The organism is Lapidilactobacillus concavus DSM 17758 (genome assembly GCF_001435835.1).
Lineage (GTDB): Bacteria > Bacillota > Bacilli > Lactobacillales > Lactobacillaceae > Lapidilactobacillus > Lapidilactobacillus concavus.
The window spans coordinates 19423-77093 of record NZ_AZFX01000087.1; the positions used below are offsets into that span (position 1 = coordinate 19423).

52 protein-coding genes, 4 pseudogenes and 1 riboswitch (1 of these 57 running past the window's edge) are annotated in these 57671 nt (G+C 44.6%); of the genes and pseudogenes, 9 read left to right on the forward strand and 47 right to left on the reverse strand.

What is annotated here, in order from left to right; genetic code table 11:
* Positions 1-635 precede the first annotated feature (635 nt).
* The 3 genes from FC15_RS07410 to FC15_RS07420 form a co-directional block, all read right to left on the reverse strand.
* A complete protein-coding gene (locus FC15_RS07410; protein WP_146979164.1) occupies positions 636-1571 on the reverse strand; it encodes an ABC transporter permease in 936 nt (311 codons plus the stop codon).
* A gap of 216 nt (positions 1572-1787) precedes the next feature.
* Positions 1788-2090 carry a P-loop NTPase family protein gene (locus tag FC15_RS07415; protein ID WP_146979165.1) on the reverse strand — a complete coding sequence of 101 codons (303 nt, stop codon included), beginning with the start codon at positions 2088-2090 and terminating at the stop codon, positions 1788-1790.
* A 15-nt stretch (positions 2091-2105) separates the two neighbouring features.
* Positions 2106-2507 carry an ATP-binding cassette domain-containing protein gene (locus FC15_RS07420; protein WP_057825397.1) on the reverse strand — a complete coding sequence of 134 codons (402 nt, stop codon included), beginning with the start codon at positions 2505-2507 and terminating at the stop codon, positions 2106-2108.
* Between the two features lie 257 nt (positions 2508-2764).
* Between FC15_RS07420 and FC15_RS07430 the strand changes: the two are divergent.
* From FC15_RS07430 to FC15_RS07440, 3 genes and pseudogenes are all read left to right on the forward strand, one after another.
* Positions 2765-3906 (forward strand): annotated as a pseudogene (locus FC15_RS07430) (M13 family metallopeptidase).
* 30 nt (positions 3907-3936) lie between these two features.
* Positions 3937-4482 (forward strand): annotated as a pseudogene (locus tag FC15_RS09045) (M13-type metalloendopeptidase); the annotation flags it as partial.
* Between the two features lie 70 nt (positions 4483-4552).
* Positions 4553-5110, forward strand: a complete 558-nt coding sequence (locus FC15_RS07440; protein WP_057825405.1) for a dihydrofolate reductase family protein — start codon at positions 4553-4555, stop codon at positions 5108-5110.
* A 308-nt stretch (positions 5111-5418) separates the two neighbouring features.
* On the opposite strand, the gene FC15_RS07445 is transcribed toward FC15_RS07440, so the two are convergent.
* From FC15_RS07445 to FC15_RS07460, 4 genes are all read right to left on the reverse strand, one after another.
* Positions 5419-7143: a phospho-sugar mutase gene (locus FC15_RS07445; RefSeq protein WP_057825407.1), complete on the reverse strand. Its 1725-nt coding sequence runs from the start codon at positions 7141-7143 to the stop codon at positions 5419-5421.
* Between the two features lie 1039 nt (positions 7144-8182).
* The gene (locus FC15_RS07450) at positions 8183-9493 is read right to left on the reverse strand and encodes an NCS2 family permease (protein WP_057825409.1); all 1311 of its coding nucleotides are present in this window, start codon (positions 9491-9493) and stop codon (positions 8183-8185) included.
* Positions 9494-9783: 290 nt separating this feature from the next.
* Positions 9784-10464: an ABC transporter ATP-binding protein gene (locus FC15_RS07455; RefSeq protein ID WP_057825412.1), complete on the reverse strand. Its 681-nt coding sequence runs from the start codon at positions 10462-10464 to the stop codon at positions 9784-9786.
* Positions 10465-10540: 76 nt separating this feature from the next.
* On the reverse strand, positions 10541-11014 hold the full coding sequence (locus tag FC15_RS07460; protein WP_057825413.1) for a hypothetical protein: 474 nt from the start codon (positions 11012-11014) through the stop codon (positions 10541-10543).
* 226 nt (positions 11015-11240) lie between these two features.
* On the opposite strand from FC15_RS07460, the gene FC15_RS07465 reads away from it, so the two are divergent.
* The 3 genes from FC15_RS07465 (at position 11241) to FC15_RS07475 (ending at position 14415) form a co-directional block, all read left to right on the forward strand.
* Entirely contained in the window at positions 11241-11456 is a 216-nt protein-coding gene (locus FC15_RS07465) for a DNA-directed RNA polymerase subunit epsilon (protein WP_057825415.1), read from the forward strand.
* Positions 11456-13150, forward strand: coding sequence for a ribonuclease J1 (gene rnjA / locus FC15_RS07470; RefSeq protein WP_057825416.1), 1695 nt, complete (start codon positions 11456-11458; stop codon positions 13148-13150). Before FC15_RS07465 ends, rnjA begins: the two co-directional genes overlap by 1 nt.
* Before the next feature lie 296 nt (positions 13151-13446).
* Positions 13447-14415 carry a diacylglycerol/lipid kinase family protein gene (locus FC15_RS07475; RefSeq protein ID WP_057825418.1) on the forward strand — a complete coding sequence of 323 codons (969 nt, stop codon included), beginning with the start codon at positions 13447-13449 and terminating at the stop codon, positions 14413-14415.
* 133 nt (positions 14416-14548) lie between these two features.
* On the opposite strand, the gene FC15_RS07480 is transcribed toward FC15_RS07475, so the two are convergent.
* The 11 genes from FC15_RS07480 to FC15_RS07530 form a co-directional block, all read right to left on the reverse strand.
* Positions 14549-15406, reverse strand: a complete 858-nt coding sequence (locus FC15_RS07480) for an alpha/beta hydrolase (protein ID WP_057825420.1) — start codon at positions 15404-15406, stop codon at positions 14549-14551.
* On the reverse strand, positions 15393-16502 hold the full coding sequence (locus FC15_RS07485) for a PTS transporter subunit EIIC (protein ID WP_057825423.1): 1110 nt from the start codon (positions 16500-16502) through the stop codon (positions 15393-15395). The genes FC15_RS07480 and FC15_RS07485 overlap by 14 nt, the downstream gene beginning before the upstream one ends.
* A gap of 263 nt (positions 16503-16765) precedes the next feature.
* A complete protein-coding gene (recD2, locus tag FC15_RS07490) occupies positions 16766-19237 on the reverse strand; it encodes an SF1B family DNA helicase RecD2 (protein WP_057825425.1) in 2472 nt (823 codons plus the stop codon).
* A gap of 40 nt (positions 19238-19277) precedes the next feature.
* On the reverse strand, positions 19278-19937 hold the full coding sequence (locus FC15_RS07495; protein ID WP_057825427.1) for a tetratricopeptide repeat protein: 660 nt from the start codon (positions 19935-19937) through the stop codon (positions 19278-19280).
* A gap of 101 nt (positions 19938-20038) precedes the next feature.
* A complete protein-coding gene (locus FC15_RS07500) occupies positions 20039-20710 on the reverse strand; it encodes a histidine phosphatase family protein (protein WP_057825429.1) in 672 nt (223 codons plus the stop codon).
* Between the two features lie 176 nt (positions 20711-20886).
* Positions 20887-22008, reverse strand: a complete 1122-nt coding sequence (gene mnmA, locus FC15_RS07505) for a tRNA 2-thiouridine(34) synthase MnmA (RefSeq protein WP_057825431.1) — start codon at positions 22006-22008, stop codon at positions 20887-20889.
* A gap of 19 nt (positions 22009-22027) precedes the next feature.
* Positions 22028-22372 (reverse strand): DUF1831 domain-containing protein, encoded by a 345-nt coding sequence (locus FC15_RS07510; protein ID WP_057825433.1) that lies wholly within the window; start codon positions 22370-22372, stop codon positions 22028-22030.
* Between the two features lie 244 nt (positions 22373-22616).
* On the reverse strand, positions 22617-23786 hold the full coding sequence (locus FC15_RS07515) for a cysteine desulfurase family protein (protein ID WP_057825435.1): 1170 nt from the start codon (positions 23784-23786) through the stop codon (positions 22617-22619).
* 2 nt (positions 23787-23788) lie between these two features.
* Positions 23789-24505 carry a 5'-methylthioadenosine/adenosylhomocysteine nucleosidase gene (locus FC15_RS07520; RefSeq protein WP_057825436.1) on the reverse strand — a complete coding sequence of 239 codons (717 nt, stop codon included), beginning with the start codon at positions 24503-24505 and terminating at the stop codon, positions 23789-23791.
* Between the two features lie 96 nt (positions 24506-24601).
* Entirely contained in the window at positions 24602-24892 is a 291-nt protein-coding gene (locus tag FC15_RS07525; protein ID WP_057825438.1) for a hypothetical protein, read from the reverse strand.
* Positions 24879-25451, reverse strand: coding sequence for an NUDIX hydrolase (locus tag FC15_RS07530; RefSeq protein WP_057825440.1), 573 nt, complete (start codon positions 25449-25451; stop codon positions 24879-24881). Before FC15_RS07530 ends, FC15_RS07525 begins: the two co-directional genes overlap by 14 nt.
* Before the next feature lie 211 nt (positions 25452-25662).
* Here FC15_RS07530 and FC15_RS07535 point away from each other — a divergent pair, with 211 nt between their 5' ends.
* A complete protein-coding gene (locus FC15_RS07535; protein WP_057825442.1) occupies positions 25663-26682 on the forward strand; it encodes a 5-bromo-4-chloroindolyl phosphate hydrolysis family protein in 1020 nt (339 codons plus the stop codon).
* Positions 26675-27877, forward strand: coding sequence for a toxic anion resistance protein (locus tag FC15_RS07540; RefSeq protein ID WP_057825445.1), 1203 nt, complete (start codon positions 26675-26677; stop codon positions 27875-27877). The genes FC15_RS07535 and FC15_RS07540 overlap by 8 nt, the downstream gene beginning before the upstream one ends.
* 157 nt (positions 27878-28034) lie before the next feature.
* Here the strand turns inward: FC15_RS07540 and FC15_RS07545 are convergent, their stop codons facing one another.
* The 17 genes from FC15_RS07545 to FC15_RS07625 all read right to left on the reverse strand — a co-directional run bounded on the left by FC15_RS07545 (position 28035) and on the right by FC15_RS07625 (position 45467).
* Entirely contained in the window at positions 28035-28259 is a 225-nt protein-coding gene (locus tag FC15_RS07545) for a cold-shock protein (RefSeq protein WP_057825447.1), read from the reverse strand.
* Positions 28260-28276: 17 nt separating this feature from the next.
* A complete protein-coding gene (gene ileS, locus FC15_RS07550; protein ID WP_057825449.1) occupies positions 28277-31066 on the reverse strand; it encodes an isoleucine--tRNA ligase in 2790 nt (929 codons plus the stop codon).
* A 281-nt stretch (positions 31067-31347) separates the two neighbouring features.
* Complete coding sequence (locus FC15_RS07555; protein WP_057825451.1) at positions 31348-32136, reverse strand: DivIVA domain-containing protein; 789 nt, start codon at positions 32134-32136, stop codon at positions 31348-31350.
* Between the two features lie 19 nt (positions 32137-32155).
* Complete coding sequence (locus FC15_RS07560; RefSeq protein ID WP_235803365.1) at positions 32156-32956, reverse strand: YlmH family RNA-binding protein; 801 nt, start codon at positions 32954-32956, stop codon at positions 32156-32158.
* Between the two features lie 47 nt (positions 32957-33003).
* Positions 33004-33276: a YggT family protein gene (locus FC15_RS07565; protein WP_057825455.1), complete on the reverse strand. Its 273-nt coding sequence runs from the start codon at positions 33274-33276 to the stop codon at positions 33004-33006.
* Entirely contained in the window at positions 33276-33716 is a 441-nt protein-coding gene (locus FC15_RS07570) for a cell division protein SepF (protein ID WP_057825456.1), read from the reverse strand. Before FC15_RS07570 ends, FC15_RS07565 begins: the two co-directional genes overlap by 1 nt.
* 25 nt (positions 33717-33741) lie before the next feature.
* On the reverse strand, positions 33742-35001 hold the full coding sequence (gene ftsZ / locus FC15_RS07575; protein WP_057825458.1) for a cell division protein FtsZ: 1260 nt from the start codon (positions 34999-35001) through the stop codon (positions 33742-33744).
* Between the two features lie 31 nt (positions 35002-35032).
* Positions 35033-36415, reverse strand: a complete 1383-nt coding sequence (ftsA, locus tag FC15_RS07580) for a cell division protein FtsA (protein WP_057825460.1) — start codon at positions 36413-36415, stop codon at positions 35033-35035.
* Positions 36416-36535: 120 nt separating this feature from the next.
* Positions 36536-37384, reverse strand: a complete 849-nt coding sequence (locus FC15_RS07585; RefSeq protein ID WP_235803368.1) for a cell division protein FtsQ/DivIB — start codon at positions 37382-37384, stop codon at positions 36536-36538.
* 24 nt (positions 37385-37408) lie between these two features.
* Positions 37409-38521 carry an undecaprenyldiphospho-muramoylpentapeptide beta-N-acetylglucosaminyltransferase gene (gene murG / locus FC15_RS07590; protein WP_057825464.1) on the reverse strand — a complete coding sequence of 371 codons (1113 nt, stop codon included), beginning with the start codon at positions 38519-38521 and terminating at the stop codon, positions 37409-37411.
* A complete protein-coding gene (gene murD, locus FC15_RS07595) occupies positions 38518-39903 on the reverse strand; it encodes a UDP-N-acetylmuramoyl-L-alanine--D-glutamate ligase (protein ID WP_057825466.1) in 1386 nt (461 codons plus the stop codon). Before murD ends, murG begins: the two co-directional genes overlap by 4 nt.
* Positions 39904-39976: 73 nt before the next feature.
* Positions 39977-40948 carry a phospho-N-acetylmuramoyl-pentapeptide-transferase gene (gene mraY, locus FC15_RS07600; protein WP_371861346.1) on the reverse strand — a complete coding sequence of 324 codons (972 nt, stop codon included), beginning with the start codon at positions 40946-40948 and terminating at the stop codon, positions 39977-39979.
* Between the two features lie 21 nt (positions 40949-40969).
* A complete protein-coding gene (locus FC15_RS07605; protein WP_057825469.1) occupies positions 40970-43147 on the reverse strand; it encodes a penicillin-binding protein in 2178 nt (725 codons plus the stop codon).
* A complete protein-coding gene (gene ftsL / locus FC15_RS07610; protein ID WP_057825471.1) occupies positions 43144-43521 on the reverse strand; it encodes a cell division protein FtsL in 378 nt (125 codons plus the stop codon). The genes FC15_RS07605 and ftsL overlap by 4 nt, the downstream gene beginning before the upstream one ends.
* 27 nt (positions 43522-43548) lie before the next feature.
* On the reverse strand, positions 43549-44502 hold the full coding sequence (rsmH, locus tag FC15_RS07615) for a 16S rRNA (cytosine(1402)-N(4))-methyltransferase RsmH (RefSeq protein ID WP_057825473.1): 954 nt from the start codon (positions 44500-44502) through the stop codon (positions 43549-43551).
* 9 nt (positions 44503-44511) lie between these two features.
* Positions 44512-44943 (reverse strand): division/cell wall cluster transcriptional repressor MraZ, encoded by a 432-nt coding sequence (gene mraZ / locus FC15_RS07620; RefSeq protein ID WP_057825475.1) that lies wholly within the window; start codon positions 44941-44943, stop codon positions 44512-44514.
* 167 nt (positions 44944-45110) lie between these two features.
* A complete protein-coding gene (locus tag FC15_RS07625) occupies positions 45111-45467 on the reverse strand; it encodes a DUF3397 family protein (protein WP_057825477.1) in 357 nt (118 codons plus the stop codon).
* A gap of 100 nt (positions 45468-45567) precedes the next feature.
* On the opposite strand from FC15_RS07625, the gene FC15_RS09050 reads away from it, so the two are divergent.
* Positions 45568-45684: a DUF4044 domain-containing protein gene (locus FC15_RS09050; protein ID WP_083479151.1), complete on the forward strand. Its 117-nt coding sequence runs from the start codon at positions 45568-45570 to the stop codon at positions 45682-45684.
* A gap of 265 nt (positions 45685-45949) precedes the next feature.
* On the opposite strand, the gene thiT is transcribed toward FC15_RS09050, so the two are convergent.
* From thiT to FC15_RS07685, 12 genes and pseudogenes are all read right to left on the reverse strand, one after another.
* On the reverse strand, positions 45950-46522 hold the full coding sequence (gene thiT, locus FC15_RS07630) for an energy-coupled thiamine transporter ThiT (protein WP_057825479.1): 573 nt from the start codon (positions 46520-46522) through the stop codon (positions 45950-45952).
* Between the two features lie 44 nt (positions 46523-46566).
* Positions 46567-46665: riboswitch (TPP riboswitch) on the reverse strand.
* A gap of 76 nt (positions 46666-46741) precedes the next feature.
* Positions 46742-47578 carry an amino acid ABC transporter substrate-binding protein gene (locus tag FC15_RS07635; protein WP_057825481.1) on the reverse strand — a complete coding sequence of 279 codons (837 nt, stop codon included), beginning with the start codon at positions 47576-47578 and terminating at the stop codon, positions 46742-46744.
* 11 nt (positions 47579-47589) lie between these two features.
* Positions 47590-48225, reverse strand: a complete 636-nt coding sequence (locus tag FC15_RS07640) for an amino acid ABC transporter ATP-binding protein (protein WP_057825482.1) — start codon at positions 48223-48225, stop codon at positions 47590-47592.
* Positions 48226-48236: 11 nt separating this feature from the next.
* A pseudogene (locus FC15_RS07645) lies at positions 48237-48884 on the reverse strand (amino acid ABC transporter permease).
* Positions 48885-49674: 790 nt separating this feature from the next.
* Positions 49675-50427 (reverse strand): annotated as a pseudogene (gene minD / locus FC15_RS07650) (septum site-determining protein MinD); the annotation flags it as partial.
* On the reverse strand, positions 50427-51092 hold the full coding sequence (locus FC15_RS07655) for a septum site-determining protein MinC (protein WP_057825485.1): 666 nt from the start codon (positions 51090-51092) through the stop codon (positions 50427-50429). The gene FC15_RS07655 and the pseudogene minD, both read right to left, overlap by 1 nt.
* An 8-nt stretch (positions 51093-51100) precedes the next feature.
* Positions 51101-51634 carry a rod shape-determining protein MreD gene (gene mreD / locus FC15_RS07660; protein ID WP_057825487.1) on the reverse strand — a complete coding sequence of 178 codons (534 nt, stop codon included), beginning with the start codon at positions 51632-51634 and terminating at the stop codon, positions 51101-51103.
* Complete coding sequence (mreC, locus tag FC15_RS07665) at positions 51634-52494, reverse strand: rod shape-determining protein MreC (RefSeq protein WP_057825488.1); 861 nt, start codon at positions 52492-52494, stop codon at positions 51634-51636. Before mreC ends, mreD begins: the two co-directional genes overlap by 1 nt.
* Positions 52495-52544: 50 nt before the next feature.
* Complete coding sequence (locus FC15_RS07670; protein ID WP_057825490.1) at positions 52545-53546, reverse strand: rod shape-determining protein; 1002 nt, start codon at positions 53544-53546, stop codon at positions 52545-52547.
* 139 nt (positions 53547-53685) lie between these two features.
* Positions 53686-54318, reverse strand: a complete 633-nt coding sequence (gene radC / locus FC15_RS07675) for a RadC family protein (RefSeq protein ID WP_057825529.1) — start codon at positions 54316-54318, stop codon at positions 53686-53688.
* 212 nt (positions 54319-54530) lie between these two features.
* Positions 54531-55835, reverse strand: coding sequence for a bifunctional folylpolyglutamate synthase/dihydrofolate synthase (locus tag FC15_RS07680; RefSeq protein ID WP_057825491.1), 1305 nt, complete (start codon positions 55833-55835; stop codon positions 54531-54533).
* 19 nt (positions 55836-55854) lie between these two features.
* Positions 55855-57671, reverse strand: the 3' portion of a protein-coding gene (locus FC15_RS07685; protein ID WP_057825492.1) for a valine--tRNA ligase. Its footprint extends 829 nt past the window's final position; 1817 of the gene's 2646 nt are visible here — the last part of the coding sequence; its start codon lies beyond the right edge, outside the window — the gene reads right to left on this strand; it ends in the stop codon at positions 55855-55857.

Below are 57671 nucleotides of genomic sequence, written 5' to 3' on the forward strand. Positions count from 1 at the left end.
TCCGATTTTCTAAATTTGTCATTCTAGACACACGACTAATACAAATATTCACGCCAAAATACTTGCCATTTTCAATCAAATGAAGCAAGTAATTTAGCGTGAATCTGAAAATTAGTCGTGTCTCAATTTCGCCATTTAACGCAATCACGATTTTATATTCTGATCATGATTTTTCGTTCGAAGAAATAGGCTGTCAGCAAATCTTGCCAAGTTATTTTACGTTACCGCCTAAATCAGAAGTTGCGGAAGACAATGGGCATGATTGCAGTGACAGTGTTATAAGCTCGAAACGTGTTTCGAGCTTATAACACGGGCAAAACTTTAGATTTTGTGCAACAAAAGCTACAAGTTTTAGGCGAAAGCTCCTTTTTGAAGTAGAGCGTGGAGAAAGGCGGTTAGCAGTTGAGCATTAACGATAATTTCTGAATGATTCGCTTGCGAATCGTTTAGAAATTGTTGTTAAGCACAGACTGCTGCCTTGCGGAACGCGTTTCAAAAAGAGCTGCGGCCGGCCCCATAGGCTAGCATGCCCATTGTCTGTAGCAACTTCGGTTCAACGCATACCCCAGCAAGAATAACCATTTTCCGTAGCGACTTCGGTGAAAAGGTGCGACAACTCATAGTTGGAATGATATTTACAGCATCTGCTTCCGCCAAACCACTACTGCTGCAATGCCATACAATATCGCGGTCCACGCTATCAATACGACTGCTCCAACAGGTAATGAGGCAATCGGCCATGTGGTTTGATGTAACACCACATTTGGTAGATCAAAATAAGCAATCGGTAACAACGTGGTGATTTTTGACAGCAGATGGTTGGATAAAACGGCGGGACTGCCTAGAAGAATTACGCCGCCAACAACGGTCAGCACGATACTGAAATGATGGCTGAATAAACTGACAAGTGCAGTGAGAACGGCAAGGAAAATCACGACGAGTAATAGGAATGCGAGATATAATCCGAGTGCGTACCCTAACATCAAGGATTGCACGTGCTGACCGTCCAGTGAATAGACCAATGGATAATGCCAGGTGCCGAAACCGTATTTGACGCCGACGATGACGAAGCAAGTCAATGCCGCAATCAATAATAGCGCGGGTGGAATTAATAAAGATGTGCCGAGTTTGCTTGTGATCGTTCGTAACGGGTTAGTTGGTACGGTGTTGAGGAAATCCAACGTACCTTCTTGTTGCGCAACGGTGAAAATCTGGGCCAACTGAATGGCGAATACAAATAAAATTAGGATTGGGGTCAGGCGATAGAAAAATGCATAGGTCAAATAGTTAGTTGCCGGCGCATTTTCTTGGCTAGCTGGGATTTCCGTGAGCTGATGTTTCAATAAATATTGATAGAAGAAGACATCCTTCTTGCGTCCTAATAACGAATAATCCGTTTGTTTGCCCGGAGAGTCAACCAGGCGAATCGTACTGCTGCGGCCCTGCTGAGTCTCCTTTAAGTTGTACTTAGCATACGCAAGTAACGCTTGGTTGACCTCGGTGGGTTTTCGACCGAGATAAGCCATAATAATTGCGGATAAATACTCGTATTGCTCCTGATCTTGTTCCAAGATAGCCTTTGTGCTTAGATCCGGATGCTTATCCTGCTGTAGTTTTTTGATTTCATCTTGCACCTTTACTGAGGTCTGATCATAGGCATCTTGAATTTCGTTGATGTAACTGGGCGTTGTGCCTAATTATCGAAGAAATTGACCATTAAAAGTAGAAAAAAAGTCAAAAAGATGACAACTGTAAAACTTGACCATAGATTCTGCTTGAAATCAAGCTTAATTTGCGTGCGCATTCGTGGCCTCCTGCTGCATTGCTGGTTGCTGCAAGAACATCCCAGTATATTCAGCCATCATATCTTGTCCGGCGTTGACCAATGGATGGATCTGTTGATCTCTTAGGAAATAAACCACGTCGCAAATTCGTCCGACACTATCCATTTGGTGTGACGAAACCAGCAAGCTCTTACCTTGATGCCGTAGATAATCAAAGACGCGCTCGAATAATTGAATGCTGGTTGGATCCAGTCCGTTCAATGGCTCATCAATCAACATTAACGAGGCATCACTCACCAAATACATCGCCAAGATCACATGTTACTTCATCCCTAGCGACATATTTTTAATCTTCATCTTGTCATAGCTAGCCATGCCCAATTCATCTACAACTTGTTGGATGTTGATTGATGAATGCCACATCGACTTGACGTATAACAAATGATCTTTAGCTGTCAAATCCTTATACAGGTGATTTGAACTCTCGACGAAGAATAACTGATTTAAATATTTCGTCCGTTGCTTGCGCTGGTCATACGAATTCAAGGTTAGTGTCGCATTTCCATGCGGCAACAAACCGGATAGTAACCGCAGCAAAGTCGTTTTGCCCGTGCCATTAGGTGCAACTAAGCCGATGATTTTCCCGTTTTCGATGGTAAAGTTCACCTGATTCAAAATTGGTCGATTTTTAAACGCAAACGATAGATTCTTGACTTCAAGCATGTCAAATCCTCCATTGCAACTATTTAATTTTTTGCATTCCTGCCTGGCAAGTACTCAGCATAAACGTCTCCGAACGCCCTTCTGTCCACAAATATAACTTGCATCGCTAGAATAGAAACCTGTGTGCTAACATTAATGTAGTAAAAAGAAAGCGTTTTACACAGCTGTATGTGAATACTATATCATTGTTTAAAGGTCATGCAACTCTTTTAGAGAAACTATTTTAGGAAGATACCCCGAATCTTCCTAAAACATCCTTGCGTGAAGCCGTCAAGCTAGATCAGCTGGCGCTCGACTTTGAGAAACGCGAGGGGGATGGCATTCGTCCCGCACAAATACGGCTTGCAATTCTCGATCAGCTACATCATTGGGATGACGTCAATGACCAGCTTGCGGAGTTGATCAAGATGGGCGCACCCTTGTCATTTGACCTTTTCACAGGACCTGATATGAAAAACACGACCCGAAAACTACTAACATTCGGTGTTCTCAATCTCATTTTACCTGAAAAAAATTACTACGCGTCTGAAAATAAAAAGGGACAGCAATTACTTGCGACTTGGCACCAATGGCAGTCGACGTCCTAAAACGCTTTGGCTTCGAGGAAACCGTTGCGACACAACTCGTCGATCAGGCGGTTGCTTTCGATGCTTCACTGGTGCCGTTTGTTAAAGGCGCCGAAGAACTGGCTGATTACACCGCAAGATATCATCCAACTGACTTCGCCGAATTTACTCGCTTAATTCCCGCAATCGATCTGAATCAGGCAATTGCCGACATCCTCCAACGTCTCCCGGTACAGATCAACGTGACCCAGCCTGAATACTTCAAACATCTCAACCAGCTCCTCACCACCACGCCATTCGAGGAATTCAATGCTTGGCTACAAGTTAAACTAATTCTTGAAACAACGGCCTATCTGACTGAAGATTTACGCCAATTAGGCGATCGTTATCGTGGTGTTCTTGGTGGCCGCCGCGCAACGCCAAGTCAAGAGAAACAAGCTTACCGAATGGTCGTACGCTATTTTGACGATGTGATTGGGAAATATTACAGTGAAACTTATTTTGGGGATCAAGCAAGACAAGACGTGACGCAGATGACGCGTCAAATGATTGATATTTATCGGCAACGTCTCGAACGGAATACTTGGTTGTCACAGACCACAAAGATGCGTGCCATCGATAAATTGGATCACCTCGTACTCAAAGTCGGTTACCCAGATGAGATCCCTGCCGTTTATGATCAGATAAAAGTCAAAACGGCGGCGGACGGTGGCAATCTGCTGAACACGATTCTAACCATTGAACGTGTGAAACGCGAGGCCGATTTCTTAGCGGTGAACCAGCCGACTGATCGTTCACGCTGGATGATGACTGGTCAAACCGTTGATGCTTGATACATCCCCAGCTTCAGCGAAATCAATCTTCCCGCTGGCATTCTACAGGCACCTTTTTACAGCATCAACCAGTCTGATTCGGAAAATTACGGCGGCATCGGCACAATAATCGCTCACGAGATCTCCCACGCGTTTGATAGTAATGGAGCTAAATTCGATGCGTTTGGAAATCTAAATAACTGGTGGACACCTGCCGACTTTGCCGCATTCGAACAACGCACGCAAGCGATGGCCGCCGAATTTGATGGTCTAGACTATGCAGGGGTCAAACTCAATGGTCAGCAGATTCTTGGCGAAAACATTGTCGATGCTGGCGGACTTTCCTGCGCACTTGAAGCTGCCAAAAGAAGCGACCAAGTTGATCTAGTCGCCTTCTTTAATCACCTCGCTCTTATTTGGCGCTTGAAAACGACCGAGACTTTTCAGCAATTCATGGTCAATATCGACGTCCATGCTCCCGGTTCACTGCGTACCAACATCCAGGCACAGAATATAGACGACTTCTATCAAACGTTCCACGTCACAGAACAAGATCAGATGTGGCTAGCACCGGATAAACGCGTCCAGATTTGGTAAATCATCTTAATTTAATTGAACAATGACCGATTCAATCCTAAAATAAAAGTCATGAAAGTGAGGTCAGTTTATGCATCAGGTTATCTTGTACATCGCCCAGAGTTTAGATGGCTATCTTGCGAAGACCGATGGTTCGATCGATTGGCTGACACAATTCGGCGATGCCGACGAACTTGCACAGGATCCAAGTTACCAGGACCTGTACCAACGGATCGATACGGTTCTAATGGGCAGAAAAACCTATCAACAAATTATCGATGAACTCATGCCAGAAATGGCTGCAGATTACTTTTACGCAGATAAAACTAGCTATGTGGTCACAACCAAAACGCTCAAGCCGCGTGATCACGTGATTTTCACCAGCAGTGATCCAGTTGCCTTAGTGTCTGACCTCAAACACCAGAGTGGGCGTGATATCTGGGTGATTGGTGGTGCAGCGCTGATCAAACCGTTAGTCGATGCAGATCTCATCGATGAGTATCAAATCTCGATTGTGCCCATTCTTCTCGGAGATGGCATCAGACTTTTCGAGCAAAGTCGTCCAAAGGTGCGTCAATTACGACTGAAAAATGCGATTCAGCAAGGTGAATTAGCCTACCTCACCTACGAACGAATTCCCCAGGATTAAGATCTTTCACCTACAACGACGGGCTCAATCGATCAACCTTCTATTTTGGCGCATTTAATTAAAGACATCATCAAAGTTCCTGCCTAACATTGCTGTCATTGCTTGGGCTAGACGGACGGGATGGTGTCTTTTTTGCTGGCAAAAATCAGCGTGATGTTTGTGACATCTAAAAAAGAGCTATCCAGCTGTGAAGTGTTGTTAATTGCGAAACTTCCGCGAACTAACAGCACCAACGCATTTAAGACTTCGTCAGAAGGCCCAAATGTAGGCAGGATAACTCTTTTTATGATGATAACTAAACTAACAGACTAATTTTTAAACCGAGGGGCCAAAGCCGCCTGGTACGCATCGATCTTAGCCTGGCTGGCTTCAACACTTTTACCCACAACGCCGAAGTATAGCTTGATCTTCGGTTCTGTACCGGAAGGACGAACCGCAATCCATGTTTCATCAGCAAGATAGTATTTCAAAACATCTGCTTGGGGTAGATTCAATTCTGTCACCGTACCATCTGACAACGTCTTGGTCTGGTGTAAATAATCCTCCGTCGTTGTCACCGCAACACCATCAACTGCTTGCACAGGCTGCTCGCGGAAGGCGGCCATGACATTGGCCATCGTTTCTTGACCGGAAAGGCCAGGGAAGTCGAAGGATACGGTCCGCTCTTGGAAATAGCCGTACTTCTCAAATAATTCTTGCAGGCCGTCATACATTGTCTTGCCTTGCTCACGATAATAGGCGGCAACTTCTGCTAACATGACGGAAGCCTGCATGGCATCTTTATCACGCACGAATGATTTGACCAAGTAGCCATAACTTTCTTCGAAACCAAACAGGAAGTGGCCTTGACCTGTCGTTTCCATCTGTTCGATCTGTTCGCCAATATACTTGAAACCAGTCAAAACATTGCGCGTTTCGATGCCATAATTTGCAGCGACCTTCGTTGCAAATTCACTAGAAACAATCGACTTCACAATGCATCCATCCGCTGGCAACTGATTCATGGCTTGTTTGGCCGCCAAAATATAGTTAACCATTAACGCAGCAATCTGATTACCCGTCAACAGATGATAGTCCCCATTGGGTTGGCGAACGGCTGCGCCCAAGCGGTCCGCATCTGGATCCGTTGCAATCAACAAATCCGCCTTGACGTTTTTGCCTAATTGCTCTGCTAATTCAAAGGCTTGTGGGAATTCTGGATTAGGAAATAGGGTCGTTGCAAACTCAGGATCGAGCACTGCTTGCTCAGGCACAACGGCGACTTGAGTCAAGCCAGCCGTCCGGAATACACGGTCATACAACATCTTGCCCGTGCCATGAAGTGGCGAATAAACCAACGACAACTCACTAGCGACCTTCTTGATCAGATCAGGACGAATCGTAATCGTTGCTAATTCGGCTAAATAAGCCTGATCAAGATCTTCACCGATCAATTGCAACAGCTTCGCGTCACGTAATTGCGGTTGCGTCAAAGACTTGACACTGAATAAATCGGTCACTTTTTCAATATAAGCGACAATTTGGTCCACCTCTTCTGGTGGCATCTGACCCCCATCTGAGCCATAAATTTTGTAACCATTATATTGCTTGGGATTATGGCTTGCTGTGATCATAATGCCCGCATACGTCTTTAAATGACGCACAGTGAAGGACAACTCTGGTGTAGGTCTCAGACTATCAAACACAAAGCTCTTGATGCCATGCGCACCTAGAACGCCTGCAGCGGCAAATGCAAATTCCTGTGAGTGGTAACGAGAATCATAACTGATTGCGACACCCGCCGCTTTTTTTGCAGGTTCCAGCTGATCCATGAACTGAGCTAGTCCCTCAGTTGCCTGACGCACCGTGTATATATTCATCGCGTTGATCCCGGGCTGCATCACACCACGCATGCCCGCCGTCCCAAACGCCATCGGCTGCGTAAACGCCTCAACCAATTGGTTCTGATCCTTAGCCATCTCAGTCAACTCAGCCTGCAGATCCTGTGTCAAATCAGCTGCCTGCCACAATCGATAGTTATCTTCCCAACTCATAAAAAAAGCCACCCTTCAAAATAATGTGTCACAACACAAAATAGACGCGACACCCAAAATTAAGTCTTTAAGCACACGAAAAAGTAAGGAGATGTTCTGGTTTTATTATAACTGATTTAAAGCAGATGAAAAGAAGAAATTTGGAAGAAAAAAGTAATAGAGTGTGAAGCAAGGCGCTTAGAGTGTGGAAGCCCACGGGTTGAATTTGAGGATTAACATGATTAAGACCCGAATCTGCTTTTGGATTCGAGCCTTAATTGTGTTAACCGGAAAATTCAGTGGGCTGTAACACGTTTAGAGTGTGGAAGCCCACGGGTGGATTTTAGGATTAACATGATTAAGACCCGAATCCGCTTTTGGATTCGAGCCTTAATTGTGTTAACCGGAAAATTTGAAACATAATTGAACAAAGAATTAATGTTTATCTTTTGTTATAAGCTTAGCTAATAGAACAAAAAATAAAAATGTAACAAGCCCGATAATCGTTTCTTTTAGATTTATAAATCCATTCATAAAGTATTCTGATACAGATCTTGAGATTAAATACGCTGCAATTAGCAATAATGGCGTTTTATAATTCAAAGGTCTCATTTTGGACACTCCTCTCTACAAATCCATTAAACATTTTTGTTAAAATAAGTTCTTTACAATCTTTATAATTATATAATTATTATTTTTTATATTTAAACCAACGTTGTAATTCACTTGAATTATTCCAGTGATAATTAAGGCAGTCCCGCAATGAGTCTCACGAAACCCTTCATTTCAAAAAAGATGCCAATCTTTTTACTCTAATCGTTCCTTTGATTTCCAGTTATCACTTGTTATTTATATCGGCCGTCTTCATGTATGTTGATCACAACTCGCTCAGTGTAGAGAAAAAGAGTTATCCTGCTGTTAAAATGTTGTTATTCGCGTGATTTCCGCAAATTGACAACACGGGTTGAATTTAAGGCTTCGACAGAAGCCTGAATTCAAGGCAGTAGGATAACTCTTTTTTCTTGGCGTGAAACTAAAATGATTGATAGCTAGCTTAAGTTTAAATATTCAAAATCCACAAGAAGCCAATAAAGATGAAGAACAAGCCGTACATGACTGGTGAAACTTCTTTACCTCTTTTAGCAGCAATCATCGCAATTGGATAAGTGATCAATCCTAGCGCCATCCCATCTGAGATTGAGTAAGTCAATGGCATGCCGATCACGATCAGGAAGGATGGAATCGCAATTTCCAATTTTGACCAGTCAATCTTTGTGAGGTTCTGTGCCATCAATACACCAACGATGATCAGTGCTGGTGCAGTGACTTGCGTGGTCACGACAGCCAATAATGGCGAGAAGAACATGCCGAGGATGAAGAATAAACCAGTGAACACTGCGGTCATGCCTGAACGTCCACCAACCGCAATACCTGCAGAGGATTCAACGTAAGCACCCACCGGTGAAGTTCCCAAGATTGAGCCAGCAAACATTGCAGTTGAGTCTGCCATCAAAGCTTTGCCGACGCGAGGCATTTGGTTGTTTTTCATAAATCCGGCTTGTTGTGCTAAGCCGACTAAGGTGCCGGCTGTATCGAAGAATGTCACCAGTAAGAAGGTCAGGACGACAACAACGAGTTGCAAACTGTTGATCGAGCCCACGTGCTTAAGAGCAACTCCAAACGTTGGGGCCAAGCTTGGCGCACCAGAAACAATTCGTGATGGCAATTCAATCATGTTGGTCACAACGCCAAGTGCTGAAGTTAAGACCATCCCAATGAAAATCGCGCCGGGAACGCGACGAATCATCAAAATTGCGGTCGCAATCAAGCCGAAAATCGTTAGCCAAGTCGTTCCAACACTGAGTGAGCCTAATCCAACAACTGTCGATTTGTTGGCGACGATCAATCCACCATCTTGTAAGCCAATGAAGGCAATAAACATACCGATACCGCTAGAAATGGCGAATTTAAGATCCGCGGGAATCGCGTTAATAATCAGTTCACGCAATTTAAAAATCGTAATTAATAAGAAAATAATCGAAGCCACAAACACACCTGATAAAGCCGTCTGCCAAGGAATCTTCATCCCAATTACCACGGTATAAGCAAAAAACGCGTTAATGCCTAATGCGGGTGCCGAAGCAATGGGGTATTTTGCTAGAATGCCCATGATGAAACAACCGAGCGCACTGGCCAATGCTGTTGCCGTGAACACTGCCCCCTTATCCATTCCTGCTGCGCCTAGGACGCTAGGATTAACGAATAAGATATAACACATGCTGACAAACGTGGTGAGACCCGCCAGCAATTCTCGGTGCCAATTCGTTTTTAATTCATCAAACATGAAGTATTGCGTTAACTTTGAGCCCATAATGTCCCATCCTTTAAATAATGTTCGTGTTTTTTGTTTTCTGAAAGACATTTACTATCATATCTCAGGCGATATCAGTTGTAAAGACAAACATTAATCTTTTTTCATTGTGCCTTAACTTTGTTTGAGCCTGCGACTCGTCTTGCGCCACATGACTGCATATCGCCTCATGACATTGCCCGCAGACACCGCGCAATCGCAGCAAGACAAAAAAGTATCGATAGAATCAGCTATAAAACCGAATCTATCGATACTAATATCATTCGTATTCGAAATTAACGTGAAAGCTTTCAGAGCCGAATAATGTTCGTCATTTCATCCTCGGTTTGAACTTTACTTTCGAGTTTGCCATTTGCAAGTTTCAAGTGGCGCGTTGCCAAAGGTAAGATGCCTCGGTCCAATGTAGCCATAATTACCATCATGCCTTGTTGATGCGCTTGTTGGATCAACCGATGCAACTGTGTCTTTTCCTGCTCGTCAACATCTGCAGTAATTTCATCCAGCAAAAGCACCTTTGGTAATAATAACAAGTTGCGAATTAGCACGATCAGCTGTTTTTCACCCATCGATAATTCACAGATCAAGCGATCCATGGTCGTCGCTGGCAAAAGTGCTGCACGAAAATATTGTTCGACTAAGCCAAGATCAAGTGTCGTGTGACGAAGTTTAAATGGAAACGTCAGATTATCACGAACGGTGCGACCGAATAGAATCGGCTTTTGAAAGCAAAACGCAACTTGTTGCCGATAGGCGGTAATTCCCATCCGTACTGCAGTATCATCCGTGATGGAGACAATACCACTCGTTGGTTCTAGCAAAGTTGAAATAATTTTCAACAATGCGCTCTTGCCACTGCCTTCAGAACCACAGATTGCCAAAAAGTCGCCTTGTTCGGCTTTAAGATTCAAGTGGTCAATGACGGTGTGGCCATGTGAGACAAAGCTCACGTCTTCTAAGTCTATGATTGTCAAACTTATCACTCTCCCCCAAGATGATAATAAGTTAATCATAGTCTTTTTATTGATGAGAGCGTTTCAATAATTATAATTATTCTTTATGATTATTGATTTCCTTAGCTTGCGCTTCATCAACCTCGGCGATTTTAGCCATGTCACCAACATATTCAAGTGTTTCTGGATTGATCAGGTAGGCCACGTCGAAATGAAAGCGATCGCCTCTTTGCCAACATTCGGTCACAATTAAACGTGCCTTCAGTGCAGGCGCACGATTCAACTCAATACCGAGTGCAGGCGCGGTTATTGTCACTGAAGACGTGTTGCGCAATTGAACCATGTATTCATAAATCAAGACATCTCGGTGCCAGATTGAAACTGGGATCGAACTGGTTAAACTCTCAGGAATTAATTGTGGTATTTTGGCTTGCAAATTTGGAAGCACTTGTCGGATTTGTTGATCCAGTTGCTTTTGATAAGAAATTTGTCGAAAACGCAGCCACAAATGATGGCCGATCACGTAAACGACCAAGGCAGCAATTATCATTCCGAAAACAGACCACCACATCACAAACACCTACCCTTAAATTAGAAAATTATTCATCTAAATTCAGTATAAGGTCTAGCGAAATAAAACACTACCAAAAGCGACTTGAGACGCAGCTGGCATAACGTGAAGCTGCGTACGCGTTCTTTATTGTACAATCCTTCTAAAATATGATAATATCAACGTAACTGTTGCTTTATGCAACCAATCGAGCGGATAAATTTAATTGATAAAAGGAGTTTTTATATTGATTTTCAAAGTCTTATACCAACCTGACCAAGTTCGCAATCCTAAACGCGAGCAGACTCAGGCCCTTTATTTGGAAGCAGCTTCTTCCATCGAGGCACGTGCCTTGGTTGAACAAAATACGGATTACAACATCGAATTAATCCAAGAATTAACGGGGAACTTCTTAGATTATGAGCAGAAGAATCCTGAATTTAAGCTGACGGAGTTCAATTAATGAACAACAAAAAGCCTAAAATTCAAAATAACGAAGTCGGCGTTTTTGCCATTGGTGGTCTTGGTGAAATCGGTAAAAACATGTACGGGGTTCAATTCCAAGATGAGATCATTATCATCGATGCAGGGATCAAGTTCCCCGAAGATGAGCTGTTAGGTATCGATTATGTCATTTCTGACTATAGTTATATTGCCGAGAACATCGACAAAGTCAAAGCCTTAGTCATCACTCATGGTCATGAAGACCACATTGGTGGTATTCCGTTCTTATTAAAGCAGATCCCCAATATACCTGTCTATGCAGGGCCACTTGCCTTAGCCTTAATTAAAGGTAAGTTGGAAGAGCATGGACTCTTGTCGACCACTGAACTTCATGAGATTGGTGAAGATACCGTCTTAAAATATCGTAAAGTTAGCGTCAGTTTCTTCAGAACTACCCACTCGATTCCAGATACTTTAGGGGTTGCTGTTCATACACCTCAAGGTACCATTGTCGAAACTGGCGATTTCAAATTCGATCTGACACCAGTCGGCGATCAACCTGCTCCTAATTTGCAGCGGATGGCGCGTCTAGGTGAAGAAGGTGTTCTCCTACTCATGTCGGACTCAACGAACGCAGAGGTGCCTAATTTCACCAAATCAGAGCGTTTCGTTGGTAACTCGATCCGTCATATTTTCGAAGGGATTGAAGGTCGCATTATTTTTGCTTCCTTCGCTTCTAATATCTCTCGTGTCGCCCAAGCAATCAATGCCGCGATCGAGCATGGCCGTAAAGTTGCTGTGTTCGGCCGTAGTATGGAGACTGCAATCGTCAATGGTCAAGAACTTGGTTACCTCAAGATTCCTGATGGCGTCTTAGTGGATGCTCACGAAATCAACTCATTGCCTGCCAACAAAGTGATGATTTTATGTACAGGTTCGCAAGGTGAACCGATGGCTGCACTGAGCCGGATTGCTAACGGAACCCACCGCCAGATCTCGATTAATCCTGGCGATACGGTTATTTTTTCAAGTAATCCTATTCCTGGTAACACAATTAGCGTCAACCATTTGATCAACCAACTTTCCGAAGCCGGTGCGGATGTGATTCATGGTAAAGTCAACAACATTCATACTTCTGGTCATGGTGGCCAGGAAGAACAGAAATTAATGTTGCGCTTGATGAAACCGAAGTTTTTCATGCCCATTCATGGTGAATACCGGATGTTGAAGATCCATACCGAATTAGCTGAACTCTGTGGTGTGCCATTGAATCACAGCTTCATTATGGAAAACGGTGACGTGCTCGCCTTGACGAAGAACCGCGCACGTCTGGCTGGTCACTTCCCGGCCGATGATGTTTACGTTGATGGCAGTGGTATTGGCGACATCGGTAACGTCGTCCTTCACGATCGCCGCGTCCTTTCTGAAGAAGGCTTGGTTGTGGTTGTGGCAACGATCGACTACAAGAAGAAATTGGTCCTTGCCGGTCCCGATATTCTCTCTCGTGGTTTTGTCTACATGCGTGAATCTGGTCCACTGATTGAAAGTGCTCAGAAACGCATTTACAGCGTGATGCGCAAGCTATTCGCCGAAGAAGATAAGGTGCTGGAATCCACGTTACGTGATGCTATCATCGATTCACTGCAAGACTTCTTGTTCGAGCGTACCGAGCGTCACCCGATGATTTTACCAATGTTAATTTCAGCAAATTAAATTCAAATTTGAATAAAGAGGCCTAGGCTAATCACCTAGGCCTCTTTTTTGTGAACTTGACTACCTCGCAATCCCACTAACTGGCTTGAACGGCTGACGGCGGATTTGTTGATTTTTGAAAGTATCGGTGTAATTTTGCCAGCCCTACTTCTATGGGGCTTAAAAATGATATAATAGTTCTTATTTGCGTGTCGATTTTCATCGGTATTTCAACTTTTTGGCTACTGCTGATCCCGCGCATTTCTATTTTAATCATGACCAATTTAATTCGTGAAACATCGTTCGGAGGAATCTTTGTGCCCAATTTCAAAGTGATCATTAATCTCAAGGCCGGCAGTGGAGAAGCTGCTGAAGTCTGGCCACAATTGCAACAAGCACTCAAACAAGTCCAGATTCGCTATCGTTCTTATGTCAGCGAATACGCAGGTCACGCCATCAGTCTCGCCACCAAGCTCGCTGATGAAGCTGACGACACCAATGAATCTGAGGAACAAACGGTTCTCATTGTCGTGGGTGGCGATGGGACTGTCAATCAAGTCCTCAACGGGATCCGCCGCTCACAACATCCCGACACACCGATTGCCTATTTCCCCGCGGGTTCTGGCAATGACTTTGCTCGCAGCTTACATCTGACGAAAGACGCGCATACGTTTGCGGCACAACTGACCACCATCGACCATATCACGCCATTAAACATTTTCGACGTGCATATGACCGATTCTGCCAACCCCGTTTATCGCCAGCAAAAGTTTCTCATCAATAATTTCGGCATTGGCTTCGATGCCCATGTTGTTCACTTAACCGAAAACTCACAGACCAAAAACACGCTGAATCGTTGGCATCTTGGCAATCTTTCCTATGCGTCTAATATCCTCACTGTCCTTAGAAAACAAGCCCCTTTCCAGTTGACCGTCTACGATGAGGCCAATCAACCGGTTCATTTCAAACATGCTTACTTGACAACAATGACTAATATCGCTTATTTCGGCGGTGGTATTAAAATTCTCCCTACTGCCGATCCACATCAACAAGAAATCGACCTAATTGTGATCGATAAGCCTAATTTTCCACGGCTGCTAAAACTCATCCGTCAAATTTTGACTAACGGTCATCATGTCAACAGTCCCGGGGTACACCTTTTCAAGGGAGACCACTTGAGATATGAAATATCACCCGCACAATATGGCCAGATGGACGGCGAGGACATGGGTAAACACCAATTCCAAATCACGGCGGAGAATGCCCAACACCCCTTCTGGATCTAAGCTTGTCTAACCATCAATTCGCCTGTACAACAAAAAGAAAGATTCCTTGGAATCTCCCTTTTTGTGTTGCCTCAATTTCTTTTTGTGGCATAACAATTCTTCTTCAAGGCGTTGCATTCACCTTATCCACGGGTCAATTCGTATCAACCTTATCCAACAGATCGGTCTGGATCAACGAAACAATTTGTTGATTCTGCGGTAGATCTGAGTGTTGCGCATTGCCACCGGTGACCGTAATTTCAGTATAATGCTGCACCTGTCCTTGATAAATATACTTACCGGCTTCCACGCTACCAAGCGGCACGAGTCCATCCGAATCATAATCTTCAGTACCGGCAATTGAATAAACATTCAGACTCGTCGGTAGCTTTTTTTTACTTTTAATAAAATCTGCTAGCATTTGGGTTTTGTGCGATAGCGTCGCCTCGTTGAAATTATACGGTGTGCCCAAAGTCATTAGTCGCTTCAAGGTGACATCATATTGACTCGCGTACTTCTCAAGAAAGGCCGTCAGAATGAGTCCCCCATTGGAATGACCAAAGGCTTTATAGTTATTAAAATTATAACGATTTTGCAATTGTGCAAATGCCATATCGAAGAACTTAGCTTGTTTCTTGATATTTTCGTAGCCGTCTTGATTATTTTCGAAGCCGACCACAATGACGGGTTCATTATCTTTGGCGCGAATGCTGCCACTATACGTGATTTTGCCGCTGCTATAAACTTTGACCTTCAGTAGACTATGTTTCACTGGCGAAGTCTCATTTAGTTTATCGACCAAGCTATCGAAACGATTTTCAGTTGCTGAACTGCCGGGAACCATGATAACTGGCGATAATCGCGAATTGCGCCATTTCGTGAGCTGATCAATATTTTCTCTCGTCCAAGAATACGCGGTGCTCGTGAGAAATACCAGTAGCAATAACACCACTAGCAACAAACCATGATCACGCCAACGCCACGCTTTAAATTTCAACTTAACTAATTTCATTTTCGGCATCCTCTTTTCGTTCGATCGTGGCCACGACATCTTCTGAAAGTTGCACGAAAGGCAAATAAATCAACACATCGATCAGCAAGCAGATTAAACCGACGATGAGCGCGGAAAAATGACCACCCGTTCCGATAAATGCGACCAGAACACCAGGTGTCCCTAATGGAACCGGGTAAGCCACTGGCGGCATCAATCGCAGATAAATGGCAAACGCTGCAATCGCCATATTGAAAACAGACGTTAGCATGAACGGCACCAAGTATAATGGGTTCAATAATAACGGAATTCCCAGCAACATCAACGCGTTGTTATTGAACAAAACGGGCAACGGTGACCAGCGTGCCACTCGTAACACATGTTGATGTTTAGCCACGATCAGGATGGCAATCAAGAGTGCCAGCGTTGACCCTAGCCCGCCGAAACTACCAAAACTGTGAAAAAGTGTTGTGCCAGTATACTTGTAAGGAATTTGCCACAGCGAGTGTTTCGTCAGTGCGCGATTCAGGTTGGCAATCGCACTAGGATCATCGTTAAACGAAAAAGTGGCATAAGGTCCACTCATGCCCAACCACCCCATCAATGTCGTCAACATTCCCACCAGAATCGTCGAGACAACTTCATGTTGTTGACTGCCGAAGTTGGCGACGCGTGTCACAATTTCTGAAATCACACTATACCGATTAAGCAGCACAACGAGATACTCGCCCAAGATACCAATCACACTGACAACTAGGATCGCGGGCAACGCAATGAAGGCGTGATCGAAGATATCCCTCGTCTTCCCGGCAATCGTCGTATCCGAACCACCGACACGGCGAAAAATCTGCCCCACAAAATAACCGAATAGCAATCCCAGCAACAAGCCCTGCATGCCCAACAAGGTCCAGTTAAAACTGATTCCCCGCTGACCAGTTGGGCGATAACAGATCAATAAATAGCCCACGAACGAAGTCAATCCAGCCATTTGACTATCTTTATGATAGCCCTTTGTCGTATAACGAGCGGCTTGATACGCAGCTAAAAGCGACGCGATTCCTAACGTTAATTGACTAACGCTCTGACAAACCGTTCGAATTTTTGTGGCGAATGGCAACCATTGGTAGATTGGAGACTTCGAATAGAGTGTGTAACAAGGCGGTTAGCTTCTGAGCATTAACGATAATATCTAGATGATTCGTGTAGCGAATCGTTTAGATATTGTTGTTAAGCGCAAGAAGTTGCCTTGTAGAGCACGTTTTCGAAGGCTCCAATTTTAGTCGAAAGCTACTTTTAGCTTGCTAAAAGAGCTGTAGACGGCCCCACAGCAAGAACGACCATTTTGCGTAGTAACTTCGGCAACCCGCACAAAAAAACACCCTATGCGGATGTCTTCGTCGTTAATTTAATATTCTCCATGCCAATCATTGGATCAATCTTTCCTGAGGCAATCAGCGTAGCCGTTAATCGAAATGTCTGTGGGTCTTCAACAGTCGCAGCTAAATCTGAATTGCGATCCTCCGTCTGTGCTTGGGAGGCTGTTTCTTTTTTATGATCAACTTGTGTATCTGCAGTTTTAGGCGCGTCGTTCACTTCATCGGGATTCATCAATCGACGAATACGCTGAGCCAATGTTGTGCGTCTTTCGGTGCCTTCTGCGAGAATTGCCTGGACAAAGGCCTCTTTTTGACCGACCATCACCAATTTTGCTCTGGCACGTGTGATTGCTGTATATAAGAGTTTACGCTGTAACATTCGGTGGCTTTGCATGGTCAGTGGCAAGATGACAAGTTCGTATTCGCTACCTTGAGATTTATGGATCGAGACGCAATAGGCCAAGCTGAGGTTACGCCAGTCAGCGGCGACCAGCTCGACTTCATTGCCTGAAAAATCTACGATCAGTTTAGCTTGATGGTCGTTTTTCTTAGAGGCTTCCTCAATACCAGTCACGCGACCGATATCACCGTTGTAAATACCGCGCTGGCCATCATTTTGGAGCTGAATAACCTTGTCGCCGATGCGATAAGTCACCTGGCCAAATTTGATTTCTTTCGTGGCTGCGGCTTTTTTAGGATTCACGAGGTTTTGAACACCATTATTCATGGCGTCGATGCCGGCAACACCCCGATACATGGGCGCGAGGATCTGTGTTTCTTCGAGTGAAAATCCGCGGGCAATCGATTTCTGAATCACTTGCTCAACAATATGCTCAACTTGGCCTGGTAGACAGGCAATGAACGAGCGATCGGGTAAGTTGTCAGTGAGATTATCTGGAATCATGCCTTGATTGATGTCTCTGGCTAACGAAATAATCGTTGAGCCGGTCGATTGGCGATAAATTTTAGTTAGTTTCGTGGTGGGTACGCAATGACTGGCAATCAGGTCCGCAAAAACACGTCCGGGACCAACCGACGGCAACTGATCTTGGTCACCAACCAGAACCACCTGCATCCCTTCTGGCACCGCTTGTAAGAGCGTCTGAAACAATTGTTGATCAACCATCGACATTTCATCTATAATCAACAGACGACCCTGTATTTCCTGTGCCTGCTCCTGAAATGGTTGATCATCCATCGCCGTTAATCCTAGTAAACGGTGAATGGTTTGTGCTGGTAAGCCGATGGTTTCGCTGAGTCGTTTGGCAGCGCGACCTGTTGGCGCGGCGAGACGGATGGGAAATGGTTCATCCTCATAATCTTTGGGATCCAAGCTGAGATGATTTTTCTTGGCAAACAACGTGACCACCGCAGACAAGATTGTGGTCTTCCCTGTTCCCGGGCCACCCGTTAAAATACTGATTGGCTGGTCGAGTGCCATCTTGATGGCATCAACTTGTTGCTGATCGTAGACAACCTTTAACCAACGTGATAATGCTTTTAATTCCTGATCGAACGACTTGACTGACCACGATTTTTCTTTCGCAGTCAATAATTTTTGTAGCCGGTTCGTAATTTCAAACTCGCTTTGATAGCTCGAATGTAAATAAATTCGTTTCTCTTCAACAATGATCCCACCGGAAGCAGCCAAGGCAACAAGTTCGTCGGCCACCTGCTGATCAGAGGGGACTTCGAAGCGGCTATCCGATAATAGCGCCAGCGCGCCTTCGAGAACGGCACGTGGATCTGAATAGGTATTGCCATTCGTAGCTAAGTCATTGCGTAAAAATTGAATCAATGCCGCTTCGATGCGAACCTGAGCGTCTGCCGCAATGCCTAACTTGGCTGCGACCTGATCGGCGCGTTTAAAACCGATACCTTGAATATCATACACGAGTTGATACGGATTTTTCTGAATGACCGCTAAGGCGTCGGAATGATATTTAGAGATAATCTGATCAACTAGCCGCGGGCCAAATCCATATTCTGCCAGCGTGATCATCGCCTGTTCCGTCCCGTGGGATTGTGCAAGCTGGGCAACAACAGCCTGTTGCTGCGCAGGCTTCAGGCCAACTTCTTGGAGCACATCAGCGTTGGCCAGAATCTTATCAATCGCATCGAGGCCTAAGTGATTGATGATTTTTTGAGCGGTCGCCTTGCCGACGCCCTTGAATTGTGTCCCCGAAAAATAGGCCACCAGACTACTTTCCGTATCCGGTGACATCAAATGATAATTATCTGTCTGAAATTGACGACCATATTTTGGATGAGAGACCACCTGACCACTGAACTCGTAGCGCTCATCAAGGTTCAACTCACCAAAACTGCCAGTGACGATGATGGTCGCATCGTCCCAATCGAAATTTTTCTTCGTGATCTTAACCGAGATAATTTTAAACAAACTCGTCGGGCTTTCGAACAAAACACCATCGATCAGCCCTTCGAGTGTCACGTTTCCTTGGATCGTTTTCATCATGTTATTCCTTATACTCCATGACCCGCACTTTCGCATCGGGTTACTCTGAGAGGATCAACGACACTGCCGACTCGTATTTCTTCGGCGCAACGGCAGCCACGCGTTGCAATAATTGACGACCGCGTGTGACGTCCCCCGTGTTTAACAAAGCCGATCCGTAAACGAACATGGCATCTGCATCATCTGGTTCTAGCATATTAGCCTGTTGCGCATAGCCTAAGCATTGCGTCCATGCCTGCTGTTTCGCTAAAATCTGTGCCAACAGTAAATTTGCAGGAAAATCAGACGGCTCGGCTTCAACCGCCGTCAACGCAAATGCCGCGGCTAATTGGATCTGTTGATGTTCGAAGTAGATGACTGCCAGTAAGTAATTGGCCTCAACTGCCAACGCCGAGCGACTTAGCTTTTGCAACCACTGAACAGCTTGCTGATCTTGCTTGAGTTGATGGGCAACAACGGCTTGGTTGTACAACACTTCGACGCGCTCTGGGTCGATTACCGCCGCACGTTGCAAGACTTGTTGCGCTTGAGTGAGATCAGTGACTTCGATCAACATTGTCGCCAATTGCAAAAGCAAGTCGACATCATTGGGCTGTTGCGCCAACAACTTCGTCAGTGCAATAATCGCTTCTTCCCGCTGCCCTGCTTTGAACTGTGCCATAATTTTTTCATTAATTTTAGGTTGTGGCGCTTGTTTCATGTTGTGATTCCTCCTCTGCAACGACAAGTTGACTCCCAATTGCTTAAACGACCGGGCTGCTTCGATTAGAAGCAACACTATTTTCGTAGATAACCGCCGGGTTAAATCGAGTCAGTTTTATCTAAATTCTTCCCTAAGAAGGAGGTTTCATTCCATTGTAGCTTCTTGAAATGTTGGCCTTGATCCTTCGTTTCGAGTACCGTTAAACTCGTGTTGGTCAAACCGCCATTCTTGCGTAAATCGGCTAAAGGAGTCCCAATCAAAGATTGCATCAATGCCGTCAATGCCGCGCCGTGACTCACAATCAAGATATGGTCGCTGTCTTTAGGATAGCTTTTGACAATCATCAAAATCACCTGGCGCATGCGCAAAATCAATTCACTAAATGTTTCGGCTTGGACCTCGTTTTCCTCAAATAAATCGGGATGGTGACGAAATGCATCCACTGCCGCTGGAAACTTTGCTTCGACTTCTTTAAACGTCTTACCCTCCATTACGCCGAGATTGAACTCACGTAAGCCGGTCTCCACGCGAATCGGTAGGTTCTTCTGGTTCAGGTTCTCGCTGAGAAAAACCGCAGTCGTTTTTGCACGCAAGAGCGGACTGGTGTAGATTGCGCGGAACTTAATCTTCTTTGACAATAAATACGTTGCTAATCGCGAGACATCTTGGTAACTTCCGGGCAGTAACGGCGAATCACCACCTGCTCCCTGATAGCGTCCCTCGAGATTCCATTTCGTCTTGCCGTGTCGTACGAAAAAAAGTTTAGTCATTTACCCATCCTCAAAATTATGTAATGAAAAAGGCTGGACATTTGATTGTCAGCAGCCTAATTATAGCGGGATGATGCTTGATTGAAGTTGAGATCGTGAGTCAGCTCGTCAATCCGTTCTGATTGATTCGCCTCGTTTCGACATCAACCAAACGAGATCATCACGCGTGGTTATGCTTATACATATTGTAAGACATTTGCATGGTCATAAGCAACATCGATCACGCCGCCACCTAAGCACTCTGAACCGTCGTAGAAAACAACCGACTGGCCAGGTGTGATCGCACGTACGGGCTCATCAAAAACAACTGTTGCCATCGTGCCATCATCGTTCATATTAACCGTCACACCAACATCAGCTTGACGATAACGGAACTTCGCCGTCACGTGGAATGACTGTGCAGGTGCATCGCCCGTAACAAACGAGATATTTGAAGCATCCAAGCTGGTTGCAAACAAACGTGGATTATTGAAGCCCTGGTCCACGATCAACGTGTTGTTGCTCATGTCCTTGCCGACAACAAACCATGGCTCACTCGACTCACTGCTACCGCCGATGCCCAAGCCAGAACGCTGACCAATCGTGTAATACATCAAACCATCATGCTGACCCTTGACCTCGCCGTCTGGTGTCACCATCTGACCAGGCTGTGCAGGCAAGAACTCCTTCAGGAATTTCTTGAAGTCGCGCTCGCCGATGAAGCAGATACCCGTTGAATCCTTCTTACGAGCAGTTACCAAGCCAGCCTTAGCGGCAATCGCACGCACCTCAGGCTTACGCATACCACCAATTGGAAACATCACTTTTTGCAATTGATCTTGTGACAAGGCATTCAAGAAGTAAGTCTGATCCTTGTTATCATCGGCACCACGAATCAAATGGACGGTGCCATCAGCATCACGTGATAACTGCGCATAATGCCCCATTGCGATATAATCGGCATCCATTTCCATCGCATAATCCAAGAACGACTTGAATTTTATTTCCTTGTTACACATCACATCGGGGTTAGGCGTCCGGTTGTGGCGGTACTCGTCCAAGAAATACTCGAAGACCCGATTCCAATACTCTTTCTCAAAATCGATCGAGTAATACGGAATACCAATCTGGTCGGCGACACGCGCCACATCCTCATAGTCTTCAGTCGCAGTACAGAAACCAGAATCCGTTGTATCATCCCAGTTCTTCATAAAAACACCGATGACATCATAACCTTGCTGCTTCAACAACCAAGCGGTGACAGATGAATCCACGCCACCACTCATCCCGACGATTACACGGGTCTTAGAATTATCCATGATTCAATTTGCTCCTTTATTATGCGGGAGCAACAACTAAAATATCGCGCTCCACTAAATTTTCGATTTGAAAGTTAAATTGTTCAACGACACTCACATTTTTTTCATCTTTAAAAATATTAACAGCCTTCAAGCCACTAGGATCAGTGACGGCCATTTTCAAGGTATCTAAGTCTTCACCAATTGTGACCTTGAGTTTGTAACTGGCACCATAGGGTGTTTCACCGTTTAATGGTCGTTCTAATTGGAAACGACCACGGTTTGATTTCACGAATCCAACATCTAACAAAGCATATTTTTTAATTTTTGAACTGATTTTAAATACCCGTTCATCACCTAAAACTTTAACTTCATCTTTTGCCATTTTGAATCCCTCTTTTTCCTCAACTTGATAGTCGCACTTCCCTTTGATTATAACATCACTACGGAACTAGACCAAGTGACGTGATAAACAGATCCGCCGGAAAATTCAAGATCCATTCAGCAACTGTTGAGGTCCGCGGACAAGTCTCATCCTTGTCTTTTTTGAAACGTTTCTTCCCGAGCAACCCCTTCCGCTTTACTTCGCTTTCACCGCGAATGGCTTTGCCCTTCCCCGTGAAAGTTTGTTAATGCTCAGGGGTTAAGCGCCCGAGGAAACGCTCTGTAATTTCTGCTATTGCTTCTGCTAGTTTATGGACGCTTTCTATCGTGTTCTGATCTCCGAATGAGATTCGTAATGATTCACTGATTTGTGGGGCGTGTTCGTCTCCATACAGTGCAATCAGGACGTGCGAGGGTTCTAGGCTACCGGCAGTGCATGCCGAGCCGCCAGAGACTGCAAATCCTTTGAGATCGAGTTTCATCAGCATTAAGTTAGTTGGTACACCACGTAGCCACAAATTTAAGACGTGAGGAAGCCCCTCTTGAGGCGCCGGGCCGTTGATCTCAAAGTCGACGTCTTTCGCCTTCAAATCGGTAATCAACGTTTGTTTGAGCGTCTGTAACTGCTCGCGTTTCTCGACTTTACGTTCGGGGGTTAGATCTGCGACGGCTTGAGCCAAACCGACAATGCTAGGAATATTCTCGGTACCAGCGCGACGCAGATGTTCCTGTTCGCCGCCATGCATAAAGGGTTCCAAGTTTAGGCGTTCGTTCATGTACAAGAAGCCGATTCCCTTAGGACCATGCAATTTATGCCCAGAAATCGATAGTAGATCGACGCCCAATGCGGTCACATCGATGTCAAGAATACCGTAAGCTTGCACGGCATCGGTATGAAAAATGGCCTGATGATGTTTGAGTAACTGTCCAATTTCAGCAATAGGTTGGATCGTGCCAACCTCGTTATTGCCCATCATGACCGAAACGAGAATCGTATCCGGACGCAAGGCAGCTTGAACGTCAGTCACACTGACACGGCCTTCTCGATCAACCGGTAAATAAGTGATTTCATAGCCCTGTGTTTCCAAATAATGCATCGTTTTGAGAATTGCAGGGTGTTCAACTGCCGTCGTAATCAAGTGACGGCCGCGTTCGTGATAAGCCGCAACAGTTCCTAAAATGGCAGTATTATCACTCTCAGTACCTCCACTGGTGAAGACGATCTCATCGGTTTTTGCATGAATACTGCGCGCAATTGTCTGACGGCTCTGATCGAGCAGATGATGGCTCTGGCGGCCATAATAATGCGTGCTTGAGGCGTTACCAAAATCATTCGCTAAAGCAGCACTCATGGCCTGAACCACATCTGGACTCATAGGCGTTGTGGCCGCATTATCGAAATAATAGTGGTTCAACTTTAATCGTCCCCTTTTATCGCTTGTAACTCTGGTAAAGCAGTCAACAACAAGGTGGCCGCGTTTTTACCAGCCTGAACAACAAATTCACTGAAGTTTACGGATGCCGAGTCATCACCGTTGTCGCTAATGGCGCGAATGATTAAGAATGGTTTGCCAAAGCTGGCGGCAACCTGTGCGACCGCAGCACCCTCCATTTCGACTGCTGCAACGCCCGCAAATTCTTGCTTAATGGCAGCCACACGGTTAGGATCAGCCACGAATTGATCCCCAGTTGCGATCAACCCTGACATGGTCTTGATTCCTAACTTAGTTGCAGCTGCGCTAACAACTTTTAAAACTGGTTGATCTGCATAGAAATAACGATCATGACCGGGTACTTGTCCGAGTTCATAATCGCCACCACCGGTCACATCAACATCATGATAGACAAGGCGATCGCTCAAGACTAATTCGCCGATTGAAAGCCCATCTGCCACCCCTGCCGCAGAACCAGAGTTGATCACTAAATCGACTTGATAATGATCGAACAGCAATGACGCTGTTAACGCGGCTTGAACTTTACCAATCCCAGATTGAGCCAAGACGAGTTCGACGCCTTCATAAGAGCCAATGGTGAATTCGACCTGTGCAATGGATTCGATGCTCACCGCACTTAATTTTGTTTGGTAGAGACCGATTTCTTCAGCCATCGGCACTAAAATTCCAATTTTTAACATTTGTTCCTCCTGAGATAGGTTGTTGAATTTAAGTTAGTTCGAACGAATTGATCAATTTTAACGTCATCAGATTTAACACAATAATTGGTTAACGGATTAAATGAAGAATAAGACGAGATAGATGGCGATAATCAGCACCACAACGGCAAAAATTGCCCAGTTTAAACGACGCCTCATGAAGGGATGACGAACCTCTTTCTGATGATCATTCACCCCTGAAGAGCGCTGCGACTGTTGACGTGCCACTCTCGATAAAGTTGCATTGGTTGCTTCAGTTTGCGTGGTGTCGGTCGCTGACTCATGACTGATTGAGCGTGATCGTCGATCCGAGCGACGATGAGATGGTCTGGTGTCAATAATCGTATCTGGTTCTTCATTTGTTTTCATGTTTATCCTCATTTGCGATGAGTTGTTCCCAATATTTAACAGCTAATAACGTCTTCGCATCCACATAATCAGTGGCTTCTAGACGCGCCTGGATTTCTGGAAGTGTCAACAACTTAACTTCAAGGAATTCATCTTCATCTAGCGGCCGCTTGTTCAAAATTGGGCTCAGATCAGTTGCAAGATATAAGAACATCCGCTCGGTTGCAAAACCGGGCGAACTATAGAAATTACTCAACAGTTGCCACTGTTCGGCCTGAACGCCAATTTCCTCATTCAGTTCACGTTTAGCTACAACCAATGGGTCTGTTTCCGTTGCTTCGATTTTACCCGCGGGTATCTCCCACGTCTCGTGTTGCAAGGGAGCGCGCCACTGCCGCACAAAATAACCCTGTTGATGATCCGCCGTTAAGGTCAAGATGGCAACAGCGCCATGATGCTGCACAATGTCGCGTTGAGCGGGCTTGCCATTAGGTAGCTCGACAGTTTGATGATGCACGTCAATAATATGACCATGATAAACCAGTTCATCACCGATTACTTTTTCAGTAAATTCACTCATCGTTAGTTCACCTTCCATAATGTAACTATCATACCTTATCAACACAGGGCTGTAAATGATTTTCTCTTACTTTTTGTTCGTAAACCGGCCGAACGGAAATAAATTCAACCCTCATTCCCCTAAGCATGAGTTCAAAATCAACCTTTAGCCTTATTTAGATTTTCTCTGACTATGCTAGAATTTGATTAGAAAGTTGCGATGGAGGTCTATCATGCAAACAAAAAAGAATACACGGCGATTGTTCTACGTGATCGCAGTTGTTTTAATCCTAATCTTAAGCTCCGTTAGAGTTACTATTCAGGGCCCTAGGGGGCTCGTCGATATTGCGGCACTGATTTTGACCGCATTGTCCACCGCCCTCATTGTTCGTGCCATCACGCTTCAGGGTGATAAGCGCCTATTTCGCAAGTTGATGGCTTGGTCATGCTATTTCATGACTGGTTGCATCATTTTAGGCACCCTTTTGACCGTCGTCGATTTATCGAGTGATGATTCTTTGGCACTCAGCATCGTCGGGCTCTTCTTCGCATTTATCGCGTACCTATTTGCAGGTGTCGAGACAAAAGCGCGACCAGCAACCGAAAGCTTCGACGCACCAATTAATAACAAGCTGTTGAATCACTATCATCAGGCAGGTTTATCTGACACAGATATCAATGTTTTCCGCGAGACAATGGCAGAAGCCAAGCAAGAGATCATCGACCTTGAAAAAGTCATGACTGCAGTTCCTAAGTTACGTGCAATTAATCTGAATCACGACACGCTTGAAGTGGCTAAGGCGATGTTCGCAGCGCTCGTTAAGGAACCAGAACGTCTGCAAGAGGCTGCTGATTTTCTCTATAAGCACCTGCCTAATAGCCTACAGATCGCTCGTAAATATCAAGAAATCAACACACACGAGGTTAAGACCGCCGATACCTATGCCGTGCTTGACCGCAGTGTTGAAGTACTGGCAACCCTCAGTGAACAAATGAAACACGATTACACCGACTTTGTTGCGGAAGATATCTCTGACTTATCGACGACCTTAGACGCCGTTAATCATCCTGATCAGCGGGCTGATTTTAACTTGAAGAGTGAACAATCAATCGCGCAGATGCAAGATCAGCTGAGCCAGATTCAAAAAGATTATCTCACAAAACAACAGTCTGGTGCTGATTCTGATGCTGTAGATCATGCCGCTGACGCAAAGACTGACACATTGAAAGATGGTGATTCCCAGAATGACTGAGACAGAAAAAAATCAAACTCAAAATCCGCTTTACGATGACTTGCTAGCGACGCCATTCACTGAACAATCAACACCGGCGCAGCCACAGAAAGTCGATAGCCAATCGAGTTTGCAACAGTTATCGCCGCAGCAACAAGCACAGGCCCAAGCGCTTGCCAAGCAAATTGATACGCAGAATCAAACCGCAGTACTTAATTATGGTGCCAACGCGCAAAAAAAGCTCTCTGAGTTTTCACAACAGATGTTGAATCAGGTTCAGAGTCAACAGACCGGTGAGATTGGGAACTCTCTGACTGATCTCATGTATCGACTGAACGAAGCGAATCCTTCCGAACTCGCGGCAGAGAACAACAATGTCTTCCGCAAGATCTTCGGTAAGGTCAAACGTTCGATTTATGAAATCACGACCAAGTATCAAAAAATTGGCGCCCAAATCGACGCTATTGGCTCTAAATTAGATCACCAAAAGAACGCCTTGCTCGTCGATAGTAAAATGTTAGACGGCCTCTATGAGCAAAATAAAGCTTATTTCGATGCCCTAAATGTTTACATTGCCGCAGGAAAAGTGAAGTTGGAAGAACTAGAACAACAACAAATTCCAGCATTACTTGCTGAAGCCGAACAAAGTGGCGATCAGATGAAAGTTCAAGAAGCCAACGATCTTAAGCAATTTGCAGATCGACTCGAAAAACGAACTCACGATTTGCAATTAGCTCGCGAAATTACGATTCAACAAGCGCCGCAAATTCGCCTGATTCAAGGCACAAATCAAGCCCTTGCTGAAAAAATCCAAGCGTCAATCAACACTGCGATTCCCTTGTGGAAGAATCAAGTTGCAATCGCGCTAACCCTTCTTCGCCAAAAAGACGCTGTCACTGCTCAGCGCCAGGTTTCGCAAACAACCAATGATCTCTTGCTGAAGAATTCAGAGATGTTGAAGATTTCAGCAATTGAAACCGCCAAGGAAAATGAACGCGGCGTTGTCGACATCGAAACACTTCAGAAAACACAGAATGATCTCGTTGAAACCTTGCAACAAACCCTTAAGATCCAACAAGAAGGGCGTCAGAAACGTCAACACGCAGAAGCCGAGTTACAAAAAATGGAATCCGAGCTTAAAAACCACCTATTAGCCTATAGCCGTGGGGAAATTGGTGATGGCACCACATTCAGAAAAGACGTCACCGATTTCTAAATCAACGTCTCAACTCAATCATTTGTTTCAAAACAAGTTAAAAACACACGATGATGCCGCCGACTAAATCGGCGATGACATCATCGTGTGTTTTTTTGAACGCTAAAGTCTTCACGTTTGAAGCTTAATGGGACTAGAAGTTAACCTCAGAAACCGTTTATTCGGCGTCTTGGTCATCATCTTCAATAATTTCAACGTTAATGGCTTGCGGACCTTTTTCACCTTGAGCCACTTGAAACGTCACTTGCTGACCCGCTGTTAATGTCTTAAATCCGCTGGTTTTGATGGCAGAGAAGAAAACAAAGGTGTCTGGCAAACCTTCAGATGAAATGAACCCAAATCCTTTTTGTTCATCAAATGAACGTACTTTTCCTTTTAACATGAAGCACACCCCTATTCCTATGCTTTTTTAGGATCGAAGCCTTCTGTCACGACCTCAGGAAACTCTGCGCGAACAATCTGTGCACAACTTGCACACAGATTTGGTAGATCTGCATCGGAACCCACATCAGTCAACGTCTTACGGCAACGATCACAAACCTCGCCTGGCGCATGAACAACACGAATTGAGAAGTTGTCAAAACTCGTGGCATCTGCAGGAGCGGCGTCTGAACTGATGGCTAGCTGCGAAACAATTAAGAGTTGTGCGACATCCGCCTTCAGGTTAGTTAACAACGTCTGTAATTGTTCGCTTGGATAGATGGTCACAGCAGCTTCCAATGACTTGCCAATGATCTTCTCTTGGCGTGCTGTTTCAAGCGCGCGGTGGACGTCATCGCGGAAGTTCATAAACTCTACCCATTGTGAACGTAATTGTGCTTGACTAGGATAGTCCTTAGCAACAGGCATTTCAGCCAATTGCACGTAGTCCTCAGGTTCTGACAAGTACTGCCAAACCTCTTCAGCCGTATGTGGCAAAATCGGTGTTAATAATTTTGTCAATGCAACTAAACTCTCGTAGATCACCGTCTGCATTGCGCGACGTTCAGGCTCATTCTCTTGGTCGATGTAAATCACATCTTTGGCGAAGTCGAGATAGAACGCCGAGAGATCATTGACCAAGAAGCTATTAACAAGCTTAAAGACGGTTGCAAAATCAAACTGATCGTAGGCTTCGAGCGATTGCTTAACGACGTCATTCAAGCGAACTAACAGATATTGATCGACTTCACGTAACTGCTCAAAGTCTAAGCTGTCTTTTTCAACGTCAAAGTCAGTGACATTAGCGAGCATGAAACGCATTGTATTGCGAATCTTACGGTATGATTCGGAAACTTGCTTAAGAATATCCATTGAAACGGCAACATCAGAACTAGCATCCGTTGAAGCAACCCAGAGGCGGACAATTTCGGCACCAAATTGACGGAAGACATCATTAGGATTGATCACATTGCCAAGTGACTTACTCATCTTATGGCCTTTATCATCCAGGACGAAGCCTTGTGAAACGACCTGACGATAAGGTGACTGCCCGGTAACAGCAACACTTGTGATTAAGCTTGAGTTGAACCAGCCACGATACTGATCAGATCCTTCTAAGTAAAGGTCTGCAGGGAAACTTAATTCTGGTCGTTGAGCCATGACGGCTTGGTGAGACGAACCCGAATCGAACCAGACATCGAGAATATCTTTTTCTTTGGTAAACTCACCATTAGGACTGCCTGGATGGGTGAATCCCTCTGGCAATAATTCTTTAGCGGATTTTTCATACCAAACAATCGAACCGTACTTTTCAAACAATTCTGCCACATGTTCAGTGGTCTCTGGCGTGATAATTGCCTCACCATTTTCTGCATAGAAAATTGGTAATGGCAGTCCCCAAGCGCGTTGACGAGAGATGACCCAGTCGCCACGATCACGAATCATATTATAAAGACGAGTTTGTCCCCATTCAGGGCTAAATTTAACTTGCTTGATTTGTGCCAAGATCTGATCACGAAAAGCGTCTATAGAGGCAAACCATTGTGTTGTCGCACGGAAAAACACTGGTTTCTTTGTCCGCCAATCATGTGGGTAACTGTGCACGAAAAAGCTGAGTTTCAGTAAGGCACCCGCTTTGGTTAAGGCATCGGTCACCAGTTTGTTGGCATCATCATAGAAAACACCCTCAAATCCTGGTGCATTCTCGTTCATGTATCCCTGAGCATTGACGACTGAGTAAACAGGCAAATGATACTTCTGACCAACATTAAAGTCATCCGCACCATGACCAGGTGCCGTGTGGACCAAGCCAGTCCCATCATCCAACGTGACGTGATCACCTAAGATCACAACAGATTCACGATCATATAAAGGATGCTTTGCTTTGACGAACTCGAGGTCTTTACCAGCAACGTGTGCTAAGGTTTCATAGTTCTCAAATCCAATTGCGGCTGTTGCCTCAGCCAAACGTTCTGTCGCGATGACATACTTCTTACCATCCGCCTTGATTACACTATAGTCAAAGCGTGGATTAACTGAAATAGCCAGGTTTGCTGGAATGGTCCAAGGCGTCGTAGTCCAGATAATCAGCGACGTGTCGGTATCTAACACGCCATTACCATCGATCACCTTGAAAGCCACGTAGATTGATGGTGACTTAATGTCATGATATTCGATCTCCGCTTCGGCCAAAGTCGATTCGGAAGATGGTGACCAGTAGACAGGTTTCTTACCCTTGTAGATATAGCCTTTTTCAGCCATCTTGCCGAAGACGCGAACCTCCTCGGCTTCAAATTCGGGTTGCAATGTAATATAAGGATGGTCCCAGTCGCCAGCAACACCTAAGCGTTTAAAACCTGCTTTCTGCTTTTCAACTTCTTGCATCGCATAGTTGTAGCAGAGTTTCCGGTATTCGATAGGATCCATTGTTTTACGATCGACACCCTGTTTAGCTAATTGCTGCTCGATTGGCAAGCCGTGTGTATCCCAGCCCGGAACATAAGGCGCGCGAAATCCACTCATCGACTTATAGCGAACGATAATATCTTTACTGATTTTATTCAGTGCGTGACCTAAATGAATGTTCCCATTTGCAAACGGAGGGCCATCATGCAACATGAAAGTTGGTTTACCCTCATTTAATTTTTGACGTCGCTCATAAACTTTATTTTCTTCCCATTGGTCTTGCCATTCTGGTTCACGCTTTGGCAAACTACCGCGCATAGGAAACTCGGTTTTACCCAAGTGTAAGGTATCTTTGACACGCATAAAATCAATCCTCCGTATTCTTACTGAAAATAAAAAAACGCCCTATAAATATAGGACGAGATTCCCGTGGTACCACCTAAATTGAAAAGCAAAACGCTCTTCCACTTCAATATTGATTATCCAATTGTCTCTCAAGGCGATGCATCATGTGCTGGAACATACCGAACTCACACCTACTCCGGCTCGCTTGAATGACACCACATGATTTAAACTTGAGTGCTCACCTAACAATCAACTAGACTTAAATGGCCCCTAGTGACAAGGTTAAGATTAATTATATTCTACTTGTTTTCGTCTGGAAAAACAATGGTTATCCCATCGTCCGATTGACTGGCATCTGTAGAAGTCTCAACTGACTCACCCTGCGTGTCATTACCGCGGTTACGGTACTGAAAAGCAGGTTGATCCTCAACCTCTGATTCAGAAGTTGTTTCAGTCGCAGGCTCAACCGACGCTGTCTCAGCAACTGGCGCTGCTTCTGGCGTTGTCGTTGCTTCTTCCACAGTAGCTTGCTCATCTTCTGGTTGCGCTTGAGCTTCTGGACGAGTTTCAATTTCCGGCGTTGCATTCGGTGTTTGATTCAGTAAATCCTGCCATTCTGGTGCATTCACCATTGCCAATTGCGATTGTAATAAAACTTGCAATTTTTGATGGAAGACTCGTGTACTATCACGAAGATCAGCCGTCTCAACAGTCAATTGACGTGACCGATCTGCAGCTTCGGTTAAAATTTGATTTGAGCGATCTGTGGCTTCTTTAATGAGTTCATTTGCCTGTTTTTGTGCCTCTTGTTTCGTCAACTCTGCTTCATGTTGAGCATTCTCGCGAACACGTTCGGCCGCATCCTGAGCAACGATAATCGATTGATTCAGAGCATCTTTCAACTCAGTGAAATAGCTGACCCGTTCTTGACTCTCCTTCAGGGACTGCTCTAACTGCTGATTCTGCAGCAGCACATCGTTGTAATCTGTTGCGACTTGATCGAGAAAGTCTTGAACTGCATCTGGATCAAAGCCCCGAAAGTGCGTCTCAAATTTTTGATTCTGTATATCACTTGGTGTTAATGCCATTCTAAAATCTCCTTATTCATTAATAACTCAAGGGTTGCCGCCGTAATGTTGCGATTTTTAGCTTATACCGTTCTTTGCGAGTTCGTCCCAGCACGTCTAGAACCTGTACTCGGCCAAATTTACGAACACTTAACATATCTAGTAAATCAACTTGAAAATCAGGATGTTGGTTGACACTCCAATTCACTTGAACACGTTGATCCTCGACAAGTTCTTTTGCACGTTGTCGAGAAATATTAAACGTTTCAGAAATAATCGTGTCTAAACGCATCGAAGTCGCTACAATCGATTCTTCTTGCCAATCGACAACCGGTTTAACGGCATCAAGAATAGGAACAGGTTCAACTCGAACGTTAATCGATCCAATCTTCACGATTTGTTCTTCAAAGAAGGACGCCATCGACTCGACACCAAAAAACTGCCAAGTTTCACCATCTGTGATGATGTCACCGAATTGGCTACGATCGACACCAGAATTAATCAAAGTTCCTAGGATTCGACCATGAGAAAGCGTCGCGAACTTCACCGGATACTTGATCTCGAAAAGTTGGATATGATAATCCTGGCTTTCAGGGGTAAAGTAACCCGGTGCAAAAATGACTCGTCGACGTTCGGACTGATTGTAGCCGCCATCTTGCCAATAACGGAAGGAATCATCAACTTTGCCCACAACGGTTTCAATCAGAAAAATCTGCCGTGGATCCAAAAAGTTGGTTAATATTGGACGATATTCATTCATTGCTTGATTTCGCCAGTCGTTGATGCGCTCGATAAACGGACGCTCTTCTGGACGAAAATGTTGGAAAACTGCACTATCCAATTGATTTCCTCCCTTCAATTGACGGGTCAATCCATTGACAGTTTAAACTAGAATAACCCGAAGAAAATGACGGTTAACCCACGTTGTAAAAGATAAACCAAACCTAACGCAATAATTGGTGAAATACTGATACCACCAAATGATGGAATAAATCGATCAATTAAGTTAAATAACGGCTCTACCAGTCTTGAAATGAGTTGCCCGAACCTAGAATAGCGAGCACGAGGTACCCATGACATGATGGCATAGATCACAATTGCCAGGTTGTAGGCCTGCAGTAAATAATAAAGCAGCTCATAAAGTCCACTTATGAATGTCATCAGTCGAAGTCCTTATCACTTTGTAAAACATCGGTGATTGAACCTTCAATTTCAAACTTAGCAGGTGTGCATAAGAAAATCTTATCACCCACACGTTGAATCTCGCCTTTGATGGCAAATACGGTGCCAGTTAAGAAATCAATCACCCGACGTGACTGTTGATCGTCCATCTGACTAAAGTTGACCACAGTTGCTTGATTGTTCAACAAAGTAGTCGCGATCTCTTTAGCATCTGCGTAAATACTCGGTTCGGAAATAACAATTTTACGTGCCATGGCGCGCGCATTGTTTAAGGGCACAACATTATCAACACTATTGGTCGTTGAACCACTCATTGGCACATCTTCAGTGACTGCGCGATCTTGAGTGTTTTCTGTTTCATAATCTTCATCATCGTCTTCTGTCATTCCGAAGAAACGACTTAACTTTTCAAAAGCCATCGTCAATCACCTCACTGATCTGCGCCTATTTTTGGCGGCGCTTCAAGAATGGTGGCACATCATCGTCATCTTTTTGATGATTTTGTTCATGTTCGTCTTTTAAAGGATGTGTTTGAAAAGCGTCGAAGCTTGGCTTTTCAATGTTTTCAAACTCACGTTCAGCATTTTGTGGACGGTTTGACATCTTTGAAGTTTCTGTCTCGGTTTGTAAGATGTTCCAAGGATCGTCATCTTTTTCAGCAGCCTTCTTGTCATCTGTCTCAGCAGCTGCTTTATTGATCAAGTTGCGGTTCGGCGTTGCCTTGCGTTTCTTAGCCGCGTCAATATCGCCAATTCCAGTTGCAATCACGGTCACACGAACTTCATCGCCTAAACTTTCATCAATTGAAGTTCCCCAAATGATATTAACATTTGAAGAAGCAGCTTCAGAAACGATTTGAGAAGCAGCTTCCATTTCATACAACGTCAAGTCGAGGCCACCGGTAATGTTCAACAGTACCTTCTCAGCACCTTGAATAGAAACTTCAAGCATTGGTGAAGAAATTGCCTTCTTCGTTGCCTCAGAAATACGATTCTCACCAGTTGCAGAGCCAACACCCATTAAGGCAGAACCCTGATCTTTCATGACGTTCGTGACATCAGCAAAGTCCAAATTAATATAACCTGGAGAGGTGATCAAATCGGAAATACCTTGAACACCTTGACGGAGCACGTTGTCTGCTTCATGGAAGGCTTCATTCAATGGCGTCTTCTTATCGATCATTTCCAATAAACGGTTATTAGAAATGATGATCAATGTGTCCACGTGTTGTTTCATTTGAGAGATACCCTCAGCCGCGAAACGTGCGCGATCTGGACCTTCAAATGTAAATGGACGTGTCACAACACCAACGGTTAGGGCACCGAGATCTTTTGCAATCTTAGCAACAACTGGGGCAGCACCTGTACCTGTACCGCCGCCCATGCCGGCAGTCACGAAGACCATGTCTGCACCTTGTAAGGCATTGGTCAAAGCTTCTTCACTTTCATCTGCGGCTTTCTCGCCGACCTCTGGCTTTGAACCTGCGCCCAAGCCACGAGTCAATTTAGGCCCGAGTTGAATCTTAATATCTGCTTTCGATTTGTCTAAGACTTGCAAGTCAGTGTTAGCTGCGATGAATTGAACACCTTGAATATTCTCTTCGATCATGCGTTCAAGCGCGTTACCACCAGCACCACCAACACCGATAACTTTAATAATTGCGCCGGAAGTTTGAGCTTGCTCTTCTGTTTTTGATTCGTTCATGTGCGTTTTCCTCCTAAGGTTTCACAAATTTCTAATCGAAAAATTTATTGAAGAAGTTTCGAAACTTGTTCTTTGGCTCAGACTGTTTCGGCTTCTTAGCAGCAGTGGTTGGAGATTTAGCTTGATTCTGTTGACTCGGTGTCTGATTACTTCGATTGCCGAAGCCAAACGTACTGAATCGAGAGTCGCTAGTTTGTGCTGATTCTGATTCTTTTTGAACAGCAGGTTGACTAGCTGTCGCGCTCAATGCGTTATGGTTGATCACACTTGTCACTAAGAGCTCGATTTCACTCAAGCCAGCGGCATAAGTGATCAATCCTAGAACAGTGGCAAACGATGAATTACGTAATCCCATTTCTTTAGGTGTGTAGATGCGCACCTTGGCATCTAGCAATTCAGCTGCGAGTGAATTCAAGCTCATTGTCTCGGCAACACCACCCGTGATCACGACGCCACCAGGCAAATCGAACGCATGGACTTGCTCAAGCTTGGCAGCAAGTCGATCGAAGATTTGTTCGAAACGAGCTTCCAAAATCTCAGATAGATAAGTTTCATCAACGAGAACTGGGTCATCCTGGCCGACAATTTCAACCGGAAACTTCTCGCTATCAGAGGTTGAACGTGGATTAGCAACGCCATAGTTTCGCTTGATTTTTTCTGCGCTAGTCATCGAAGTATTCAAGACGACGGAAACGTCTTTGGTCAGATTATCCCCGCCTTCATCATCTTCGACGATGAACTTCAACTGATGATCATGAATCACATAAGCAGTCGATTGCGCGCCACCCATGTCCATCAAAATCGTACCAAAATCCTGCTCGCCATCATTCAACGCAACTGTTGAAAGCGCCAATGAATTCAGAACAAAATGTTTCAAACGCAATCCCGTACGTTCGAGCACCTTACGGATATTATTAACGACCAAGGTAGGCACGGAATAAACCAGCGCTTCCATCTCGATCCGCACGGCAGACATTCCTCGTGGATCGACAATGTGTGCTTGTCCGTCGACAATAAACTGTTGTGGCGTAATTGCCACGATTTCTCGCTCAGGAGGTAAGTTACGCGATAATGCAGCACTGGCCACATTCCGCACTTCCTGATCTGTAATTTCTTTTGGCTGATCTGCAACGATGGCCATCCCTTTAACGGGTTCAATTAACATTTCTTTGGCTGGCACACCAACAACAACTTGATCAAACTTTACATTTGCTTTTGCTTGAGCCTGATGAACTGCCTTTCGAGTAGCGGCAACAACCTTATCGATGTCGACAATCACGCCGTCTTTAAGACCTTGCGATTGTTCACTGCCAACGCCAATAATGTTTAGATGTTCATTAATTGATTCGCCAACAATTACTCTGATTGCAGTTGTCCCAATATCGAGGCCCACATATATCTGAGCTTTATCCATTAAAATAAAGCCTCCTCGATTTTTATTATAGTCAATAGATTAAAAAAACTAGTACTTATTAAAGTTTAACACACCAACGATATGATAATAAACTGTTATTTCTGATTCGCAAGAATAAGTTTAATTTTTATGATTAAACGGGACGAAATAGGCTCCCACCTCGAGGTCAACGACCCCTTTTTTGGTTGTCTGTGCCACGATGCCACCATAATATTTCAGTCGGTCAATCACCGTTCGTGAATCCGCCACCACTTCATTCCCATCATTCATAAATAAATGGATGCGATAGGGATTTGTTTTGCTTGGATCCGACTTCACTTCAGAGATCGCATTTTGAATCTGCACCGGCATTTTTGCATAAAGTTTGATAATGCGATTCAACGCAGTTCCTTGTTTGAAACCGGAGTAAATTGGAAAGTTACCAATTGGCTTTTTCAAAACGCCATCATCGACGACGCCATTACTGAGCACTCGTTGATACTTGGATTGGTTCACGACGAATCCAACGGTTTGATACTCTTGAACTTTGATGGTCACATCCTGCCATTGGCTGAAGTTCAGCGAGATGGTTTTCAATGCGGGCAGCTTCTTTTTAATACGCCCCGTGATGCGATCCTTCGTTAACCAGACTCGCGTCACATAATCGGTCGATGATAATTGACTCGCATCGATGACATCTTGCGCGGCAGTCAGCTTCTCACCCGTCACTGAAACGTCGCCGACACGGGCCAGCGGTGAAATGTGATAGCAGAGTAAGCCAAACAACGTCCCAAAAACAAGAATGACTAAACTTAAATGCCACGTTAATTGCCAACGTTGCTGCCGTTTATAGGTTGGTAATTCGGCAGAAACTGGCTTTGAAAGTTGCTTTGCCTGTTTTTGTTGAGACTTGTCACGAAACTTTTCCCAATTCCGAATCGAGGCATTAGGGTCAAGCTTAGCAATTTTATCTGGATGATCATTTTTCACCAAGTTTTCCCCCACCTTTCATGATCAGTGATGATATTGACGAACCAACGAGAGCATTTCGGTGATCATCTGATCGCTCGCATCTGGCGTTGCCAGGGCAAGTGCCGCCATATGCATCTGCTGCCAGACTTCGGAATCTAACAAAATGTGATCCGTTGCTGCAACTAACGAACGACCATTCAGTTCCATCTCTGGCAATAGAAGCGCCGCTGAACTCTCGACCAGATAATCGGCATTCTTGCTCTGATGATCATGAGTCACATATGGGCTTGGAATCAGAATTGACGGAATACCTAAGGCGGTGATCTCAGCAAGTGTCGTTGCCCCACTACGCCCACATAAGACAGAAATTTCAGGCAACAACTGGCTCAAATTATCCAAATATGGGACGATTTTGATATTTGGTGCCTCTTTCACGGTGCCGATTGCCTGATGAACATTTTCATACAGCGCACGACCGGTAATGAAGAGCACTTGATAAGGTTTCTCAGATAATTCCGGGATTGCCTTGACGACCGCTTTGTTCAGCGGTTCTGCACCCCGACTACCGCCAACGATCAACAACGTCTTGAGTTCAGGATTCAGTCCTAATGTCTTTAGGATCCCTGTCGGTTTAAGCGCTGCAACTTCTTGTGCACGTGGATTACCTGTTTGAATCAGCTTTTTCTTCTCAGAAAATTGATGGGCAACTTCTGGAAAGACATAGGCGACCCGGTCGACAAAATGCGCGAGAAATTTATTTGACATTCCTGCGACAGAATTCTGTTCGTGGATCATTGTGGGAATCTTTAACCGACTTGCTTCGTAACAAACCGGTGCACAGACATAACCACCCGTCCCGACAACAATATCAGGTTGGAAATCCTGAATAATTTGTTTTGCACGTGACAAGCTCTTACGGAACTTATCAATCGTTGTTAAATTTTGCAACGTCAAGCGACGACGAAAGCCTTGAATCTCAATCGTTTCAAACGGAATACCCGCCTTAGTGACAATGTCTGCTTCCAGACCTTTTTTCGTGCCAACATAGAGTACTTCATCATCATCGATCAGGCGTCGCTCTTTCAGGCGTTTAATGAGTGCAAGTGCGGGATAGATGTGGCCACCGGTACCACCACCGGAAATTAATAGTCTCATTTTTCGGGCTCCTCAACTTGATTTGTCAGTTGTTCGACGGTCTTGATAAACAAGTCGCCTCGTTCTTCAAAAGTATGGAATTGATCCCAGCTTGCAGCAGCTGGCGATAACAGAATCACTTCATCGGGCTTGGACAGGTTGATGGCCTCCCGAGTTGCCACGACCAAATCATCGACTTTCACGATTTTTTCGAGGCCGGCTTTCTCACCAGCATCGCGCATCAAGTCTGCAGTCTCACCATAGACGACCATCGTGCGGACATGCTTCTTCAGCAGCGGAACCAGCTCGTCGAAAACAAAGCCGCGATCCAACCCACCTGCAATTAAATCCAGCGGCTGTTCAAAACTTTGTAAGGCAACCGTTGTCGCTTCAATATTTGTTGCTTTTGAATCGTTATAGAAGCGACGATTCTCCCATTCTTCAACGAATTGAATGCGATGACGAACACCCGCAAAGGTGCTCAGAACATTTATAATTGCTTGATTGCTGACACCTTTGAGCTTTGCGACCGCAATGGCTGCCAAAGCATTTTCGACATTATGTTGTCCAGGGATCTTGATAGTTTTAGCTGTGCAGATTTTCTCACCGCGGAAGTATAACCAACCATCTTGCAGATAACTGCCCTCTTGGCTCAGATTCTGACGTGAGAATGGCACTATTTGGCCACGAGTTCGTTGACTCAAGCCACGCCATTCTTCGTTATCCCAATTGACCACAAAATAATCTTCTGGGGTCTGATTCTTGACAATATTCATCTTGGCCTCAACATAATTGTGGCGATTGCCATGATAATCGAGATGAGCTTCATAGATGTTTGTTAGCACTGCAATATGAGGATCAAGTTCGGTCGTCCCTAGTAGTTGAAAACTCGATAGCTCCGTCACCATCGTTTGACCGGGTTCAATTTTTTGTGCGACCTCGGTTGCTGGAACACCAATGTTCCCTGCAACAAACGCGCGAGGTGTGGGTTGACTTTCATTCAACATTAAGCTAATGAGCGTTGTGGTGGTCGTCTTGCCATTTGATCCCGTCACGGCAACCATTTCACCTTCGAGAACCTCATAGGCTAACTCTGGTTCCGTGATAATTGGTAGTTTTAATTCTTGAGCACGTTGTACCATTGGATTACTGTATGGAATCCCAGGATTTTTGACCATTAAGCTGAAATCCTCATCTAGCAAAGCTAAAGGATGACTGCCCGCGATGACGCGAATGCCTTCTTCAACGAGCTGCTGAGCTTCGACGTTCTCTGAGAGCGGCTTTTTGTCGTTAACCGTAACGAGTGCACCCAATTTATGTAAGAGTAGCGCCGCATGAACGCCACTTTTCGCTAAGCCTAAAACAAGTACTTTTTTATTCTGATATGCCGTAACTTTCTTCATGATACCTTTGCACCTCTGCTAGAATTGATCAAAATTAAATTCTAAATCGAAGACTGTCTAAACTGAAGACGAACTATAAGAACAATAATAAATAGATGGTGGCACTAACTAAACCAGCCGCCCAAAATGTGAAGACAACCTTTTTCTCCGATCCTTTACCCCAAATGATTTCAAAATGGTGATGGATTGGCGACATCTTAAAAATACGTTTGTGGAAAGTCCGGTATGAAAAGACCTGCAAGATCACAGAAGCTGTTTCGATCACATAGACGAGCCCAATCAGCAACAACGACCAAGGTCGACCTAGAATAATCGAGATTACTGCCAAGCCACCGCCCAACGCAAGCGACCCAGTGTCTCCCATAAAAATCTTGGCTGGTAGATGATTGAAGAAGAGAAAGGCAACTAACGCCCCAACCACTGCCAAACAGATCATGGCAACGACGGCTTGATGTTCACGAAGCGCAATTATGGCGTAGGCGCCATAAGAAATAATTCCTAAACCACCGACTAAGCCATCTAAGCCATCCGTCAAATTGACCGCATTGGAAAAACCAACCAGCCAAAACACGACGAATACGGCAAAAAATACAGGTGAATCCAGTTGACCAATCACTGGAAATGGTAACGCGGTTGGCATCTGATCATGGAAGTAAATCACTAAGAAAACAATCGCCGTCACAACTTGTGCGAGTGATTTCTGGCGTGCTGTTAATCCTAGATTACGCTTCATCGCTAGCTTAACGGAATCATCCGCAAACCCGATCGCACCATAGAGCGCCAAGACAAGCACGAAAAGCCAGACATCAGTCGTGAGTTGGTGACTAACCAGGCTCACAATCAACACCATCACCAAGATAGCAATTAAGAAAATCAAACCACCCATCGTCGGCGTCCCTGATTTTTTAGCATGCCACTTTGGTCCTTCTTCACGAATCTGTTGTCCCTCGTCATGTCGACGCAGATACTTAATAAATGGTGGCATGCCGAGCACGGTCAGTACAAAGGCACCAATAACGGCAGCTAAAGAATATCCCATTTTCAATTCACTCCTGATTGATTTTTATTAATTCGATGGTTCTTCTAACTTGATCACAACTTCGCCACGATCAGGGATCACATTATTTGCTAACACGCTCTGTGAAGTCGCGTAACCTGTCCCCGTAATTTTGAAATCACACCCGGTGATCTCAGCCAATTTTAACACATCGTTTTTGGACCAGCCAATGACGTTTGGCATCGTCATCGCGCCCTCAGTCAACAAGACGACACGCTGACCTTTGATTACTTTTTCATCTTGTGCAGGTAATTGCTGAACAACTTTGCTACCGCTGCCCACTTGTGACACCACCAGCCCTTTTGCTTCAGCGACTTGCGTGGCAGCCTTTGCCGATTCGTCGGTTAGTTTAGGCATCTGAATCGAATTGGTCGACGTGCTATGATCACTATCCAGTAGCTTCAACGCCCGTTTCATCAATGGGTTGAAAATGCCCTTCATCAAATCTGATTCTGCGGTCGGTGTGATGGTTGGCTGTTGAACCGTGACGTAACAAATATAAGTCGGATCGTTGGCGGGCGCCATGCCAGCAACTGAGAAGACGTAATTGTTCTGTCCAGTCAAATATTGTCCATTACTGCCGGCGACCTGCGCAGTACCCGTTTTAGCTGCAATTCGGTAGCCAGGAATCTGGTAAGCACTCCCCGTGCCGTAACTTGAATAAACAACCTGCTGCATTAACTGACGCACTGTCTGAGCAGTGCTGGCCTTAATCGGATGACCCGCAACCTTTTTCTCATATTTCGTCTGTTTGCCATTCACGCTGGTAATGTGGTCAACAATCTGTGGTTCAATCATTTCACCATCATCCGCGATTGCGCTGAGATACTTCATCATCTGCATGACAGTGACATTCACACCCTGACCAAAGGCCGTGGTTGCTTGTGAAACCTCCGATTTAAGATTCAAGCTACCTGCAGCTTCCTCAGGCAATGTGATCCCGGTCTTTTCACCGACTTGGAATCTATTCAGGTATTTTTCAAACGTCTTTGCACCCAATTGCTGTTCAATCTTGACCATGCCGACGTTACTCGAGCGAGGGAGTGCTTCGTAAAATGGAATCCATCCCCAACCGCTCCGATCCCAATCGTAAATCGTTCGATCTGCAACTTTAACCGATCCAGACTTATAATACTCGTTCGGCCGATATGTCCCTGCATCAATCGCTGCAGACATCGTCAATAATTTGAAAACAGAGCCGGGTTCGTACGTATCCTCAACCAAGCTATCTCGCCACATCGTACTCAAACCAACTTTCGTCGAGGCATTAAACGTTGGCTGCTGTGCGGCGGCCACAATTTTGCCCGTCTGCGCATTCATTAACACTGCAGTAATCTTTTTAGGTTGATATTTCTCTTGCGTTGCCTGCATCAGCGTCTCTAGATAAGCCTGTAACCGCGAATCAAGCGTGAGATAAACCGACGAACCATCTTCTGGTGCTTTTTTGATCACCTTAGAATTCGGTAACTCATAGCCGTAGGAATCTTGCTTTGAAAAGGACATCCCATCTTTGCCAGCCAGGATCTCGTTGAAGTATTTTTCGATACCGAGGATCCCTTGAAGCTTCTCATCAGTTGCCTCTGGATCTTCTTCTGCCTCAGGTGTTTTCAGCTGTGCCACACCAACAATATGCGATGCAAAAGTCCCATTTGGATAAAGACGCGAAGGTGTTTCGTTGAATTTAATCCCGTTCAACTTCTCGGCCTGGATTTTTTTCTTCGTGTCGAGACTTAAATTTCTCCCGGCCGCACCAAATTCAACTTGATATTTATTCATCTTCAAATAACTCAAGATTTTTTTGCTGGGTATTGATAAATACTTGCTCAGCACACGCGCTGTTTTTTCTTTATCAGTCACATACAAGGGCTTACCCGCCGCATTTTTGTAGTCTTTGGATAAGACCGCGTAGATAGAATAGACACTCGAATCCTCTGCCAATACATTTCCATTGACATCAAAAATCGAACCACGTCTACCCTTGATTACCTTGTTTTGACCATATTGTTGCGCGGTTTTTTTTGACAGATCCACATTGCCAACATGTCCGTTGACCACGATACTGCCGAATCTAAAAATAAAAAGCAGGAGAACCGCACTCATCGCAACGATAAGTATCAGCCCTACCATTACACGATTTCGGCGTGTCCTCCTACTTTTCCTCTTGGTTTCGTGCCCATCTTGTTTCATTTTGTGACATTCCTTACGTTACCATCAATAAAAGTTAAGCCATTCTGTTTTGCAAATGTCGTTAATCGATCTGAACTCGTCAGCTCGCCAACCTCCTGTTGTAAATCAACGTTGGCGGTCTGAATATTCGTGATGTTGGCTTGAATATCTTGCAATTGACGCTGGCTTGAAGAAACATTAACTGATGTATGTACAAGAACCATCATCATTGCGACTGCAACACAAGTCACAGCACCAATCATCAGCTTTTCAAACTTCGATAAGGCAACTTTGCTTTTCTCCCTGACAGTGACTTGAGGTGACGCAACTGGTTCCGTCTGAGTGACGACTTCAGGACTAAATTCTGGTTGAATTTTTCTAACTGTACTATCCATGGCTTAGACTCCATTATGAAATTTCATTTATTTTTGTCTGTCGTTTTTCTCAGCAATGCGTAACTTAGCACTGTGCGCGCGTCGATTCTCAGCTAACTCTGCCGTTGAGGGCGTGATTGGCTTGCGATTGATGACTTGCAACACAGGCTGCATATCGGGTGGAATGATTGGTAATCCGGGGGGAAGATCAATTTCCGCATTCTTCTTAATGGTTTGTTTAACAATGCGGTCTTCTAACGACTGAAAAGTAATGACGCTCAACCTGCCATGTGGCTTTAAAACTTCAATCGCCTGATCTAAGCTATCTTGCAAGGCACCTAACTCATCGTTAACTGCGATTCGAATCGCCTGAAACGTTCGTTTAGCTGGATGTCCACCCGTACGACGTGTCGCCGCCGGAATCGCATTCTTGATAATCTCTGCGAGCTCGGTTGTGGTGGCAATTGGTTGAATCTCACGTTGACGTTCAATGGCCCGTGCAATTTGCTTGGCGAACCGTTCTTCACCATATCGTTTGATGATGCGCATCAAATCTTGAAACGACCATTCATTGACGATTGTCGCCGCGGTGAGTGCCTGTTGTTGATTCATACGCATATCTAAGGGTGCTTCAAGTCGATAACTGAATCCACGCTGCTGCTCATCAAGTTGCGGCGAGGAAACGCCGAGGTCATAGAGCACACCATCAACTTTCTCAAGGCCTAGTTCTTGCAACTTCTGCTGTAACTCTCGAAAATTAGCTTGAACGAGGGTCACACGCTCTGAATCGATAAAACTATCGTCGTGCTGCAATAATTCTCGCCCATTCGCAAGTGCTTCTTGATCCTGGTCGAAGGCAATCACACGCCCACCGCGAAAGCGGCTTAAGAGTTCACGTGTATGACCACCACCACCAAAGGTTGCATCCACATAGATGCCATCGTCATGAGGTGCTAAGCCCGAGACAGTTTCTTTGAGAAGGACCGTTTGATGTTTGAACATAATGTCCTCCTAAAGATTAAAGTCCAGTAAATTTTCCGAAATATCGTCGAAATTCTCTTCAGCTTGTTGGTTAAATGCTTCCCAACGTACTTCATCCCAAATTTCGATTCGATCTGAAACACCGACGATGACACAATTTTTTTCTAATTGTGCATATTTAAATAGAGGTGTGGCAATGTTAATACGTCCTTGCTTGTCGACTTCTAGCTCTGTGGCAGCCGCATAGAAGAAACGAACAAACGCACGGGCGTCTTTCTTGGTCAATGGCAATTCATCCAACTTTTTCTCAAGTTGTTGCCATTTTTCCATCGGATAGCCAAACAAACAGCCATCCATTCCTCGTGTCAGCACAAAGGTTTCGCCCAATGCGGCACGAAATTTTGCTGGCATGATCACACGACCTTTTGAATCGATCGTATGATGAAATTCACCCATTAACATTGTCTCACCTCCCGTCATGAATAGATTTTACCACAATCCCCCACTATTAACCACTTACACCCACAAACGTGCCACATTTTTGACGCACTAAAAAAGCCCTTGATATCAAGGGCTTTCGTTCAAAAAACGTTTTGTAACACAATCGTAACATGATTTAAAGGATGTTGTTATCTCGCAAGTATCCAGATTGCGACAAAGATATACCAACTCATGGCAATAATTAGGAAGCTGCGCCAAACGACGACGAAAAAATGCGGGAAATGTAACGCTCGCTGATCAACGGCCGTGTAAACGGCAAAAATCAAAGCAACCGCACAAACATCAAGTAAGATATAAGCCCAGGTGGATTCGATACCACGACTTGCCGCGAGTAAAGACGCTGCTGCTGTCACGAATGGCGGCCAAGCATCATAAAGACGCCACTTGGTTGGCATGAATTGACGGAGATAAGTCGCCAATAACAGGCTCACCACACCGCCGATAATCAAGAGTAAAAAGTTCCAAATTAAATAATCTGTTCGCATAGATGGCGCCTGCCTTCGAAATGTAATCAGTACAGATTGAAATATCAACACAATTAAAGTAAAATAAAGACAAATTATAAATCAGTAATGAGGTGTTGTTTTGAAAAAGCAACAAAGTACGTTTAGTAAAATTACAAAAGTTGTCGTCTGGGTCATGATTTTCGTGACGATTGCCGGCGTTGCACTTGGTGCATTGAGCGCCTTCTCAATTTTCTAATTTCAGTTTAGCTAGTTCTTATTTTAGCGCATAATTTGGTAGATACCAACAGAAAAAGTGACTGTTAATTGAGCCCGTGAAGTCTTTATGTGACATAAAGATTCCACGGGCTCAATTTATTTTGTATTCAGCTTTGATTAGGAAGTCATTTTGCCATTCAAATCGCTGTTCGGCTGGCATCAATCCGATTCTTTTTATCAGATACGGATTGAGCGATCTTTTAAATCATATTGACCTCATTAATCGGCGACTTTTACTCGGGTTGCTAAAGATTGCGCGTAAACAATTGGGGCGTAAAACGCACTAGAATGGTCATCAAGATTAATCCCATGATCAAATTGGCGACGAAACTACCGCCATTAATCAGCAACGAATAGAGCCACGCCGATTGCCCTTTTGGTGCATATGAGCCCCAGAAAAAGACGCCTGCGAAATAGTGTGACAAATACTTGCCTAGGTCCCCGAGGGCAAACCCTAATAACGTCACAGCCACAGCTTGTGTGGTTTTGTGCTGACGGATTTTTTGTTGGACCGTATTGGCACCCATGCCCATTAATCCGATCAACGCAAATGCTAATGGGTAGTCTAAAATAATCTGCAATGGGTTTAGAAGACTGCCACTACCACGCAACCACATATCCAACAGACCAAATACCAAGCCAGCAAAAAAACCTGGCACAATGCCACGACGCAGACTATAAACGGCCAATGGAATCAGACCGTAGCACAACTGGATGGACGAGACCCCAACATCATGTGGGACGTATTCCAAGGCCATCGCCAAGCCAGCAAAAATGGCGCCCTCTACTAAAATTTTCAAACGATCATGCGATTGCATAAAAAAACTCCTCCTTTATTTTTGTACCATCAACAAAGTCGGAGTTTTCACTCCATCACAATTCCTACGCGTGTGTTAACACAACAGGTTCAAGGGTCTGAACTTAATCACTCTCAGCTAAAATAGCTCCCCTTTGTGATGGCCATTATTATTTTTTTAAGCCTCTTTATTAAAGCGCTTCTCTACTGTCATGTCAAGCATCGATATTGCCGGCAGCAGTTATGGATTGACCGTTAAATCTTGCTTGAACCACTTTTGACTCAAGCGGGCAATTGTTCCGTCACGACGCAACTCATCGAGTGCCTGATCGAGACGTTGTTTGAGTTTAGTATCTTGCTTACGCATCCCAATAGCGAAAGTTTCCCCGGAAAACCCACCAGTCGTTATTTGGTAAGCACTTGGATCCTTTTGCTGTCGGATATAATAGCCAGCATAAATACTATCTCCCAAAACACCTTGCGTGCGTCCCGCCTGTAAATCCAAAAATGCAGTGTTGAAGTTATCGTAAAGTACAGCGGTTTTGCCCGCAACAATATTCTTAAGCACACGCGGTTGTTGTTCAAACAAAGTTTGTCCAGACGAACCATTTTGCAATCCTAACTTTTTATCTTTCATATCGGCAAAGGAACGGATGTGATTTTTCTTCAGCGTGACCAACACTTGGCGATTATTTAAATAAGACTGTGAGAACGCAACTTGTTTTTCGCGTTCAGGTGTTTTAGTATACCCATTCCAAATCAAATCAATCGTGCCGTTTCGTAACTCGGTTTCCTTCATGTTCCAATCAATGGCTTGAAAAGCAATTTTCTGGCCAAGTTTCTTAGCCGTTGCCTTGGCAAGATCAACGTCAAAACCAACGATCTGACCATTTTTCTCACGAAAACCCATCGGCACGAAGGTATCATCTAGCCCGACGATCAGTGTCGTTTTAGGATCGTTGACCGCATCGAGATGGCGAATGGCGCCAAACGAACAACCGCTTAAGCTGAGACTAAGAAGGAAGAAACAAACGAGCAGAAATGACTTGGACAGTCTTCGTTTTGTACGTTTAATCATGTGATCCCTCCTCAATCCTGCGCAGCAAGCTCATAAGTTTGATCCGCAATTTTCTCCGCAAATGCCAAATCATGGGTCACCACGATTTGAGTGATCTGATCATTTCTGAGCTGTTGGATCAAAGATGCCACATTATCTCGTAAACTTGGATCAAGCGCAGATGTTGGCTCATCGTAACACAGAATTTGTGGATGCATCGCCAGTGCGCGTGCAATCGCCACCCGTTGCTTCCGTCCACCTGAGAGTTGATAAGGGTAGAGATCGGCTTTGTCTGCCAGGTCAAGCTGGGCTAACAACGATAAAGCTTCCTGACGAGATTGTTTCTGATCAGTTCCGGCAACCAACTCAGGGGCCAAGCTGACGTTTTCAAGTGTGGACAGGTGTGGAAATAAGCGAAAATCTTGGAAGACGACACCAATGACACCCTTGCTGCGATTATCAACTTCCGGATCAAACGGCTCATTATTCAGCGTGATCGTTCCAGAATCGAATGAGCCTAAACCAGCAATTACACGCAGTAGTGTTGTTTTACCGGCGTTACTAGGACCAACAATGCAAAGCGTTTGACCTTCAACCACCTCGAATGAAACATCTTTTAAAATTTGTCGACCCTCGATCGACTTATTAATTTTTTCAAGTTTTAACATGATTCGTCCTCCTATTCGTAATAACTATAGTGACGTTCGACGGACCGTAATCCCCACGTCAGAATCGCCCTCAAACCTAAATAAATGACGGCCACCAATAGCAGTGGGACCAGCGTGACATCGCGAGCCATCGCAATATTCCCTGCCCGCAAAAGATCGCCCAATCCAATCACATAGACTAACGAGGAATCTTTAACTAAGTTGATGACTTCATTACCCATTGCGGGAATCACTTTCTTATTGACCTGTGGCAACACGATATGCCGGAAAGTTTGCCATGGACTCAAACCAAGTATCTGTGCAGCCTCTGATTGGCCCGCATCAACACTCTGCAAACCACCGCGGAAAATTTATGCAAAATAAGCCGCGTAATTGATGACAAAAGCGAAAAGTGCGGCACTGTAACGCTCAAAGACGATGTGAATGATCGGTAAGCCATAGAACACAAAGATGAGTTGTAATAATAGTGGCGTCCCTCGCATCAACCAAACGTACAATTTCAAAATGGCGCGAACTGGGGCATATTTAGATCATAATCCCACACTGACTAATAAGCCGAGTGGAATCGCCAAGATCAAGGTTAGAAGGAAAAGACTCAACGTCATTTTCGAACCATCCAATAATGCAGGTAAAATTTCCGTGATATATTGCCAATTCATACTGCAACACTCCCTAAAGTTATTTTGTCGATTTTATTTTTCATGATAAATATTAAAGATCAGACATCATTTGCTGAACATCTACTGAGATCATCGTACGCGCGACACGATTGAATTAGGGACAAAAAAATACCCCCTAGATAAATTAAATTATCTAGAGGGTATTTAAGACGTCTTAAACACGGTTCCACCTCAGCATCCCAATAACCTCACGATTATTGGCTAACACATTATAAACTGAACTGATAACGGTGGCCAACCGGATCAATTGTGATCAGCAAGTGCAATGACTGTCTTCAGTCTGTCGATTGTTGTGCACGTTAACGTATCTATCCTTCTCACCAACCAGGATTTCTCTGAGCAAAGCGGTTAACGCCGGGACAATCTATTCATGACAAATATTTATTATCTGAATCATAATCATTTGAGCGGTACAAGTCAAGCATAATGAGAAATTTTTATTTCTAACCACGATTAACGTCATTCAACCGCGACCCAATCGTGAGTCAATAGCGCCGATACGGTAAAATTAATGCTCGTGACGCCCGAATAAACGACTCCAAAAGCTCGCTTTTCTTGGTGTTTCGTTCGTTTCTTCTGAACCGTTCTCTGACGATACTTTTGAATCAGACGATTTTGAATCAGATGTTTGCGCATCTGACGCCGTTGGAGTTGTATCCGTTGCAACTGTCTTTTCAGAAGCCGTCAGTTCCTGTGAACCGGTGCTAGCCGCTTTTTCAGCATCAGCACTATTTTCGCCATCAGCCGACGTTTGGGCCTGAGATGATCCTTCTTTAACGGCCATTAGCGGCACCGTATCCCCAAGCATCCGTCTCGCAATATTGCGATAACCCTGGGCAGCAGGCGTATCGGGCTTCATCGTCACTAATTCGCCTTTATTAGAAGTCACAATCACCTGATCATCGTCAAAAACAATGCCGAGTAATGGAATCGCTAAGTGATCCGTGATTTCCTCAACGCTCATTGTCCCACCCTGATTCATCAGGTGTCGACGAATCCGATTAATAATCAGACGTGGGCTGAATTCTAATTGCTTAGCTTCCAACAAGCCGACAATTCGGTCAGCATCACTAATCGCAGAATTCTCTGGATTGGTCACAAGAATCGCGCCATCAGCCCCAGCAACGGCATTTTCAAATCCGGTTTCAATTCCAGCAGGACAGTCTAATAAAACAAAATCAAATTCCTGCTTTAATTCCTGAACGACACTCTTAACGGATTGCGCTGTCAGAACATTTTTATCCGCGTTCTGTGCCGCTGGTAATAGGTATAACTCACCTTTAAGATTGGGATATTTGATCAGCGCCTGTTTAACCTCTGCACGTCCTTGAATGACATCAACCAAGGTATAGATGATCCGATTTTGTAAGCCCAAAACGGCATCGAGATTACGGAGGCCTAAGTCAAGATCGACGAGGCAAACTTTCTTGTTCAACAGGGCTAGTGCTGCGCCCAAATTGGCGGTTGTCGTTGTTTTTCCAACACCGCCCTTACCCGAAGTAATGACTAACGCCGTTCCCATCATTTATCCTCCAATTTTCGATAAAGTTCGGGCATCGACTTTCTCATCGTACTCAGTGGTTCCACCACTAATTCGCCCTGATCATTCACATGAGCAAAAGTTTGGGCCTGGAAGTCTGGGTTATCGGCAACAACCGAGATATAGTTTCCAATGCGAACCTGTCCTGCAGTGCTGACGTCCCCGGCTACAATGGCTTCACGATGATTTGGAAAACCAGCATGCAAGATGCCGCCCTCAACATCACCAATGACATAAATATTCTTCGCTGACTTAAGCATTCCGCCTTGATGGACACTGCCTAATAAAATGACATCACCCTCAAAAGAGAGCTCTTGTCCGCTTCGAATAATTTGGGGAACAATAGAAACGTGCTGTGTTTTCAATAAATTTTCGACAGTCGGCTCGGACAAAACATCTGCCGTGATGCCCGTCAATTTGAATTTATCAAATTCGGTAATCAGCTTGGTCAACTCCGCTTGTTGCGACGTTGTTAACAATCGGTGCCCCGTCTGTACCGAAAATGCGATTTCCTTGACACTATTATCTTGATCACGAACTTTTTGCAATAGCTTCTTCAGATCGGCCAAACTCTCTTCAAAATTACTTTCAGCCGGAATTTCTAATTCATAACCATCGCTGCGCCCACGCAATGAGACATTTGCCATTTACTTCTTTACCTCCTGTGCTCGATGTACATTAACCCTAATAACTTTTGACTTGGCCAATAAAAAATCAAAAATAAGACCACGTTTAATAGAATCGTCGGTGCTAAGGCATTGCTGATAAACTGCCACGGATTCTCGTTCGTCATCCCAAAGAATACGGCCAAGAAATATAGAATGAGCTGTGAAATAAAAACGGCGATAATAAATGCCGCTAATTTATAGATTGCTCGTTCCTTGAAATAGTTCAACAAATACTTCGTTAACAGATATGCCAACGGCACAATCAATGTATACTGACCAATCAAGCCAGTATAGAACAGGTCATAACTCAATCCTGCAAAGAGTGCCAACCAAAAAAGCAATGACTCATCAGGTGCCGCAAATGTTGCCAGTACAATTTCTAACAGAATCAATTGTGGCGCCATCTGTAGATCATTGACGTAGAAGTTCTGTGAGAAGACTAAGCTGAAACTACCGTCTAAGAAGAAGCCAAGCATCAACAAAATAAGTACGATCCAACGCCGATGTAATATTTCTTCCATTATTTATCCTCGATCGATCGACTAATCACAGTCACAACGGAGAAATTATTCAAGTTAGCCGCAGGTTTAACGTAAATCGTGCTGGCTAATCCATAATTATCTTTCGTGACCTTTGCAACCGTTCCAACCAATAATCCACGTGGTGTTAAGCCACCCAGTCCAGAGGTAATCACCTGCTGGCCCTTCTTAACCTTGTCAGCGGTAACTAAGTGGCTCATCACCAATGTTGCCGTCTTATGATCAAAATCTGTGATCAACCCACTCACTGGTGTCTCGTTGCCAGTACTGATTTCTGCAGCAAAACGATTACTGGAATTATTATTGCTAGAAATAAGCTCGACTTTTGAATTTGTTTTGTTGACTTCAATCACGCGACCAACTAAACCCGATCCAGACATGACGGGCATATTCTTGGTGATTCCCGCAGAAGAACCTCGATTGATGATCAAATCATTTTGCCAATTGACTGGCGAGCGACTCATGACTGCGGCCGTGATCTGCTCGTAATCCGTCAACGTATTATTCAACTTAAGCTGTTTCTTTAAGTCCCTATTTTCGTTTTTGAGCGTTTGATTCTCGACTTTTGTTTCGGCTAACGTTTGCAATTCAGACTTCAAGGCGCTGTTCTCTTCAAAAGCATTAAACAAATCGCGCACATTCGTCGTGACCGAACGTACCGCATTAATCGGTGTCGTAATGACATGGCCAACGATACCAAATGCATCATTACCAACGCGTTGGACGATTTCGGGTGACTGACGATTATCGCGCAAGCTAATCGAAGCAGAGAGCATTCCAAAAACAGCGATCAACGTGACCATCACAATAATTAATTTTTTGTTGGAAAAGAACTTATTCATTAGATCCTCCAGTAAATCAAAAAAGCGGGCTCACCCCGCATTTTCAGATCTTAATGTTTCTGCTTCATGACTTCGATATTCTTCAATGATTCGCCGGTCCCAATTGCAACACAGTCGAGCGGGTCTTGTGCGACAAAGACAGGAACTTTAGTTGCTTCAGAAACAACCTCGGCTAAATGTTTGAGCAATGCGCCACCACCGGTTAGAACAATCCCGTGGTCGATGACGTCTGCTGAGATTTCGGGAGGTGTCTCCTCCAATGTCTCGGTAATCGCGCCAATAATTGCATCAACAATTTCTTGAATCGCTTTGGCAATATCTGTCGCCGAAACTTCGATTGTCTTAGGCAAGCCAGAAATCAAATCACGACCACGAACAGTCATGTTGTCCAATTCTGCAGCGTCTGTGACAGAAGCAGAACCAATTTGAATTTTAACTTCTTCGGCTGTTCTTTCGCCAATCAGCAAATTGAAGTGTTGACGAATATAAGCGGCAACTGCTTCATCAATCTTATCCCCAGCCATTCGAATCGAACGAGAGGAGACGATTCCACCAAGCGAAATCGTTGCAACATCTGTCGTACCACCACCGATATCAACAACCATGCTGCCTGTTGGTTCCATAATTGGCAATCCTGCACCAATTGCAGCCGCAAAAGGCTCTTCGATGACATAAGCCTCACGTGCACCCGCAACACGAGTTGCATCGATCACTGCGCGTTTCTCAACCTCAGTCACACCGCTAGGCACACAAACCATGACATAGGGTTTACCCGTGCCAATCGTCTTTTTGATGAAATACTTCATCATGGTTGCCGTGGTATCATAGTCCGCAATCACACCATCTTTCATGGGGCGAATGGCACTAATATTTGCTGGAGTTCGGCCGATCATATCACGTGCTTCAGCTCCAACCGCGACAATCTCACCCGTCTTGACATTCTTAGCAACAACAGATGGTTCGTTCAAAACGATCCCTTTGCCTTCAATGTAAACAAGCGTATTTGCAGTTCCTAAATCTATTCCAATGTTTTTTGCGCCGAATCCAAACAAGATGTTCTCTCCTTAAATGTTAAAATCATGCTAAGTCAAATTATAACATACCCAGAAAGTGTTAAAAAGTCATCACAATCAAAACTTTAGAATTAACAACACTTGTTTCTTTTGCCAGATTCTTCATGTTGCGTCACATTCAGATCATGCCTTCCTCACGCATCGATAAATACTCGTCGGCACCGATAATGAGATGATCCAAACACTCGATTCCCATGATCTCACCGCAGTCAACTAAACGCTTAGAAAATTGGATATCGTTCTTCGAGGGTGCTGTTTTACCACTCGGATGATTATGAACCACAATTAAGCGTGCTGCAGAGAGTAATACCGCTTGGTGAAAGATTTCTCGCGGATGGGCAATCGAGGTATTTAAGCCGCCAATAAAAATTGTTTTCTGTTGAATGATCTGATTCTTAGTATCCAAATAAATCACAATTAATTTTTCCTGTTGACAACCAGCCAGTTGCTGTTGCAGCTTGGTCCCAATCATATTTGATGAGACAATGGCACCTTGTCGAAGCTGACTCTGCTTTTGTGCACGTTTCCCTATTTCAAACGCCGCTTGTAATTCAATGGCTTTAACGGTGCCAATACCTTGAAATTCAGTCAGCTGATCAACCGTTGCTAAGGACAGAAAGGCTAAGTTATCGTACTTTTGCATCAAATCTGCAGCAACTTGTGCCAGTGACTGCTTGACAGTTCCAGTCCGCAACAAAATTTGTAACAACTCTTGATCGGTGGCTCCGCTGATGCCATATTTCAACGCCATTTCTCGTGGCAAACCCTTCTGAAGCCGCTCAACGGTTTTTAAAGAATGCTTCGGCTCAATAGATGTCGTCTTTGTCATTATTTTTTCAACTCCGCATGTCGCCGAATGGATTGCTGTTGGATCAGTTGGACCGTATCTTGTGTCATCAAAAAAATCACCCTTTCATAGTTAAATACGAAAGGATGATCGATTAATTTTTCATTCGGGTGAATTTATGATTCCAACCGCAAATAATGTCGCACGTTTGTGATCAGATAGAACGATCCTGCAAAGAGGTAGACGCCCTCACCACCGCCTTCTTGTAATTCAGCTTGCAGTGATTCTTGCCAATGTTCATAGAATCTAATCTTGGCACCCAATCGTTCTTCCAAATCAGACTTGGTTGCGGCACGCGGATTATCTTCAATTGCGGTCCAGGTCACCTGCCAATTGGTGTGCGCCAATAATTCAGCAACGCCCGCAATATCTTTATCTGCCATCATGCCGAGCGTCAAGTAAATGGGTTGACCGGCAAATGACTGTTTAACGCCCTGGATCAATGCCTTAAACGCAGCCGGATTATGCGCGCCATCTAACAGAATCAGAGGTTGTTGACTAAGCACCTCTAAACGTCCTGGCACCTGAAAATGTTTCAGGCGTTCACGAACGATTGCGATAGACGGCTTTGCATGGTGTCGTTGCATAAATGCAATTGCCGCCGCAACGGCTAAGCTGGCATCCCAAACTTGCCAACTGGCGAAGGCTGGCATTTGCAGTTTTTTGAGGATCCAACGACCCTCGATAAATTCACTAGCGACTTTGAGGTCAAACGTTGCCACACCATCGGCTAGTTTTAGCTTGGACACTTGCAGCTGTTGATCGAACCAAATTCCCTGCGCCCCAATTGTAGCAATTTTTTCTGTGACGACCGGGATGGTATCTGCGGGTAATTGACCCAATATCGTCGTTTGCCCTGTCTTGATAATGCCAGATTTTTCGCGTGCGATATCAACCAGTGTTGGACCAATCAAATCCTGATGATCCATTCCGATCGACGCAATGACACCAATTTCCGCTTCGATCACATTCGTACGGTCATGTTCACCACCGATACCAACCTCAATCACGCCGACATCTATTTGTTGCTGTGCGAAATAAACAAACATGAGGATCGTCACCAATTCAAACTCGGTCAGATTCAATTCAGCTCGCACCAATTTTGTGACGACTTGATTGGTGAGTGTCAATAAATCCTCGTCCGGAATTTGTTGATCATCAATCTGAATACGTTCATTAAATCGCAAAATATACGGTGAGGTAAATAATCCGACTCGATAGCCATGTGCACCCAACAGTTCGCTGACTAAATGGCTGACAGAGCCTTTACCATTTGTTCCGGTGACGTGAATAGTCGGGAATTCTTTCTGAGGATCCCCAAACAAATGTAGCGCCTGCTTCATGATCGTCAATTTATTCTCACGATGAAACTTAGGTCGTTGATGAATATAATCGATGGCTTGCTCAACCGTTGTAAACATAGTCAACACCTCGTTTGAACTATTTATTTTCTTGTAGTTCTGCCAAACGTTTCTCGACAGCAGCCTGCTGTTTCAAGTAATCGGCGCGTTTAGTCCGTTGCTCATCAACAACTTTTTCTGGTGCTTTAGCCACAAACTTCTCGTTATTTAACTTACGATCAATTCGAGCGACTTCATCGTCGAGCCGTTGAATTTCTTTTTGCAAGCGGGCAATTTCTTCATCGATATCAATCAATTCTGCTAACGGCACGGCAATCTCAACGTCTGGTGTGACAGCGGTCATGGCGAGTTTTGGCGATTTAACCTCTGGCCCAATAACTAAAGCTGTTGGGTTTAAGAAGCGTTCCAAGAACTCAAGGTTTTGATTCAAGGTTGTTTCAATAGTTGTCGAGTTCGTCTTGATCAACACCTCGATAGATTTAGAAATTGGGGCGTTGGCTTGCGAACGAATATTACGAACACCACGAATCACCTCAATAAGAGCATCCATCTGTGTCTGTGCATCTTCGTCTACAAAATCGGTCTGATATTCTGGATAACGAGCAACAGTCAATGAGTGACCAATGTGCGGCATAGATAACCAAATTTTCTCGGTCACAAATGGCATAATGGGGTGCATTAAGCGTAAAATTTGGTCGAGAACATAGAGCAAGTTCTGACGCTTAGCCGTCTTGGCAGCTTCGTCCTCACCATTAAGAACTGCCTTACTCATTTCGATATACCAATCGCAGAAGTCATTCCAGATGAAGTTGTATAAAATACGACCAGATTCACCGAATTCAAAACTATCATTCAAGCGAGTAACTTCAGCAATTGTGTCATTCAAGCGGCTCAAGATCCAGCGATCGGATAAATCAAGTCGTTCTTTTGCCGGTGTTTGATCAGTCGCTTCAATGTCACCAAGGTTCATGATCACAAAACGACTCGCATTCCAAATCTTGTTGATAAAATTCCAAGCCGAATCCATTTTGTCGTAGCTGAAACGGGTATCCTGACCAGGCGTCGAACCGGTTGACAAGAACCAACGCAAGGCGTCTGCCCCATATTTCGCAATGACATCCATTGGATCAATCCCATTACCCAGTGACTTACTCATCTTGCGGCCCTGCTCGTCGCGAATCAGGCCATGAATCACAACGTTCTCAAAAGGACGCTTGCCGGTAAACTTCAGGCTTTGGAAAATCATCCGCGAAACCCAGAAGAAGATGATGTCGTAACCGGTGACTAAGGTATTCGTTGGGAAATAACGTTTGAAGTCTTCTTGATTCGTATCCGGCCAACCCATGGTCGAAAATGGCCACAGCGCGCTTGAGAACCAAGTATCCAGAACGTCTGTCTCTTGATGCCAGTTTTCTGCATCCTCAGGTGCTTCCATGCCAACATAAATTTCACCAGTTTGATTTTGGTACCAAGCTGGAATGCGATGACCCCACCACAATTGACGAGAAATTACCCAGTCATGTGCATTTTCCATCCATTGCGTGAAAGTTTTTTCAAAGCGATCTGGCACAAAGTTAACTTTCTGATCGGTTTCCTGATTCTTCAACGCCATTTCTGCAAGTGGTTTCATCTTGACAAACCATTGTGTCGACAAGCGTGGTTCAACTTGGACACCAGAGCGCTCAGAATGGCCCACACTGTGCACGATCTTTTCAACACGTAGTAAGTAACCCTCGGCTTTTAAATCATCCACGATGGCTTTACGTGCTTCAAAACGGTCCATGCCAGCGTACTTGCCAGCCTTCTCATTCATCGTGCCATCATCATTCATAATATTGATCCGCTCAAGATTATGGCGGTTACCCACCTCAAAGTCGTTAGGGTCATGCGCAGGGG

Excerpts from the sequence above, each read along its gene's own strand:
- FC15_RS07415 (WP_146979165.1), bottom strand. The coding sequence starts at position 2,090 with ATGTATTTGGTGAGTGATGCCTCGTTAATGTTGATTGATGAGCCATTG.
- FC15_RS07420 (WP_057825397.1), bottom strand. The coding sequence starts at position 2,507 with ATGCTTGAAGTCAAGAATCTATCGTTTGCGTTTAAAAATCGACCAATT.
- FC15_RS07440 (WP_057825405.1), top strand. The coding sequence starts at position 4,553 with ATGCATCAGGTTATCTTGTACATCGCCCAGAGTTTAGATGGCTATCTT.
- FC15_RS07445 (WP_057825407.1), bottom strand. The coding sequence starts at position 7,143 with ATGAGTTGGGAAGATAACTATCGATTGTGGCAGGCAGCTGATTTGACA.
- FC15_RS07450 (WP_057825409.1), bottom strand. The coding sequence starts at position 9,493 with ATGGGCTCAAAGTTAACGCAATACTTCATGTTTGATGAATTAAAAACG.
- FC15_RS07460 (WP_057825413.1), bottom strand. The coding sequence starts at position 11,014 with ATGTGGTGGTCTGTTTTCGGAATGATAATTGCTGCCTTGGTCGTTTAC.
- rnjA (WP_057825416.1), top strand. The coding sequence starts at position 11,456 with ATGAACAACAAAAAGCCTAAAATTCAAAATAACGAAGTCGGCGTTTTT.
- FC15_RS07480 (WP_057825420.1), bottom strand. The coding sequence starts at position 15,406 with ATGAAATTAGTTAAGTTGAAATTTAAAGCGTGGCGTTGGCGTGATCAT.
- recD2 (WP_057825425.1), bottom strand. The coding sequence starts at position 19,237 with ATGATGAAAACGATCCAAGGAAACGTGACACTCGAAGGGCTGATCGAT.
- FC15_RS07495 (WP_057825427.1), bottom strand. The coding sequence starts at position 19,937 with ATGAAACAAGCGCCACAACCTAAAATTAATGAAAAAATTATGGCACAG.
- FC15_RS07500 (WP_057825429.1), bottom strand. The coding sequence starts at position 20,710 with ATGACTAAACTTTTTTTCGTACGACACGGCAAGACGAAATGGAATCTC.
- mnmA (WP_057825431.1), bottom strand. The coding sequence starts at position 22,008 with ATGGATAATTCTAAGACCCGTGTAATCGTCGGGATGAGTGGTGGCGTG.
- FC15_RS07510 (WP_057825433.1), bottom strand. The coding sequence starts at position 22,372 with ATGGCAAAAGATGAAGTTAAAGTTTTAGGTGATGAACGGGTATTTAAA.
- FC15_RS07520 (WP_057825436.1), bottom strand. The coding sequence starts at position 24,505 with ATGTTAAAAATTGGAATTTTAGTGCCGATGGCTGAAGAAATCGGTCTC.
- FC15_RS07525 (WP_057825438.1), bottom strand. The coding sequence starts at position 24,892 with ATGAAAACAAATGAAGAACCAGATACGATTATTGACACCAGACCATCT.
- FC15_RS07530 (WP_057825440.1), bottom strand. The coding sequence starts at position 25,451 with ATGAGTGAATTTACTGAAAAAGTAATCGGTGATGAACTGGTTTATCAT.
- FC15_RS07535 (WP_057825442.1), top strand. The coding sequence starts at position 25,663 with ATGCAAACAAAAAAGAATACACGGCGATTGTTCTACGTGATCGCAGTT.
- FC15_RS07540 (WP_057825445.1), top strand. The coding sequence starts at position 26,675 with ATGACTGAGACAGAAAAAAATCAAACTCAAAATCCGCTTTACGATGAC.
- FC15_RS07545 (WP_057825447.1), bottom strand. The coding sequence starts at position 28,259 with ATGTTAAAAGGAAAAGTACGTTCATTTGATGAACAAAAAGGATTTGGG.
- ileS (WP_057825449.1), bottom strand. The coding sequence starts at position 31,066 with ATGCGTGTCAAAGATACCTTACACTTGGGTAAAACCGAGTTTCCTATG.
- FC15_RS07555 (WP_057825451.1), bottom strand. The coding sequence starts at position 32,136 with ATGGCATTAACACCAAGTGATATACAGAATCAAAAATTTGAGACGCAC.
- FC15_RS07565 (WP_057825455.1), bottom strand. The coding sequence starts at position 33,276 with ATGACATTCATAAGTGGACTTTATGAGCTGCTTTATTATTTACTGCAG.
- FC15_RS07570 (WP_057825456.1), bottom strand. The coding sequence starts at position 33,716 with ATGGCTTTTGAAAAGTTAAGTCGTTTCTTCGGAATGACAGAAGACGAT.
- ftsZ (WP_057825458.1), bottom strand. The coding sequence starts at position 35,001 with ATGAACGAATCAAAAACAGAAGAGCAAGCTCAAACTTCCGGCGCAATT.
- ftsA (WP_057825460.1), bottom strand. The coding sequence starts at position 36,415 with ATGGATAAAGCTCAGATATATGTGGGCCTCGATATTGGGACAACTGCA.
- murG (WP_057825464.1), bottom strand. The coding sequence starts at position 38,521 with ATGAGACTATTAATTTCCGGTGGTGGTACCGGTGGCCACATCTATCCC.
- murD (WP_057825466.1), bottom strand. The coding sequence starts at position 39,903 with ATGAAGAAAGTTACGGCATATCAGAATAAAAAAGTACTTGTTTTAGGC.
- FC15_RS07605 (WP_057825469.1), bottom strand. The coding sequence starts at position 43,147 with ATGAAACAAGATGGGCACGAAACCAAGAGGAAAAGTAGGAGGACACGC.
- ftsL (WP_057825471.1), bottom strand. The coding sequence starts at position 43,521 with ATGGATAGTACAGTTAGAAAAATTCAACCAGAATTTAGTCCTGAAGTC.
- rsmH (WP_057825473.1), bottom strand. The coding sequence starts at position 44,502 with ATGTTCAAACATCAAACGGTCCTTCTCAAAGAAACTGTCTCGGGCTTA.
- mraZ (WP_057825475.1), bottom strand. The coding sequence starts at position 44,943 with ATGTTAATGGGTGAATTTCATCATACGATCGATTCAAAAGGTCGTGTG.
- FC15_RS07625 (WP_057825477.1), bottom strand. The coding sequence starts at position 45,467 with ATGCGAACAGATTATTTAATTTGGAACTTTTTACTCTTGATTATCGGC.
- thiT (WP_057825479.1), bottom strand. The coding sequence starts at position 46,522 with ATGCAATCGCATGATCGTTTGAAAATTTTAGTAGAGGGCGCCATTTTT.
- FC15_RS07635 (WP_057825481.1), bottom strand. The coding sequence starts at position 47,578 with ATGATTAAACGTACAAAACGAAGACTGTCCAAGTCATTTCTGCTCGTT.
- FC15_RS07640 (WP_057825482.1), bottom strand. The coding sequence starts at position 48,225 with ATGTTAAAACTTGAAAAAATTAATAAGTCGATCGAGGGTCGACAAATT.
- FC15_RS07655 (WP_057825485.1), bottom strand. The coding sequence starts at position 51,092 with ATGGCAAATGTCTCATTGCGTGGGCGCAGCGATGGTTATGAATTAGAA.
- mreD (WP_057825487.1), bottom strand. The coding sequence starts at position 51,634 with ATGGAAGAAATATTACATCGGCGTTGGATCGTACTTATTTTGTTGATG.
- mreC (WP_057825488.1), bottom strand. The coding sequence starts at position 52,494 with ATGAATAAGTTCTTTTCCAACAAAAAATTAATTATTGTGATGGTCACG.
- radC (WP_057825529.1), bottom strand. The coding sequence starts at position 54,318 with ATGGCGTTGAAATATGGCATCAGCGGAGCCACCGATCAAGAGTTGTTA.
- FC15_RS07680 (WP_057825491.1), bottom strand. The coding sequence starts at position 55,835 with ATGTTTACAACGGTTGAGCAAGCCATCGATTATATTCATCAACGACCT.